General features: G+C 35.1%; 44 protein-coding genes and 10 pseudogenes (1 of these 54 running past the window's edge). 15 read left to right on the top strand and 39 right to left on the bottom strand.

Going from position 1 to position 57,671, the window contains the following annotated elements:
* From BAU28_RS19970 to BAU28_RS30485, 5 genes are all read right to left on the bottom strand, one after another.
* On the bottom strand, positions 1 to 594 hold the 5' portion of the coding sequence (locus tag BAU28_RS19970; RefSeq protein WP_071719693.1) for a response regulator transcription factor. 96 nt of this gene lie to the left of the window's left edge; only the first 594 of its 690 coding nucleotides appear in the window; its start codon is at positions 592 to 594; its stop codon lies beyond the left edge, outside the window.
* 438 nt (positions 595 to 1,032) lie between these two features.
* On the bottom strand, positions 1,033 to 1,188 hold the full coding sequence (locus BAU28_RS19960; RefSeq protein WP_244158147.1) for a hypothetical protein: 156 nt from the start codon (positions 1,186 to 1,188) through the stop codon (positions 1,033 to 1,035).
* Between the two features lie 82 nt (positions 1,189 to 1,270).
* Positions 1,271 to 1,552: a hypothetical protein gene (locus BAU28_RS19955; RefSeq protein WP_071719691.1), complete on the bottom strand. Its 282-nt coding sequence runs from the start codon at positions 1,550 to 1,552 to the stop codon at positions 1,271 to 1,273.
* A gap of 4 nt (positions 1,553 to 1,556) precedes the next feature.
* Positions 1,557 to 1,931 carry a hypothetical protein gene (locus tag BAU28_RS19950; RefSeq protein WP_083594841.1) on the bottom strand — a complete coding sequence of 125 codons (375 nt, stop codon included), beginning with the start codon at positions 1,929 to 1,931 and terminating at the stop codon, positions 1,557 to 1,559.
* A gap of 30 nt (positions 1,932 to 1,961) precedes the next feature.
* Entirely contained in the window at positions 1,962 to 2,114 is a 153-nt protein-coding gene (locus BAU28_RS30485; RefSeq protein ID WP_165615175.1) for a hypothetical protein, read from the bottom strand.
* Positions 2,115 to 3,138: 1,024 nt separating this feature from the next.
* On the opposite strand from BAU28_RS30485, the pseudogene BAU28_RS31045 reads away from it, so the two are divergent.
* Both BAU28_RS31045 and BAU28_RS19940 read left to right on the top strand, forming a co-directional pair.
* Positions 3,139 to 3,344: pseudogene (locus tag BAU28_RS31045) on the top strand (ferrochelatase); the annotation flags it as partial.
* A 107-nt stretch (positions 3,345 to 3,451) separates the two neighbouring features.
* Positions 3,452 to 4,918, top strand: coding sequence for a catalase (locus BAU28_RS19940; protein ID WP_071719690.1), 1,467 nt, complete (start codon positions 3,452 to 3,454; stop codon positions 4,916 to 4,918).
* A 186-nt stretch (positions 4,919 to 5,104) separates the two neighbouring features.
* Here BAU28_RS19940 and BAU28_RS19935 read toward each other — a convergent pair.
* The 7 genes and pseudogenes from BAU28_RS19935 to BAU28_RS19910 all read right to left on the bottom strand — a co-directional run.
* Positions 5,105 to 5,305 (bottom strand): annotated as a pseudogene (locus tag BAU28_RS19935) (DDE-type integrase/transposase/recombinase); the annotation flags it as partial.
* Positions 5,306 to 5,333: 28 nt separating this feature from the next.
* Positions 5,334 to 5,468 (bottom strand): annotated as a pseudogene (locus BAU28_RS31040) (sporulation protein YhbH); the annotation flags it as partial.
* A 147-nt stretch (positions 5,469 to 5,615) separates the two neighbouring features.
* Positions 5,616 to 6,602 carry a UDP-glucose 4-epimerase GalE gene (gene galE / locus BAU28_RS19930; RefSeq protein WP_071719689.1) on the bottom strand — a complete coding sequence of 329 codons (987 nt, stop codon included), beginning with the start codon at positions 6,600 to 6,602 and terminating at the stop codon, positions 5,616 to 5,618.
* Positions 6,599 to 8,128, bottom strand: a complete 1,530-nt coding sequence (gene galT, locus BAU28_RS19925; protein ID WP_083594840.1) for a UDP-glucose--hexose-1-phosphate uridylyltransferase — start codon at positions 8,126 to 8,128, stop codon at positions 6,599 to 6,601. Before galT ends, galE begins: the two co-directional genes overlap by 4 nt.
* Positions 8,125 to 9,294, bottom strand: a complete 1,170-nt coding sequence (locus BAU28_RS19920) for a galactokinase (RefSeq protein WP_071719687.1) — start codon at positions 9,292 to 9,294, stop codon at positions 8,125 to 8,127. Before BAU28_RS19920 ends, galT begins: the two co-directional genes overlap by 4 nt.
* Positions 9,295 to 9,478: 184 nt before the next feature.
* Positions 9,479 to 10,510, bottom strand: coding sequence for a galactose-1-epimerase (locus BAU28_RS19915; RefSeq protein WP_071719686.1), 1,032 nt, complete (start codon positions 10,508 to 10,510; stop codon positions 9,479 to 9,481).
* Positions 10,511 to 10,530: 20 nt separating this feature from the next.
* On the bottom strand, positions 10,531 to 11,979 hold the full coding sequence (locus BAU28_RS19910) for a glycoside-pentoside-hexuronide (GPH):cation symporter (RefSeq protein WP_071719685.1): 1,449 nt from the start codon (positions 11,977 to 11,979) through the stop codon (positions 10,531 to 10,533).
* A 253-nt stretch (positions 11,980 to 12,232) separates the two neighbouring features.
* On the opposite strand from BAU28_RS19910, the gene BAU28_RS19905 reads away from it, so the two are divergent.
* Positions 12,233 to 13,138, top strand: a complete 906-nt coding sequence (locus BAU28_RS19905; RefSeq protein ID WP_071719684.1) for an AraC family transcriptional regulator — start codon at positions 12,233 to 12,235, stop codon at positions 13,136 to 13,138.
* A gap of 965 nt (positions 13,139 to 14,103) precedes the next feature.
* Positions 14,104 to 15,840, top strand: coding sequence for a PAS domain-containing sensor histidine kinase (locus BAU28_RS19895; RefSeq protein WP_071719682.1), 1,737 nt, complete (start codon positions 14,104 to 14,106; stop codon positions 15,838 to 15,840).
* Between the two features lie 71 nt (positions 15,841 to 15,911).
* Here the strand turns inward: BAU28_RS19895 and BAU28_RS19890 are convergent.
* From BAU28_RS19890 to BAU28_RS19820, 14 genes and pseudogenes are all read right to left on the bottom strand, one after another.
* Positions 15,912 to 16,058: pseudogene (locus tag BAU28_RS19890) on the bottom strand (NUDIX pyrophosphatase); the annotation flags it as partial.
* A gap of 674 nt (positions 16,059 to 16,732) precedes the next feature.
* Positions 16,733 to 17,671 carry an ROK family protein gene (locus BAU28_RS19880; RefSeq protein ID WP_071719680.1) on the bottom strand — a complete coding sequence of 313 codons (939 nt, stop codon included), beginning with the start codon at positions 17,669 to 17,671 and terminating at the stop codon, positions 16,733 to 16,735.
* A gap of 19 nt (positions 17,672 to 17,690) precedes the next feature.
* Positions 17,691 to 18,614: a 1-phosphofructokinase gene (gene pfkB / locus BAU28_RS19875; protein ID WP_071719679.1), complete on the bottom strand. Its 924-nt coding sequence runs from the start codon at positions 18,612 to 18,614 to the stop codon at positions 17,691 to 17,693.
* A 12-nt stretch (positions 18,615 to 18,626) separates the two neighbouring features.
* Complete coding sequence (locus BAU28_RS19870) at positions 18,627 to 19,472, bottom strand: tagatose-bisphosphate aldolase subunit GatY (RefSeq protein ID WP_071719678.1); 846 nt, start codon at positions 19,470 to 19,472, stop codon at positions 18,627 to 18,629.
* A 4-nt stretch (positions 19,473 to 19,476) separates the two neighbouring features.
* Positions 19,477 to 20,640 (bottom strand): N-acetylglucosamine-6-phosphate deacetylase, encoded by a 1,164-nt coding sequence (nagA, locus tag BAU28_RS19865; protein ID WP_071719677.1) that lies wholly within the window; start codon positions 20,638 to 20,640, stop codon positions 19,477 to 19,479.
* Between the two features lie 6 nt (positions 20,641 to 20,646).
* A complete protein-coding gene (locus tag BAU28_RS19860) occupies positions 20,647 to 21,834 on the bottom strand; it encodes an SIS domain-containing protein (RefSeq protein ID WP_071719676.1) in 1,188 nt (395 codons plus the stop codon).
* 77 nt (positions 21,835 to 21,911) lie between these two features.
* Complete coding sequence (locus BAU28_RS19855) at positions 21,912 to 22,631, bottom strand: GntR family transcriptional regulator (protein ID WP_071719675.1); 720 nt, start codon at positions 22,629 to 22,631, stop codon at positions 21,912 to 21,914.
* Between the two features lie 110 nt (positions 22,632 to 22,741).
* On the bottom strand, positions 22,742 to 22,954 hold the full coding sequence (locus BAU28_RS29945; RefSeq protein WP_071719674.1) for a hypothetical protein: 213 nt from the start codon (positions 22,952 to 22,954) through the stop codon (positions 22,742 to 22,744).
* Positions 22,951 to 25,554 (bottom strand): beta-galactosidase, encoded by a 2,604-nt coding sequence (locus BAU28_RS19845; RefSeq protein ID WP_071719673.1) that lies wholly within the window; start codon positions 25,552 to 25,554, stop codon positions 22,951 to 22,953. The genes BAU28_RS29945 and BAU28_RS19845 overlap by 4 nt, the downstream gene beginning before the upstream one ends.
* Positions 25,555 to 25,685: 131 nt before the next feature.
* Positions 25,686 to 26,393, bottom strand: a complete 708-nt coding sequence (locus BAU28_RS19840; RefSeq protein WP_244158145.1) for a YesL family protein — start codon at positions 26,391 to 26,393, stop codon at positions 25,686 to 25,688.
* 76 nt (positions 26,394 to 26,469) lie between these two features.
* Positions 26,470 to 28,101 (bottom strand): extracellular solute-binding protein, encoded by a 1,632-nt coding sequence (locus BAU28_RS19835; RefSeq protein WP_071719671.1) that lies wholly within the window; start codon positions 28,099 to 28,101, stop codon positions 26,470 to 26,472.
* 17 nt (positions 28,102 to 28,118) lie between these two features.
* Positions 28,119 to 29,000, bottom strand: coding sequence for a carbohydrate ABC transporter permease (locus BAU28_RS19830; RefSeq protein WP_071719670.1), 882 nt, complete (start codon positions 28,998 to 29,000; stop codon positions 28,119 to 28,121).
* 13 nt (positions 29,001 to 29,013) lie between these two features.
* Positions 29,014 to 29,997, bottom strand: a complete 984-nt coding sequence (locus BAU28_RS19825; RefSeq protein ID WP_244158143.1) for an ABC transporter permease — start codon at positions 29,995 to 29,997, stop codon at positions 29,014 to 29,016.
* 30 nt (positions 29,998 to 30,027) lie between these two features.
* Entirely contained in the window at positions 30,028 to 31,179 is a 1,152-nt protein-coding gene (locus BAU28_RS19820; protein WP_071719669.1) for a Gfo/Idh/MocA family protein, read from the bottom strand.
* A gap of 786 nt (positions 31,180 to 31,965) precedes the next feature.
* Here BAU28_RS19820 and BAU28_RS19815 point away from each other — a divergent pair.
* The 3 genes from BAU28_RS19815 to BAU28_RS19805 all read left to right on the top strand — a co-directional run bounded on the left by BAU28_RS19815 (position 31,966) and on the right by BAU28_RS19805 (position 35,391).
* Complete coding sequence (locus BAU28_RS19815) at positions 31,966 to 32,829, top strand: PucR family transcriptional regulator (protein ID WP_071719668.1); 864 nt, start codon at positions 31,966 to 31,968, stop codon at positions 32,827 to 32,829.
* Between the two features lie 100 nt (positions 32,830 to 32,929).
* Positions 32,930 to 34,033 (top strand): ABC transporter ATP-binding protein, encoded by a 1,104-nt coding sequence (locus BAU28_RS19810; protein ID WP_071719667.1) that lies wholly within the window; start codon positions 32,930 to 32,932, stop codon positions 34,031 to 34,033.
* A 449-nt stretch (positions 34,034 to 34,482) separates the two neighbouring features.
* Positions 34,483 to 35,391 carry an Rpn family recombination-promoting nuclease/putative transposase gene (locus BAU28_RS19805; protein ID WP_071719666.1) on the top strand — a complete coding sequence of 303 codons (909 nt, stop codon included), beginning with the start codon at positions 34,483 to 34,485 and terminating at the stop codon, positions 35,389 to 35,391.
* Between the two features lie 394 nt (positions 35,392 to 35,785).
* Here the strand turns inward: BAU28_RS19805 and BAU28_RS19800 are convergent, their stop codons facing one another.
* The 7 genes and pseudogenes from BAU28_RS19800 to deoC form a co-directional block, all read right to left on the bottom strand.
* Positions 35,786 to 37,186 carry a zinc dependent phospholipase C family protein gene (locus tag BAU28_RS19800; RefSeq protein WP_071719665.1) on the bottom strand — a complete coding sequence of 467 codons (1,401 nt, stop codon included), beginning with the start codon at positions 37,184 to 37,186 and terminating at the stop codon, positions 35,786 to 35,788.
* 87 nt (positions 37,187 to 37,273) lie between these two features.
* The gene (locus BAU28_RS19795; RefSeq protein WP_338062016.1) at positions 37,274 to 39,559 is read right to left on the bottom strand and encodes a M60 family metallopeptidase; all 2,286 of its coding nucleotides are present in this window, start codon (positions 39,557 to 39,559) and stop codon (positions 37,274 to 37,276) included.
* Between the two features lie 438 nt (positions 39,560 to 39,997).
* A pseudogene (locus tag BAU28_RS31680) lies at positions 39,998 to 40,066 on the bottom strand (transcriptional regulator); the annotation flags it as partial.
* Between the two features lie 51 nt (positions 40,067 to 40,117).
* Positions 40,118 to 40,252 (bottom strand): annotated as a pseudogene (locus BAU28_RS19790) (amidohydrolase family protein); the annotation flags it as partial.
* Positions 40,253 to 40,332: 80 nt separating this feature from the next.
* A complete protein-coding gene (locus tag BAU28_RS19785) occupies positions 40,333 to 41,721 on the bottom strand; it encodes an MFS transporter (protein ID WP_071719664.1) in 1,389 nt (462 codons plus the stop codon).
* Between the two features lie 536 nt (positions 41,722 to 42,257).
* Positions 42,258 to 42,968 carry a purine-nucleoside phosphorylase gene (deoD, locus tag BAU28_RS19780; RefSeq protein ID WP_071719663.1) on the bottom strand — a complete coding sequence of 237 codons (711 nt, stop codon included), beginning with the start codon at positions 42,966 to 42,968 and terminating at the stop codon, positions 42,258 to 42,260.
* A gap of 185 nt (positions 42,969 to 43,153) precedes the next feature.
* Positions 43,154 to 43,825, bottom strand: a complete 672-nt coding sequence (gene deoC, locus BAU28_RS19775) for a deoxyribose-phosphate aldolase (protein ID WP_071719662.1) — start codon at positions 43,823 to 43,825, stop codon at positions 43,154 to 43,156.
* Between the two features lie 274 nt (positions 43,826 to 44,099).
* On the opposite strand from deoC, the pseudogene BAU28_RS31330 reads away from it, so the two are divergent.
* Positions 44,100 to 44,258: pseudogene (locus tag BAU28_RS31330) on the top strand (DDE-type integrase/transposase/recombinase); the annotation flags it as partial.
* 187 nt (positions 44,259 to 44,445) lie between these two features.
* On the opposite strand, the gene BAU28_RS19765 reads toward BAU28_RS31330, so the two are convergent.
* Positions 44,446 to 45,321 carry a LysR family transcriptional regulator gene (locus BAU28_RS19765; RefSeq protein WP_071719661.1) on the bottom strand — a complete coding sequence of 292 codons (876 nt, stop codon included), beginning with the start codon at positions 45,319 to 45,321 and terminating at the stop codon, positions 44,446 to 44,448.
* Between the two features lie 410 nt (positions 45,322 to 45,731).
* Here BAU28_RS19765 and BAU28_RS19760 point away from each other — a divergent pair, with 410 nt between their 5' ends.
* Together BAU28_RS19760 and BAU28_RS29940 are read left to right on the top strand one after the other, a co-directional pair.
* On the top strand, positions 45,732 to 46,820 hold the full coding sequence (locus tag BAU28_RS19760) for an NAD(P)-dependent alcohol dehydrogenase (RefSeq protein ID WP_071719660.1): 1,089 nt from the start codon (positions 45,732 to 45,734) through the stop codon (positions 46,818 to 46,820).
* A 20-nt stretch (positions 46,821 to 46,840) separates the two neighbouring features.
* On the top strand, positions 46,841 to 47,149 hold the full coding sequence (locus BAU28_RS29940) for an AraC family transcriptional regulator (RefSeq protein WP_071719659.1): 309 nt from the start codon (positions 46,841 to 46,843) through the stop codon (positions 47,147 to 47,149).
* A 207-nt stretch (positions 47,150 to 47,356) separates the two neighbouring features.
* Here the strand turns inward: BAU28_RS29940 and BAU28_RS19750 are convergent.
* Positions 47,357 to 47,674 (bottom strand): annotated as a pseudogene (locus tag BAU28_RS19750) (LysR family transcriptional regulator); the annotation flags it as partial.
* A gap of 139 nt (positions 47,675 to 47,813) precedes the next feature.
* On the opposite strand from BAU28_RS19750, the gene BAU28_RS19745 reads away from it, so the two are divergent.
* The gene (locus BAU28_RS19745) at positions 47,814 to 48,482 is read left to right on the top strand and encodes a YczE/YyaS/YitT family protein (RefSeq protein WP_071719658.1); all 669 of its coding nucleotides are present in this window, start codon (positions 47,814 to 47,816) and stop codon (positions 48,480 to 48,482) included.
* A gap of 244 nt (positions 48,483 to 48,726) precedes the next feature.
* Here BAU28_RS19745 and BAU28_RS19740 read toward each other — a convergent pair whose 3' ends face one another.
* Positions 48,727 to 49,698, bottom strand: a complete 972-nt coding sequence (locus BAU28_RS19740; protein ID WP_083594839.1) for a quinone oxidoreductase family protein — start codon at positions 49,696 to 49,698, stop codon at positions 48,727 to 48,729.
* A gap of 231 nt (positions 49,699 to 49,929) precedes the next feature.
* Here BAU28_RS19740 and BAU28_RS19735 point away from each other — a divergent pair, with 231 nt between their 5' ends.
* From BAU28_RS19735 to BAU28_RS29345, 3 genes and pseudogenes are all read left to right on the top strand, one after another.
* Entirely contained in the window at positions 49,930 to 50,262 is a 333-nt protein-coding gene (locus BAU28_RS19735) for a winged helix-turn-helix transcriptional regulator (protein WP_071719657.1), read from the top strand.
* Positions 50,263 to 51,265: 1,003 nt separating this feature from the next.
* Positions 51,266 to 52,441: pseudogene (locus BAU28_RS29935) on the top strand (TerD family protein); the annotation flags it as partial.
* A 5-nt stretch (positions 52,442 to 52,446) separates the two neighbouring features.
* Positions 52,447 to 52,761 (top strand): annotated as a pseudogene (locus BAU28_RS29345) (Rpn family recombination-promoting nuclease/putative transposase); the annotation flags it as partial.
* A 114-nt stretch (positions 52,762 to 52,875) separates the two neighbouring features.
* On the opposite strand, the gene BAU28_RS19720 reads toward BAU28_RS29345, so the two are convergent.
* The gene (locus BAU28_RS19720) at positions 52,876 to 53,082 is read right to left on the bottom strand and encodes a hypothetical protein (RefSeq protein WP_071719655.1); all 207 of its coding nucleotides are present in this window, start codon (positions 53,080 to 53,082) and stop codon (positions 52,876 to 52,878) included.
* Positions 53,083 to 53,352: 270 nt separating this feature from the next.
* The gene (locus tag BAU28_RS30480) at positions 53,353 to 53,496 is read right to left on the bottom strand and encodes a hypothetical protein (RefSeq protein ID WP_165615174.1); all 144 of its coding nucleotides are present in this window, start codon (positions 53,494 to 53,496) and stop codon (positions 53,353 to 53,355) included.
* A 114-nt stretch (positions 53,497 to 53,610) separates the two neighbouring features.
* Between BAU28_RS30480 and BAU28_RS19710 the strand changes: the two genes are divergently transcribed.
* On the top strand, positions 53,611 to 56,073 hold the full coding sequence (locus BAU28_RS19710) for a PAS domain S-box protein (protein ID WP_071719654.1): 2,463 nt from the start codon (positions 53,611 to 53,613) through the stop codon (positions 56,071 to 56,073).
* A gap of 526 nt (positions 56,074 to 56,599) precedes the next feature.
* Here the strand turns inward: BAU28_RS19710 and BAU28_RS19705 are convergent.
* Positions 56,600 to 57,671: Cna B-type domain-containing protein (locus BAU28_RS19705; protein WP_208610974.1), on the bottom strand; the 1,072-nt coding region annotated here is incomplete at its 5' end.

Genomic DNA, 57,671 nt, shown 5'->3' with positions numbered 1-57,671 from the left:
ACTGATATTCACATCTATTACTTTTGTGTTACCTACACAACTTATACCCCATATTTTATTTAAGAGTTCATCACGTGAAATTGGTTTTATGGAATTTTCCATTAAATATCGTAAAATAATATGCTCTGTTGGAGTTAAATCAATTACTATCTCATTCCTATATAATTCTCCTTGCAGAAGATTTAATTGAAATGGTCCCGAATGTATCAATTTCATATCCTTTTTATTTTCTTTTACTCTTCTTAGCAATGATTGTACACGTGCTACTAATTCAATTATGCTAAATGGTTTTTTAATATAATCATCTGCTCCAATTGTCAACCCGTGTACCTGATCTTTCTCTTGAACACGTGCCGTTAATATAATAATACCAATCTTTTCATTGTTTTTTCGTATTCTTTTGCATACCCGAAAGCCATCTATTCCTGGTAACATAACATCAAGTATTACAATATCAACATTATGATTTTCTAAAAGTTCAAGAGCTTTTTCACCTGTATCGGTTTCCAAAACATTGAAACCAGCACGCTTCATATTTAATGTAATAAAATTACGAATTGTTATCTCATCTTCTAATACTAAAATTGTTGTCATACTTACCGCTCCTTTACTCTTGTTGATAATCGGCTATGGGTTTGATATAAGATTTAAGCTTCTGGTCTTTTGATTTTTTTGAAATTGCATATACATGAGCTCTTGTTTTCCATATGTATCAACTCCTAGGAGTCACCATATATGTCCATCAACTTAAGAATTTAGTAAAAAACGTCATCCTTTCTATTTAGCTTTTTAGAAAGAATAACGTGGGGGTAGTAAAGATTCTTAAGTTGATGGACATGGGGCGGTAGCCCTAGTTTATCAGTTTTATATTAAGTAAGTGATAGGACTTTTTCATCTTTCATCTCATTCTCCCGCCAACCGCACCACCAAACAATTTATTACGTGAAAACGAAATTTGTTCTACAATTTTCGCGTTTTTATATACACTTCGAAACGCTTTGACTAGATAATCCAAGTTCTCTTCTGATCCACCTAAATAAAATCGAACCTTTTGACTCTTCCAGTCGATACATAAGTAACCGATACTAATCGCAACCCTTTCACAACTACTATAGTGGATTTCTCTAGTTCTGAAGGCTCTAATTCATAGAGTTGTCTTCTTCCATCCTTGTAAAATCCGCAATCGATCAGCTGACTAATGATACGCTGTTTTTTTTCTTTCTACATGACAAGTATGTTGTTCTAGCTTTTTTGGGTCTTTTGCATACTTTCAAGAAATCAATTCTTGTGTTGCCATTTCTACAAACTGAATATCAGACTCTACAAGGTAACGAATATATGCTGTTTTCGCTTTCATATATTCATCTTCATTTTTCCATCTATGATGGCCACCGTCACAAAGTACAAAAAAGGAAACGTTTCTCAACTGACTTACCAATTTATTCGTTTGACCCTTCGGATTAAATATTTCTTTCGCTTTTTTATGTGCCTGTAACACTTTGTCTTTCGAACATCCGCATACAAGTAAATAATGTGGAATGATTAAACTCATTTTGTTATCTCACCTCTCTATTGCTCTCATACACAATCGAGAAAGGATAAGAACAAAGAGCGCGCGTCGATTCTTTACACGCTAACATGATTTGAAAAGCATGATAAGAAGGATGATCCTTTTCCAAATGGCTAGTGATATATTCTAAAGAGCCGTCCTTCCTCCCGCCTTGTACAACAAACACCTTCAAATCGGATAAATGAGCCTGTTCTTTATGCTTATTCTTAATATAAAGGATTGCTCCACTTAAAAATGATTGTGTAGTTCTCACCCACGTTAATCCAGCGCCTTCATGAAGCATTTGTTTTGTCATTTCCATTGCGAGTTCCTGTGCCTGCTTTTTCGTTTGAATATCAGCAATTCCATTTGAAACAATCATTTCTTTCACCCTTTCGTAGTTATGTAGTTTTCATATAACTAAATACGATACAACTAACCAAAATGGCATTACCATTAGAAATCCATTTCTAATCCCTTTTGCAATAGCCAATGGATCATCATTACAGTATGACGTTTCCTTTTCTTCAACCCGCTGCAACATCTTTTTTGATGAAAGGCTCATATTGAATCTCCTTTCCTTTCAATCTATTTTCGTTTTCCATAACAAACTACCACCAAAACAGCCTATACAATAAATCATAATAAATTTTATAAAAATTTCTATAATTTCATCCATCATTCCACATTCTTCTCTCCCAAGGCCTGTAATACACAAGCTATAATCAGCAACGAAAGAATTAATAACAAACTCCCTATATCTCGGCATTTCCCAAACACTGATATCCTCTCCTCGCAATTAACATTTATTTCAGGAAAACCCCATGCTAAGAAAAGTCGGACAAGAAAAGAGCCAGATTTTACCCCGTTAAGAGCAAATCGGCTCTTAAATATTCAAAGGACGTAAGGAATGTAAACTTATTGAATGTAATCCCTCAAACTTATATTCTCCTAAGAAATTGATATCTTCCCAACTTAAAGGCGAATATCGTACGTCAGGGAACTTTTTATTTAAGAAACTTGGTTTTTCTGTACGTTAAGAAGGTTCCATAAACGGTATTTGATATTTTGCTTTTGGTAATGAGTTTTCGAACTGATTTTAAACGTACTTCAGTCCATTCTGATATCTTTTTTTCTTAGCGTGGTTTTTTCCAAAATACTGACGGTACCCCTATATTCAAAGTTTATTTAAAGGTATATTTTACAAAATATCTTCTTTTTTACATCCTTCATTAGTTAGTGAATAGTACATAATATCCTCGAATGATATTAATATAATCTCTATCCAATATCAATTCTTTTTTTATAATTTTTATAAAAAAAGAATTGATATTAAAAATTTGATGACATTTATCGACATAATATTTACTTTCATCAATTATCATTTTATAATGATTATAACTTAATAGACATACTACATAACGTGTAATAATTACTTAGTTGAACATATAGTTATCAAAAGAGGGCTTTTTAAATAATCCTACAGATGATGAACGAATGCTCATTACGGATTAACATCCAGAGATATAAGGAAATTAAAATTCTAGAAAAGATGTGTGATTAGTATGTTCAAATTTAGAAGATTAACAATTGGTTGGCGAAGTGTAGGGAATACACCAGATTCATGGATTGGATCAAATATACAAGACTTGACGAGAGGTTTATATATAAAGTAGGTTATAACTCTTTTGTTTATTGTCCAATTGGATTTATTGCAGAGTATATTAGACTGGCTATGCTAAATACACAAGATATATTTATGGATTGTTTCGCGGACCCTATCTCAAAAAAATGAAAAAAACGATTTTAAATTATTGACAAGTAATAAAACTAAATATATATTAAATTACAATATTTCCAATTAAATAATTATTATTGAATGTAAATAGGAGGTTCCCCTTTATGAATCCGAATAATCGCTTAACAACAAATCAAGGTTCTCCTGTAGGAGATAACCAAAATTCTCGTACAGCTGGTCAACGTGGACCAGTATTATTAGAAGATTATCATTTAATAGAAAAGCTTGCTCATTTTGATCGTGAACGTATTCCAGAGCGTGTTGTACATGCACGTGGTGCAGGTGCTCATGGTATGTTCGTAACAAAAAACAGTATGAAGCAATATACGAAAGCAGCGTTTTTACAAAATGAAGGAACTGAAACACCTGTATTCGTTCGTTTCTCAACGGTTATTCATGGTCAAGGTTCTCCAGAAACAGCTCGTGATCCACGCGGGTTCGCTGTTAAATTTTATACAGAAGAAGGAAACTATGATATCGTAGGTAACCATTTACCTGTTTTCTTCATTCGTGATGCAATTAAATTCCCTGACATGGTGCATTCTTTAAAGCCAGCACCTGATACAAATATTCAAACGCCAGATCGTTACTGGGATTTCATGACGTTAACTCCAGAATCTACACATATGCTGACATGGGTATTTTCTGATTATGGTACACCGGCAAACTATCGTGAACTGGAAGGTTTCGGCGTACATTCATTTAAATGGATTAATGCGAAAGGGAAAATTGTTTATATTAAATACCACTGGAAACCACAGCAAGATGTCCGAAATTTAAGTGCAAAAGAAGTGGAAGAAGTACAAGGTAAAGATTTCAACCATGCGACTCGTGATTTATTCGAAGCGATTGAAAAAGGAAACTATCCAAAATGGGATCTACACGTACAAGTGATGCAATTAGATGAAATGGATTCTTTAGATTTCGATCCGTTAGATCCTACTAAAGTGTGGCCAGAAGATCGTTTCCCATTAATCGAAGTAGGGACAATGACGTTAAATCGTAACCCGAAAAACTTCTTTGCGGAGGTAGAACAAGCGGCGTTTACTCCGAGTGCAACTGTACCTGGTATTGAACCATCTGAAGATAAATTATTACAAGGTCGTTTATTCTCTTACCCAGATACACAGCGTTACCGCCTTGGTGCAAACTATTTACAAATTCCTGTAAACTGCCCATACGCAGCTGTTCGTAATCAACAACGTGATGGTACAATGCAAATCAATCAAAACCCATCAACAATTAACTACGAGCCAAGTCGTCATGCTGAAAACCCAGTTGAAGATTCAGCTTACCGTGATTCGAATATGAAACTTGAAGGCTACGTATCTCGTGAAAAAATTGATAAACCAAACGACTTCCAGCAAGCTGGTGAACGTTACCGTTCATTCTCTAAAGAGGAACAAGATAATTTAATCGCAAACTTAACAAGCGATTTAAAAGATGTGAATGAGCAAACGAAATTACTTGCAATTTGCAATTTCTTCCGCGCAGACCGCGAGTATGGTATGCGCCTAGCGGAAGCATTAAATGTTGATATTTCAGCGTATGTAGGAAATTCTACAAAATAATAACATTCTTAATTTTATTTTATTCTCAAATTTAACTTGCAATATGTGTTTACTAATACAATATATATGTGAAAAGAAGTTGTCTCAAAAATTCGTTAAAAAACGATTTTTTAGAGACAGTTTCTTTTTTAAACTCCCTTCAACAATAGGTGGGAATATTAATACTTCATTAATCTTTGTTCATAAACGATGATCTTGTTCCACAATGTTATTTAAATATTTTATCTGTCTAATTTGCATGCCTAGTGGCATCTTTTTTTCTTTCCCCAATTTTCCCATGGCTATTGGATAAGCTGGATTTTTATCAACTATAATCACCCGGGTTTTAGAGACATGAAAAGACCGCAAAGCTTTCTTAAAGAATCGCCTTGCAGCCCTATGATTTCTATACATTTAATTATTTTTATATTTAAATTTATTTCTTAAGGAACTTTTTAAGGCAGTGAAAAATATCCTTCTTATTTTTCACTATATAATACTTAAACTTCTCATCTTCAATGTTTTTATAAACAGAAAATAGGCTAGATGATGAGCGATTATACTGGTTTAATTAGCGGGGGTATACCCCATGTCTATCAAGCTAGGATTTTAACAAAGATATCATATTTCTACAAACTTCACTACTAATTATTATGGTTGAAAATAAAACCGCACTAGAAATTTCATCGCCTCTAGTGCAGTTCTTTTTCGAATGTTTTTAATATCCTTCTGGATGACTTTGATGCCATTTCCATGCTGTAGCAATAATATCCTTAATAGAAGTATATTTTGGTTCCCAACCAAGAACTTCCTTGGCTTTCACACTTGATGCAATTAACACATCTGGATCACCTGGGCGACGCGGACCGATTTTTGCTGGAATTGGATGTCTTGTGACCTCACGAGCAGCTTTAAGTATTTCTTTATTTGAAAAGCCTTCTGCTGAACCAAGATTAAATATGTCCGGTTTTCCGCCAGTTTTTAAATATTCTAGCGCTTTGATATGCGCATCGATTAAATCTACTACATGGATATAGTCACGGATGTTCGTTCCATCCGGCGTGTTATAATCGCCCCCATAAATCATGAGCTCATCACGCTGGCCAAGTGCTACCTGTAAAATAATCGGAATCAAATGTGTTTCATGATTATGGGCTTCTCCAATTGAGCCATCTTCTTTTGCGCCTGCAACATTAAAGTAACGAAGCGCCACATAATTCATGTCGCTTGCCTCACTTTGCCATTTCATCATTTGTTCCATCATCAACTTACTTTGACCGTATGGGCTAATTGGCTTTGTTGGAGTTGTTTCCTTAATTGGCATCTCTTCTGGAATTCCAAACGTTGCAGCAGTTGAAGAAAAGACAATGTATTTCACGCCGAATTCTCTCATGACTTCTAAGGTAATCTGCGTGCCGTAAACGTTGTTATTGAAATATTTCAATGGCTCTTCCATTGATTCACCAACAAGTGAAAATGCCGCAAAATGCATCACACCTTCAATATTCTTTTCTTGAGAGAAGACTTCACACATGAATTTCTTATCACGTATATCTCCCTTGTAAAAACGCGCTTTTTCATGCAACGACTCGATATGACCGGTCAATAGATTATCGATTACCGCTACATCATAGCCATTTGTGATTAATTGATTGACGGCATGTGAACCGATATAGCCTGCACCACCTAAAACTAAAACTGTCATCTAGTTATCACCTCTCGAGTTGTGCTTTGTAATTCTTTGATAAAGCGATCAAACCCTGCTCTACCCTCTTTATTCATCTTATAGACACCAGCATCTTCTAAGACGCGTTCAAATTTTTTTGCAACTTCAGTTTGAAGAAAGCTTTGGATGTTCTCTTCCGTATAACCGCCCTGGGCTTTTAATTCATCTGCCCATTTTTGGTGGATTTCAGGAACATTGGCTTTCTTATCTAACAAGTACAGCTCAACTTCATGAAGCTCCTCAATCAAACGTGGAGGAAGAATCGCAAGGCCCATGACTTCAATAAGCCCGATATTTTCTTTCTTAATATGCTGTACATCTGGATGTGGATGGAAAATTCCATCAGGGCATTCTTCACTCACATTATTATCACGCAGTACAAGATCAATTTCATACTTTTCTCCATGGCGCCGCACAATTGGTGTAATCGTATGATGTTTTATGCCATCTTTTGATTGCGCACGAATTTGTAAGAATTCATCTGAATAGTTCTTCCAACTTTCATGGATGTAGGCGCTGGCATTAATTAGTTCTTCTTTGTTTAAAGAAGAAAGCCGAATCACACTCATTGGCCAGTTGACAATACCACAAGAAATATTTGGGTAGTCAGGTAGTTCAAATGTTTTAAGAACTTTAGCGTTTGCCATTGGAAAGTCATGGCGTCCAGCTTGATAGTGATCATGGCTTAAGATAGATCCTCCTACAATAGGTAAATCCGCATTTGAACCAATGAAATAGTGTGGCATGATTTCTACAAAACTAAATAAACGAGAGAATGCCTCACCAGAAATTTTCATTGGTCGATGCTTCTTAGATAATACGATGGAGTGTTCATTATAGTATGCATATGGTGAATATTGAAAACCCCATTCCTCTCCATCTAGCTTGATGTTAATGATTCGGTGATTGCTTCTACCTGGATGGTTAAAGCGACCAAAATACCCTTCATTTTCAATACAAAGTAAACATTTTGGATAGTTGCCCTTCGGTGCATTTCTAGCCGCTAAGATCTCTTTTGAATCTTTCTCTGGTTTGGACAAATTAATAGTAATCTCAAGTTCACCATATTTTGATTCTGCTAAATAATGAATATTTTTTGCAATTTCACGGGTCTTTATATAATCATTACGTTTACTTAGTTCAAAGAAATAATCCGTTGCTTGTTTAGGACCTTTACAATATGCCTCCTGAAAATTCGCATTGACCTTAGATGGAAGTGGTGTAATCACATTCATTAAAAGTGCTTCGAACATTTCACGATTAGCTTGGTTTTTAGAGATAATATGATTTTCCTTCGCTTTATCCATAAGCGTATCTAACAACACATGTGGGTCCGTTTCAACTACGCTCGTAATCTCTCCCATTTCCGATTCGCCAATCAAACGTAATAGTTGATTGTGCATATAAATTCGGTCATTTTCCTCAATGGCTCCATTCTCAATCGCAAGTGTAGTAAAATCATAAATTGTTTGACATGTGTTCATCGTTTTCACCTCATTCATCATCCAATCACTGTAGTTCCACTACCAATGTGTGCCACATAAAAGACAGGCGCATATCCGACAACTTTGATATATTCATCATAAACATTGTTTTTAAAAGTGTGGGTTTCACTTTCTTTTACTAATGCGATGGCGCATCCCCCAAATCCTGCTCCAGTCATACGGGATCCAAGCACACCCTCTTGTTTTTGCGCAGTGGCCACCAATGTATCTAATTCAAGCCCAGTTACTTCATAATCATCTCTTAAAGATGTATGAGAAGCATTCAATAGCTTTCCGAATTCTTCTAAATCACCTGCAGTAAGAGCTGCTTGGGCTTTTTTTGTGCGTTCATTTTCGTAAACTGCATGCTTCGCGCGTTTAATTAGGATTTCATCTCCAATAAGATCTTGATTTGCATCAAACTCTGTTTCGCTTAGTTCTCCAAGTGCATGAATCTCTAACTTTGTTTGGAGACGTGCGAGTGCTTCTTCACATTCAGCACGGCGCTCATTATATTTTGAATCTACTAGTTCACGACGTTTATTAGTATTCATAATGACAATAACATAGTCATCCAAAACCACTGGAACCATTTCATGCTCTAATGTATTGGTATCAAGGAGAATCGCTTTATCTTTCTCACCAAATCCAATGGCAAATTGATCCATGATACCAGAATTTACACCAATGAATTCATTTTCAACTTTTTTACCCATTTTCACTAATTCAAGTCGCGTTACGTCTAAGTTGAACAAGTCTTCTAATACTACGCCTACAAGTAATTCAAGTGAAGCACTACTTGAAAGTCCCGCTCCATTTGGAATCGTTCCTTCAACTAATAACTCAAAACCACGGTCTATTTTATGACCTGCTTCTTTCAGTGTTAAGATAACTCCTTTTACATAATTTGCCCAATTCGCATTTTTATCGTAATCTAGTTCATTCAACGTGAAGCTAATCACTCCAAGTTCTTCAAAGTTCGTTGAGTAAACTAATACTCTATCATCCTCACGACGCCTAGCTACCCCGTAAGTTCCATAAGTAATAGAAGCGGGGAATACATAGCCACCATTGTAGTCTGTATGTTCTCCGATTAAATTGATACGTCCTGGAGAAAAATATTGAGTTGTTTCTTGAGGTCCAAATACCTCAGCAAATTTTAAAGCTAGTTCACGTTTCTTTTCCATAAGTATAAACCTCCCTTTCGCATGCATTCCTAGATAAGGGAATTATCTCTGTATTCACTGGCTCACTTCTAAGAGTTCATCATTATTTCTAGACACAACATCGCATTTAAAATAAATTCTGATAGCAGTATCTAATTGTTTCTATACATATTTCATGTTGAAAGAGACTATTCAAAATATGATCTCAAATAATATGAAATTCAGTCATCGTTTGATAAGTTGAATCCGCCCTAAGAACCGTATCCCCAAAATCAGAATACTTTTCAGCACCCGGGGAAACCTGTGTTTCAAAGGTAATTCCACCATGGTGTGCAAGTTTCTTGCCATGCATGAAAGGCGTATTCTCACCAAAATTTGCCGTAAAGATGACGACACTTGGTTCTTTTGTGGCTATTTCAATTTTGACCACTTCATCCGGGCTAATGAGTTTCACTGAACTATGTAATAGCTCAGGTCGGTTCAAGAAAAATGGGTGATCAATTCCATCCACTAATTCTTTTTGAGCAAAAGTACTATTGAAGGTTTCTTTGAGTTTAACTGGCCTTCGAAAATCAAACGCAGTACCTTCTACAGGCAACTTTTCACCAATTGGAATACTTTCCTGATCAAGTGGTGCAAATCTATCACTATTCACCCATAAGGTGTGTTCATTTACAGGTTGCGTTACATCACCAGTTAAGTTGAAATACACGTGATTTGTTGGATTAAACAAGGTATCTTTGTCACTTGTCGCCCTAGTTTCTATTCTCCAAATATTCTTATTATTTATCGTGTAACGTATCTCGACATCAAGATTCCCCGGAAAACCATTTTCACCATCTGGACTCACCGTGTGAAATATCACTGAGACCTCATCATGATTATCGATAACTTGATATTGCCACTTTTTACTTTCAAATCCTGGAGTACCGCCATGTAAAGTGTTTCCGGTTGTCTCATCAATTTGTACTTTATAAATTTTCTCATCAATTTGAAAAGTTCCATTTTGAATTCGTCCAGCTACTCGTCCAATTGAGGCACCAATATATAAATCCTTTTCAAGATATTCCTGTGCCGTATCAAAACCAAGTACGAGCTCACGTAGACCATTCGTTGTTGGTACCTTTAAACTCGTAATACGAGCACCGAAATCTGAAACAGTCAACTGCAGGCCGTTCAGATTGGTAATAGTGATAATCGTATAACCTGCACCGAAATTTTTTGTTGTAATGTTCATCTTAGATATCCTCTACTTCTTTATTTAGAATGAGCAAGTGCAGCCTTTTCAGTTGCTTTTTCGTCATGATTTAGCCTTGCTTCTAGTTCTTTGACGATTTGTGCATGTTTTTTCTCTGTTAATGTAATCTTCCATGCGAAAATGATGGCGGAGAAAATCATGAGTGCTGCTGGAAGGTAGAACGCATAAAGATGAAACGTTGAAACACCCTGTGCAGTAATGTCTGCTGCTGTAGCATTGCCAGTCATCCCAGCAGCAACAGCTACAAACCCAACGATTCCGTTTGATAAAGCTCCGGCAATTTTATCGAGTAATGGACGAATTGATAAAGTTACAGCTTCGTTTCGGGTACCATTTTTCCATTGTCCATATTCAACTGCGTCGGTAATAGTCATCAAAGCTGAAAGGAAAATCAACTGCTGTGGGAAGTAGTAGAGCACCAATCCCACAATAACCATTGGTAAACTTGTTCCAGCTAAGATGAAACACACATATGCCAGAAGCATCATCGCAATACCGCCAATATAGACAAAACGTCTTGAAATTAATTTCGTGAGCATTGGGAAAAGTGGAACGGCAATTAAGCCTAATACAGCTGCAATTAATCCCACAATCCAGAACTCGCCTGAATTTCCTAGAATATATTTGAAGAAGAAGAATAACACAGCAGTAGTTGCAACATTGGCAATCGCATATGCAATATATGAAAGTGCTAGCCACATCAACTGATCGTTTTTAGCAATAGCTTTGAAAATATCTTTAATGCCTGCTTTTTCTTGTTGCTGACGAATTACGCTATCATTTTCTTTTGTGCCAAGTGCCGTAATAATCGCTGTTCCACCAGCAATAACAGCAGCAATCAAACCAAACCAAAACCAACCAGAGGCACCTTGAGAATCTTTACCAGTCATCAAGAAAGTAAAGAAGGTAACGATTGGTACAACTGCTAGTGTAGTCCCATTTGCACCAAGTGATGAACCCAGTCGTGCAAATGTTGCCAGTTTTTCTCGTTCCTTAGTTTCAGTGCTTAACGCTGGAATCATCGACCAAAAAGCAATATCCTTAAATGAATAAAAACTATCGAGTAAGATATAAACAATTGCAAACAAAATGATGAACAGTGTAGTATTATGAATTGCTAGACCAAAGAAATTGGTAAATATGAATACAAGAAGGATAGAGCTAACTACACCACCAATGACTAACCAGGGCTTAAACTTCCCGAATCTCGTTTTTGTGTTGTCAATTACTCCTCCAATAAGCGGATCAAAAATAATTTCTACTAATCGAATTACTACGACTAAGCTCGTAATAATTCCAATCATTTTTCCAGTTGTTTCTTTATCAGCCCCAGTGAACATTGCACTCGTAACAAAGACCATAAAATAAGTGCTCAAAGTTGCATAAAATATGTCATGACCAAATGCACCTAAGGCATAGGAAATACGTTGTTTTAAATTTCCATTCATGTTCATTCTCCTTTTTTGTAATTTTTCTCGCAATTTAATTTTAATAATGATATAAGAGCGTTTACAAAATTAAACATAAAAAGACTGACGAACTACATTAATCTCCTTCCTTTGGTTTTCTTTTTCAATTATAGTTTAACAAGAAAGCGCTTTCTGTTTTATATCATTTTGTGACTTTGATTTAACCTTTTGTTGCATTTCTTCCTTCAAAAGGCAGATTAAATTATAGTAATCACGAAGAGGGGAGAAGCCCATGGAACAAGCAATCTTTATGAAAAAAGAACAGCATCACTTCTCAAGCGAACTTTATTTTGATTTTTGTGGTTTTTCAAAAACACTGCCTTTTCATGCTTTTGGACCAGCTGTGCGTAACAGCTACATTATTCATGTCGTGTTGGATGGAAAAGGAATGTACTATGTAAAAGATAAAAAATATTCATTAAAAAAAGGAAATATTTTTCTCATTCGCCCAGGAGAGTCGACCTTTTATCGCTCGGATGCAGAAGAACCGTGGTTGTATGTGTGGCTGTCATTTGGTGGGAAGGTAGCAGATGAAATTATTCGTTATTCGAGTTTTAAAGAAGATAACTACTCTATTACTTCAACTAATATTCAACAATATTCGGATATTATCTTGGAGTGTATGAATTGCTCCCACGACACATTAGGAGATGAATTAAAGTTGAATGAGTTGACCTATCGGTTTTTACGATTATTACTTACAGATGGTGGCGAATTATCAATAGGAGTAAAACAAAAGTTTTCACGACTCGCGATTGAAGCGATGATATATATTGGAAAGCACTATCTAGAAGAGATTACAGTAAGTAATGTGGCAAATCATCTTGCGGTTAATCGAAGCCATCTTTCGCGTGTCTTTCACAATCATTTCGGGATGAGTATGAAGGACTGGATTTTAAGGGCGCGCATTAATCACGGAGCATATTTACTTTCAATGACAAATGAATCGGTAGAAAACATTTCTTATCAAGTGGGCTTTCGTAGTTTAGTAGTCTTTAGCCGCATATTTAAAAAAGTGACTGGAGAAACACCTACGCATTATCGAAAACGTATGTCGAAAGAGAATTTCCAAACAATCTCTTTATCAAGCTTGAAGTTCTTACTTGATGAACAGGAAATTATTTCATGGGCCACTTAGGTATCGCTATCAAGACTAAATTTCCTTAAAGGGAGAAAACACGCTATTCTTTCTGTAGAATCATAGGAAAGGATGGCGTTTTTATATGACTATTTCTGTATCTGATGTATTACAACTATTTGCTCAAGAAATTCAAAACTTTTTATCGTTTTCCGACAGAAGACTCCTTCCTCAAAAATGTGAAGGTGTGAAACACCAATTTTAGGTGGGAGATGAATGTCGGTTGGCATAAGCCAACATGTTTGCTATCCTATATTTGTACAGATTGCTCTTTGAAAACTGAAGATATGAGGTTGGTTGCAGAAAAACGTTGCAACCGTAAAATCTTCAACGTTCTATCGCCCCACGCTTGCCGAAGTTGCGAAAATCAAGCTAAAGTAGGAAGCGTGGTGAGTCAACGTACAAGATACTTATGTTTTCACCGTAGGGACTACGGGCAGAGCCTGCTAAGATAACCGGTGGATACATCGGTGTTCGCAGGAATCTCCCACTTCAAACAGTCCGTAAGGACGTTAAGTGGTGAGTAGTTCAAGCTAGACTTATAATTACAAAGAAAGAGTAAACAAAAACCCTTAGTGATATAGTTATCTGAATTTTTAGTTTTATTTGTTGATTTACTTTACATCATTGACATGTGTATATGTATTTTTTCCTCCACTCTTTCTTTGCTGTGCCCTTTAGAAAAAAACAACTTGTCCATATCCAAGTTGTTTTTTTCTGTAAAAATTTCATTTATTGTTGATGATAGTTGAGATAGTAATTCAAAAAATCACCTACCAGGGACATAGTTTTTAAGGTGAGTTTTTGGAAAGCATTTTTATGAAAAATGTGCGGGAATCGTTTGAAAATTAAAATAACCCATCTTTTCTGTGTACCTCGACACATTTAATTTGTATAATAAAAAAACTAAGAAAATTTAAAAAATAACTACATAAGCATGTTTACATACATAGGGGTGAGAGAATATGTACAAACTGACAGAGATTATTGACGTAAAAGAAATACAAACTATGGCAGAACACTTTTATCTTTTAACACAGATTTCACATCAGCTGCTTGATTGCAACGGAGGAATCATATTTCATTACGGCACACCATCCTCTGATATACATTTACATACAAAAATTCATGTCCCTATTATATTCAATGAAAATACGATTGGTGATTTTGTGATTTTGTCGCCTAAAGATAGTATTGAATCTTGCACTAAATACTTTAAATCCCTTGCAACGATTATAACGAATAAAGGAATGAATACATTACATCAATTACAGAAAGATCAATCTATCCCTGCTGAAAAATTATATACGATTTTACACAACATGCCCGTTATGGTTGATGCTTGTGATGAAGAAGGGAATATTGTCATATGGAACCGAGAGTGTGAACTTGTAACAGGTTACAGTGCCGCTGAAATTGTTAACAATCCTTGCGCGTTAGAACTACTTTATCCAGATGAAACGTATCGGAACCAGTTACTTCATGGATTTTCTGAACTCGGTAAAAACTTTCGTGATTGGGAAATGACGCTTACTTGTAAAAACGGTGATGAAAAAACAATCCTGTGGTCAAACCTGTCAGAAGAATTCCCTGTTCCTGGATACAGTCACTGGGCAGTTGGTATTGATATTACGCATCGGAAAAAGATAGAAGAGAAACTTATAGAAAAATCTTCAGAGTTAGAATTAATTTTTAAAGCACTTCCAGACTTATGTTTTTTAACAAGACTTGACGGAGTAATCGTTGATTCTAAAGCTGGCTGTCCATCAAGTTTTTATGTACCTGTCGAACAATTTATGTATAAAAAATTTCAGGATGTGTTACCTTTAGATGTTGCCCTGCAGCTACAAGAAGCAATTGCAAAGGTACAGCAGAATAATTTCATAGAAATTGTAGAATACTCCTTGCTCATGCATAATAGTATTTACTTTTTTGAAGCACGATGTTTACCGCTATTAACAGATAAAGTGATGGTTATGGTTCGCGATATTACAGAGCGGAAAAAGACAGAGGAACTATTAAATAAATCAGATAAATTAGCTACTGTCGGTCAACTCGCTGCAGGGGTTGCACATGAAGTGCGAAACCCACTCACTGTTATTAAAGGATTTATACAATTATTAGAGATACCAATGAAACATGAATCAAAATATTTTCAACTCATACTTTCTGAAATTGAGCGCATTGAATCTATTATTCACGAATTTTTATCTATTGCTAAACCTGAGGTATGTTCTTTTGAGCAGGAGAGCATCGGTGTAATCTTAGAAAACGTTGTATCATTAATTAATACAAAGGCAATTATGACAAATATTCATGTCACAGTACAAACCGATCCTGACGTTGTATATATTGATTGTTGTAAAAAGCAATTAAAACAAGTGTTTATCAATGTTTTACAAAATTCGATGGAAGCAATGCCAAATGGAGGAGGCATAATCATTACCACTAAGAAAGTAAATAATAATGAGGTGGAAATTTGTATTTCAGATGAAGGGACTGGTATTCCAGAAGAAAGAATTGCAAAACTTGCCGAACCTTTTTATAGTACGAAAGAAAAAGGCACAGGTCTTGGTTTAATGATTAGTTATAAAATTATTGAAAGTCATCAAGGAAGAATTTGTATAACAAGTAAAGTTGGAGTAGGAACCTCGGTGAATATTTATTTACCGCTATTGCAAGAGGACATAAATCTTTCTTAGGTAGGCGTACCATCAGGAAACTGCGGCTTTCTTAAGTTGTTTAATTCTCGTTCCACTATCGTCTTTGTTAGCTAACACGTTAATTGTTTTAATAGCCTTTTGTTTAATTCCCACAATGCTGCTTTGTTGCTATCCCATTTCAAAAGCGTTACTGCTTCCTCAAAGCACAACCATTTATAATTGAAGTGTTCTTTGGATAATGAAATATTTTTTATTTGCTTTATAGAGAAAAGAAATGAGATAGAATGATAGGTTTAATGAAAAGAGCCCTAAAGAGATAGGGGCTCTTTAGGGCACGCCTAATCGGATAAATTGATTAGGAGGAATATAAATATTTTAACATATAGATGACTCATCTGAAGGTAACAAAAAGATAACAAATGAGAATGTATATGGCAATGAAGATTTTCACTGTAAAAGGGGTACGGAAACGATTCAAGGTATGAGGGGACACCCTGGGGAAATATTCAAATTGATACTATAAATATAAACAAGAAACCTATCTGCGGATAGGTTTTTATTTTATAATGAAGATGGTTGAATATTGAAACATATACAGATTCTAGGGTTCTGGTGCAAAAACTTAAGGACAATTGCAATGAATCTATAAATCTTGGAAATACTGTTACTATTACTTTAGAAAGGGTGCGTGATTCATGGTTTGTATCCTCCTTTCATGTATTTGTATGTTTTATATATCGCAGTCTCGTTCTCTTTTCATACAACGAACTGACGCATAGAATCTTTATTAATCAAATAAAAACAATCGTTCTCGTTATGTGCGAATGTACGTTCTTTTTAAAGGGGATAATTAGAAAATATTATAATCCGTTATCAATCTAATATTTTGATAGACACGGGTAGCAACTTTCATAAAAAAAGAATTACTATTCTAAAATAGTAATTCTTTTTCCAACCGGTTGAGCGCCACATAACAAGCCCCATACACACCTGCATCATTATGTAATGCTGCTAAAACTATATCCGTCTTTTTTTGATAAATCTCCATTACTGCTTGGTGAAACCTTTCTTGAATTTGTTGCAAGAAAGGTTCCCCTTGTTCAGCAATCCCGCCTCCAATAATAATTAATTCGGGATTGAACATATGGGCAATATTCACTAGTCCAGTAGTGACATATTGTAAAAACTGTTCATATACATCTTTTGCTAACTGCTCTCCTCCATGTATGCGTTCTATAATTTCTTCACCTGTAATGGTGTTTATTTCTATCCCTTGTAATCTGGAAGCTTCTTGATACTGACGAATTAGAGCTGAAGTTGATGCATATCTTTCGTAACATCCTTTCCCGCCGCAACTGCAAGCTTCTCCATTATGGACAATTGTCATATGACCGAGCTCTCCAGCTAGTCCGTTTGCACCTTGGAGCATTTGACCATTTATCATAATACCGCTACCGATCCCTGTTCCAAGCGTAATTAAAACAATATGTTCTTTTCCACTACCTACCCCTTTCCACATTTCACCAATGCAAGCTGAACGAACATCGTTTTCAACAGTTGCGGTATAACCGGTTTCTCTATAAATATAGTCTGTTATGTTCGTGCCACTATACCCCGGAATATTGGCAGAAAATATAACTTCTCCTCGTTCATTGTCAATCAGTCCACATGACGACACCCCAACGGAATGAATCTTATCATTCTTTTCTAATTCACGTATTGTGTCACAAATACGCTGCAGAATTTCGTTTTTTTGATTGTGTGCTGGTGTTTGTATTTTTCCTTTTTCATATATTGTTCCTTGTTCATCAATCATCGCATATTTAATAAATGTTCCTCCAATATCAAAACAAGCAAAGCTTTTCCCCATATTTCTCTCCTTCCTACTTTTATACAATTGTAATTTCGTTATAGAACTTCTCTACAAGTTGAGGTTGTATATAACCTGTTGCTTGCTCTGCTGCATTCGCCATGCCACAAGCAGCAGAAAATCGAAGTGCATCCTTTATCTCATATCCTTTTGCGAGTGCATACGTTATGCCCGCAACCATTGCATCCCCTGAACCAACCGAATTGATAGAGTCTATTTCTGGTAAAATCGCCCTAAACCTCTCATCTTTCGCTATAAGTATCGCCCCTTCTTTTCCAAGTGAAAGAAGAACATACTGTACGCCGCCCCGGCATATTCTAGTTGCCGCTGCGACCATTTCTTCCTGCGATACGTACTGTTTTTGAAGGAACTGACAAATCTCTTGCTTGTTTGGTTTAATTAAAAATGGCTTTCCTTGTATACCATGAGATAATGTTTCCCCACTTGTATCTAATATAAATTTCTTACCATTTTCAGCAGCTTTTTGCGCCAACTGTTTATAAAATGATTTTGGAATACCACTTGGTAAGCTTCCCGATGCAACAATAAACTCAAAGTTGTCTACAATTTTTTCATATTTTTTTATAAAAAGAGCTATTTCATCTTCCGAAATAGCTGGACCTGCTTCTAATATTTCTGTAGCTGAAGCAGAATTCTTTGTTATTAATGCTAAGCAATTGCGAGTTTCTTCTTTAATGGAAACAAACTCGTCTGTAATTGATAGTTCTTTCAACTTTTCTCTTATAAAATCGCCATTTCTGCCACCGAGTAGGCCGCTGCCTGTAATCTCTTCTCCTAATAAACGAAGTACTCTCGATACATTCATACCTTTGCCGCCAGCTGTTTTTTCATATTCTTTCGTGCGGTGTACTTCATATGGCTTTAATTCATCTAACTCATATCGCATATCGACAGATGGATTTAAATTAATCGTTGCAATCATAAGAATAGCACCTTATATACGATTCAAACTTTTACACATCTTTATTTTATCCGCAACGACTCGTTTCATCTCCACAATAGCATCTGCAAAGTATTTTCGCGGATCGTTTTCTTCTGGGTGCGTTTGTAGATAATTGCGTAACGCTGTGACAAATGCAATTTTTAATTCTGTTGCGATATTCACTTTACAAATGCCCAATCTGATTGTTTCTTGCACTAAACTATCAGATAATCCAGATGCTCCATGAAGTACAAGTGGAATATCAACTTGCTTTTGAATATCTGCTAATCTTTGTAAATCTAACTTTGGTTCTCCTTTATATAAACCATGCGCTGTTCCGATCGCAACTGCTAATGAGTCAATATTCGTGCGCTCTACAAATTCTTTTGCTTGATACGGATCTGTATAGATCGAGTTTTCTACTACTATATTTTCTTCAATTCCTGATAATTGACCTAATTCCGCTTCTACTGTTGCTTCGTATTGTTTTGCATACGAAACAACTTCCTGAACAATCTGAATATTTTCTTCAAACGAATGATGTGATGCATCAATCATAACAGAGCGAACCCCTAAATCAATGCAACTTTTAATATCTTCTATATCTTCATGATGATCCAAATGTAGGCTAATTGGTACATCATATCGCGTTCTTGCCGCTTCAATCATATTCACAACAATTTCTTTTCCCATATACTTTATTGTACCTGGTGTTGCCGCGATAATAACAGGTGATCGTAGTTCTACCGCGGTTTCAACTACCGCTTTTAAAGTTTCTAAGTTATGAATATTAAAAGCAGGAACCGCGTATCCACATTCTTGTGCATTTCTTAATATAAATTGAGTTGAAACAAGCATATTCTCAAACCCTTTCCATTTTCTTTTTATATTTCATTTCTCCTCTAACAACTGTTCCGATAAGCTCTAAATCGTCTGTTAATATAAGAAAATCTGCTCTTTTTCCTGGTGCGATGCTCCCAATTTCTCTGTCAGCTCCAATACTTTTGGCAGGAATAAGTGATCCCATATGAACACTTTCCCATAACGATGCATTTGTCCATTTCTTGATATTCTTCACACCATCAATAAATCGAAGTGTGCTCCCTGCTAAAGATCCTGTTTCTGTTCGAGCTACTCCATCTTTTACATGAACAGCAAATTCTCCTAAATGATATATGCCATCTCCTAATAAGCCCGCTCGCATGCAATCACTAACTAGACAGGTTTTATCGTATCCTTTACATTTATACAAAATATTCACTGCACTTGGATGCACATGATGTCCGTCTGCAATGATTTCACTGTACACATGTTCAGTAGAAAGTGCGGCTCCAACAACGCCAGGTTCACGGTGATGTAGCCCCTTCATTCCATTAAACGTATGCACAAAGATTGTCGCTCCTGCTTGAATTGCTTCCTGGCATACTTCATAGTTCGCATCTGTATGACCAATTGCCACGCGAATATTATTTTTTACCGCTTGCTGTATAAAGGCGATAGCACCTTCTCTTTCTGGTGCCATTGCAATTTTTCTAACTGTTCCTTCTGATTCAGCAATCCACTCTTCTAACAACTCAATCGTTGGGTTAATAAAATACTTTGGATTTTGCGCACCTTTATAGGCTTCAGTAAAACAAGGTCCTTCAAGAAAAGCTCCAATAATAGTAGCTCCTGCAACTCCCTTTCTTTTTGCATGAGCTATATTTTGTAAAGCCTTTGTAGTATTTTCTAAAGAATCAGTTAATGTTGTAGGCAAAAAGCTCGTAACACCATTCTCCAATAACTTAATAGAAATATTGTTTAACGATTCATATGTACCATCCATTACATCATGTCCCGCTAAACCATGAATATGTGTATCAACAAACCCCGGAGCAATAATACTCCCTTCAAAATCCATTACCATTGCTCCGTCTACTATTTCTTCAACATGTTTTAGAAAGTAGCCATTTACAATATGTAAATACCCACCTTCACGTACCCTCTCTTCGAGTAAATACATTGATGCTTTGACATAATAATTCATACATTTCTATTCCTTTCCTTTATAAGGATGTACGGTTACACCTTGAACGACACGATTTACACTTCCGCTCGGGCAAGGATTGTCTGGAGTAATACCTAATGCAATAGATTTATATAACGCTAAAATTTGACCATATAATATATAAATAAACGTAATATATACATCATCCTTCAAATCGTTTCCGTCATTGCATAAAAATGTATTGCAATACTGCCTTGCTTCCTGGCTATCTTGATGCGCAATGACAATAATATCGTTTCTATCTTTCTCCTGATAAATTTCTCGTAATAAATCAAGATCATACTTTTTTGTATACTCATCATTAGATAAAAACAATACAACAGCTGTATCTTCATCTAAAATTGATTTTGGTCCATGTCTAAACCCAAGCGGCGTGTCAAACATAACGGGAATGCGGCCAGCCGTTAACTCTAAAAATTTTAGTGCAGCCTCCCTAGAAAGGCCTTCGAATACGCCTGATCCTAAAAATACAATTTTATGAAATTCTTTTTCTGCAATTTGCTTCATTTCCCGTTCTTGCTTTTCGATTACCTTCTTTCCTAGCTGAACAATATCCGTAATGCTAGATTGTAAAAGAGTGATTTCGTTATAGTTACATAATAAAAGTGCCGTTAACATCATTGAGGTAAAACTACCTGTCATCGCAAACCCTCGATCATTTGCCTCCTTTGGCATATACATTACGAAAGCATTCTCTTTATGTTGAAATTGCTTCGCTAAATTCCCCTCATCATTACAAGTTAAAATAATATGGTAAACAGAATGAATCATTTGTTCTGCTAGCTCCACTGCCGCTACACTTTCTGGACTATTACCAGAGCGAGCAAACGATACTAAAATTGTTGGGATATTTGGTTGTAAATAATAATAAGGACTTGAAACGATATTTGTTGTTGGAATACTTTCAATCTGCATTTTCTTTACATCTACTATTCTTTTTATATATGGAACGAGTGTATCTCCAACAAAAGCTGATGTCCCAGCCCCAGTAAAAATAACTCGTACTTGCTCATGCCTTCTTGAAATATGGGAAAAAAACGCTGTAATTTCATGATGATTACTTTGAACATTCGAATATACTTGTTCCCAAAGACCTGGCTGCTGTGCAATCTCTTTCGCGGTAAAACACGCTCCGTATGTTTCTCTTATTTTTTCATTTGCATGTAATAACATGTGCAAACCCCCTTAACATAATTTCGTATCTTATCACGTCATCATTACCAGTCGAATTACAATAAGTATAATGATACTTATTGTAATTCGACTGTGTAAGTAAATTTATCCCCTCTAGCAATCGTCTCTGTGTATTCCATTATATTTTCTTTTGCATATGCGATTCGCTCTAGCAATAAAGATGGTTCATTCGCTTGAACTTGTAACCATTTTGCATGATCTTCATTTGCTGCGATTGCTTTGAAATTTTCTACTGCTCGCGTAATATGAACTTGATATTTTGCACGAAAAATTTCGTACATTGGTGTCTCTTCTAGCTCTGTCTTCGTTAAATATGGAAAAAACTTTACTGGAATATACGATGTTTCAAACAACATTGGTTCTTTATCAGCTAACCTTAGTCTTGTAATTTGATAGACTTCTTCTTCAAACTCAAGCTTCATAATTTTCGCTATTTTCTTGTCGCAATTCATAATAGTAAAGGATACTACTTTTGATGATGGAACTTTCCCAAACTTTTTCATTTCTTCTGTGAAACTATAAAAACGAACAAGACTTTGATTAAATACACGAGGTGAGACGAAACTTCCTTTGCCATGCTTTTTATAAATGTATCCTTCTTTCTCTAACTCTTGCATCGTCTGTCTTACTGTTGTTCTGCTTACATCATGAATCTCACATAACTCACGCTCTGACGGAAGTTTATCATGTTCTTGTAATTTTCCAGTTTCAATTAACTCTACAATAATATCCAGCAGTTGATAATATAGTGGTATTCGATTATCTTTTTCAATCATGTTTTACTCCCTCATCCATAAAGTTGTTATAACCAGTTTATGGTTATTATAACGAATGGAAATAGGAACTACTACCACTTTCTCATATTGAAATGGAAAGCGGTTCTCCATCAGTTAAAATTCTTTTCACCTATATTTCCCCATTTTGAGGTGACTCTTACGATACAGGTTACATTCCTTCCTTCACTTGTTTCATTGTTTTCTGCAATTCTGTTACATATTGTTTCACCTGTTATTCTTGATTTTTCAGCAGCAAAAGCAATTAAATGACTATTTGCCGAAATCATTGCAGACGTTAAGCTTTCTTCATATTTAAGTTTCATTCTTTGCTTCCAGCTTCGACTGTAACCAACTGTTTTTTTTCTGACTGAACAAATGGGCTGTAGGAATGAATCACAACATGATCCGGCGCGAAACCTTCTTCATCAAAAATAACAATTTCATTTTGCTCTTTCAGTAAGGATGCTGGAATCTTATAATCCTCCTGTGGTCCAATGTTCCAGTACCTTCCTAAACATTGGCCGTTTACCCAAAAACATCCTTTGCTCAACTGATTCACACGAAACTTTACAATAGAGCCATTGTCAGGGTTCCAGGTAAAACTACTTTTATGCCAGCGGGGATTAATAGTTTGTTGATCACTATTATTAACAATCTTCCATTCCCTTACCTCGTGTTGCTGGGCAAATGCTTTCGTTTTCCAGCCAGAAATTTGCTCCTTTTCATTAAACAAATAAAGGTCGAAACGACGAATACTAGTAATATTCTGAACATCTAAATCCAAAACATTTTCTCCTTGCTTTAAGGCAGCACTTATATCTGCAACTCCATAAACAGCACTGTTTCTTGACCAGCCCGTTTGACATTCCATCAAAATTTTACCCTTTTCACCATTTACCGTAACACGCGAAACGCCTTCACCAACGAGAAGCGCTCGATCATAACCCTCATTCTCGAAGGTTCTTAAAAAGGCGATACGCCCTTCAATCCTTGGTATTTGCGATAAATGATGTTGAACCCCACAGCCTTCAACCTGCCATTCTCCTCGTAAGGATAAATATTTCCCGTTAAGTGCTGGCGGCTCACTAATGCCCTTCGGTTCCCCTACCACCTGAGAATAGTTGAAGCGTCCCATATTCTGAACGAGGCATGTTAACGTATTTTTCCCTTTTTTCACTGGAACCTCAATTTCAGCAGCCCCAAGCTTGCTAAGCTTCCCGACAAATTGCTGATTACAGAAAACCATAACTGGATCCTCGATGCGAGGAAAGACAACCGTCGTAGTTTGCGTCTCTTCAGTATCAAATTCACTTTCATAGCCTAAGTAGCCGCTAAACTGTCCAAAACTACTGAAATCAAGCGGTTTTTCTGCCTCTTTCACCTTTCCTGTTAAAAAAGAAAGAGGTTCATCTGCCGTTTTCCATGATAAATTATTTAGTGCAGTATCCTTTTCAAGCTCAGGTACAATGACCTCCAGCGATGTTCTTGTGACAACTTCAATAGAATAGCTGGATCCATCCTTAAATAAAAGCTTTATTGTTTGTGATTGACTTCCATGAAATAAATAAAAAGCAATACTGCCGTCTTCTAACTCTTCGAATCGATTTGGTGTTGGACAATAAATTTCTGCCTTTTGGTCAAGCTGTAAAACTAAAGTAGAACGTTGCCCATTTTCGTGATAAATCACCGCATGCCTAGAATCAAAGCCTGTTGTCTGTCCCGTTAATGTTTTAATGGTAAAACGATTTCCTACCTTAACATTGCGGACAATCGGTAAAACGGCATTGGCTTCAATCGTAAACGGAACAAGTTCATTGCCATGTCTCACATGGGATTGCATTCTTTCATTCCTATTATTCTCAATAAATAGTACTTCGCCATGAGGACTGACAATTCGCTCTGATTTAAGGTCACTTGACAGCTTCACATCAGAAGCAGCTTGTTCTGCATTTGTGAATAGCGGTTCCAGCCATTTGACAAATGAATGGTATCTTTTTAATACTTCATATTTTCTGGTTGGCTGTAAATATTCGTCAATGGCGACATCATAATCATATGTTGTCGTACAAAAAATCTGTTCACTAACTGTCCGGCCGCCCCAATGATCAAAATTCGTGCCACCAAAATACATGTAATAATTAATGGCCGTAAATCCATTGCTCAAGAGCTGGTAACACTCACGTTCAAGCTGCTGGGGTGTTTTTTGATTCGCTTTATTTCCACCCCAGTGTTCAAACCAACCAATCCAAAACTCCATGACACCTTTCGGCTGATCGGTAAATCGTTCATCTAAAATCTCAGCGGCACGGTTGGCACCCGACCAAAAATTGCGGAACTCCACAGCACCATCGACTGCTCCATAGCATGTAACGAATGGTACCTCAATGCCCCTTGCAATCATACCATCCCGCAGGTATTCCATATATTGCTTATCAGGTTTACCGTAAGCTTGGAATTCATTTTCAATCTGAACCATGATAACTGAACCATTTTTCGTTAATTGATACTCATCAATAATTGAAATAACCTGATCAAAATATTGATCTACATAGTGTAAAAAACTAGGCTGTGCCGAACGATATTGAATATCCTTTTTCGTAGAGAGCCACCACGGAAATCCGCCAAAATCCCATTCTGCACAAATATATGGACCAGGTCTTGCAATGACATATAATCCTTTATCAGCGCATAATTGAAGAAAATGCGCTAAATCTTTGTCGCCAGAGAAATCCCATTCGCCTTCCTTCATCTCATGGAAATTCCACGGAATATAGGTTTCAATTGTATTACATCCCCCAGCTTTTGCTTTTTCTAAAACCTCATCCCACTCAGCCCTTGGAAGACGGAAATAGTGGATGGCAGCAGATAAAATGAAGATTCTCTTATTATGAATCTTCCAGCTTTTTTTATCATAAGTTATCATGATTTCCCTCCAAAATTCTTAGTAACAGTTTTATAGCTTAGTAGCAAACGGAACTTCTGCCAGCATGTTAATTGGATATCGCTAATAACGAAAAATGTAAATATTGGTTTTTCTATATTTGTTAGAGTCCCTTAAACTTCCTTAGTCTGGTTTTCAGATGGTAATGTTTTTTTATGAAAGAACGGATTCAAACTGGACAATTTAAAGTTGGAAGTCTCTCTCACTTTATTCTCCATCGTATGAAATATATTCATTGACACCCACATAGTAAAAAAGGCTACAACACTAACGCTAAAAAATGGAATTAAACCTGGAACCCACAAAAACAACCTAAATAAAATATAGTAACCGACAGCTAATAGTATCGTATGGAACGGGAAGGATATTCCTAATAATAAGGACATCGTCAAGTATTGCTGCAGCTTAAATTCAAAATGAACAAAAACAGGGATAACATATATTAGTAGGATTAAAAAAAGAATACTAAACGTGATAATGCAAATAAATAATAATAGATGCATGAGCCCATTGGTAAATCGAATAATGGAGAAGTTTAGATAGATCAGGAACCCAATGGAAAACAAAGCAAAGCCTATGGTGTTCGCTTTCCAAAACTCTTTTCGGAAAGTAATCCAATAAATTTCAACTAATGAACGGAGTTGTTCGTTTCCCATCCGCCATTTCCTTATGACTGTAAATAACCCTACAGTTGCCGGCATCAGCCCTAGGATAATGCCCCCCATTAAAGTCAGGGCGATCCAAATGATTTGAAAAATGGCTATTTTCATAACAATTTCCGAAAAATTATAAAACTTCCATATTAGACCATTAGTTTCCATAAACACCATAACCCTCTTCCTAAGAAGAAAACACGTACGGAGAGCCAATATCATCCGTACGGTTCAATCAACTTTTTTATTTTTCCATTCTCTTGTATGCTGCTTCATAAATTTCTATATAACGTTTAACGCCCATTTTTTCTAACGTACTTTTATATTCATTCCATTTAGAGAAATCTGCTTTTCCTGTAATAAAGTTTGCTGTCATTTCTTTCAGATACGTATCCATATCGGTTGAAATTGGTGTTAACTCACTCTGTTCTTCTACCGTAAAGTTAAACGCCGGCCAAACATCATCCAATTTAAGCGATAGCGGTTCTGCTTGTTGAGCATTTGCGGTTGTAGCCTCTTTGCTTTCTGCCCCGTTAAAGTATTTTTGCTTAACAAAACCAGGGTAATAACCACCAGGCCATGTTAGGTATTTACTTACTGCTTGGTCTAGCGTTAATCCATCCGGATTCTTTTTAATTTCATCAACATAATCCAATTTACCCGTTGTTGGATCTTTGGTATAAGTCTTACCTTCGAAGCCCATAAAGAACATTTTTGATCCTTCATCACTATAGAAATGATCGATCCACCTTACCGTCGCTTCAGGACTCTTATTCTGATTCGTAATAACAAACATCCCTATGTTTCCTAAAGGTGAACCAACTGCTGTATTTAATCGATCTCCATGAGGGCCTTTTAATACAGGCATTCCCACAAAGCCACTCAGATTTTCTGTCGTCCCAGGATCAACTCCGTTTATGACGCCAAAGGTATTCTTTGAAGCTTTCGCACTAAACTCTTCCGTTTTAAGAGTGAAGATTTCTTTATCAATTAGACCTTTAGTATAAAGCTTGTTTAAATATTGCAGTAGCTCTTTATATCCATCAGCAGTCGGTACATAGCGCATTTTTTTTGTTTTCGGATCTAAGTCAACATTTGGATTCGCAATTCCATGATTATTTAAGCCGAAAGATCCTTTTAAGGCGTAAATAAATTCATCGATTCCATATGCCCCGCCCCAAGGAATTTCGTCTGCTTTTCCATTACCATTTGGATCACCGTCTTTTATGGCTTGTAATACGGATTCAAATTCATCAAGAGTCGTTGGTTCTTTCAATCCTAATTTATCAAGCCATTCCTTTTTAATCCATGGTGTTCCATAAATGAGCCCCTTGAATTCAGGATCATAAAAAGCCGGAAACCCATAAATTTTTCCATTAGGCATCGTAATCCCTTTTTTCACTAAAGGGTATTTTTCCATAATCTTTTTAAAATTCGGAGCATACTTATCAATTAAGTCATTTAGAGGAATAAATACACCCTGCTGGCCAAATTTTATTAAATCCGTCTTCGGCACTGCAGCTGCGAATAGTACATCTGGATACTCACCGCTTGCAAGCATGAGATTTCGTTTTTCCTTCAAACTTTGTGTTTGGACAGCATCCCACTTAATATGAATATTGGTCATTTTTTCATATTCTTGCCAAAGCATTAAATTGTTCCAATCCTGTGATTGAAAAAACTTTCCCGCAAAGCCTTCCAACTCAATCTTATCTTTTGCAATGGGCATTCCAGTTTGATTTAAATTAGATATTGTGGGTTCCTTTTTATCGTCTTTCTTTTCGGCAGTGGTTTTCTCGTTGGAACATGCGCCTAATACGAGTGAACTCATTAGAACAAACGATAGAATACTAGCTTTTTTCTTTTTATTCTTCATTTCGCAACCCCCTGATTTTATCCTTTAATAGATCCAACCAAAAATCCTTTAACAAAATACCTTTGTAAGAATGGATACAAACTCAACATTGGTAAGTTCGCAAAAATTAAAACCGCATATTTCAGTCCTTCCACACTCATCTGCTGCTTTAAGAAGCTTTCACTCGTTGATTTAACCATATCACTCGTTTGGCTTTGAATAAGAATCTCCCTTAAGATTAATTGAAGTGGAAAAAGTTCTTTATTTTGTAAATAAATTAATGCTGTAAAATAAGAATTCCAGTGTGCAACTGCATAGAATAAAATCATAACGGCAATAACAGGCATAGAAAGAGGCAAAACTATTTTCAGTAGAATTCTAATATTTCCTGCGCCATCAATCATGGCCGCTTCTTGAAGTTCAAGTGGAATGGTCGTTTGGAAAAACGTCCGCATAATAATAATATTAAAAACAGATACGGCATTAGGAATAACCATTACCCAAAAAGTATCAATCATTCCAAGATTTTTGATAAGCAAATAGCTAGGAATTAAACCACCGCTAAAAAACATCGTGAAAACAAATATTCCCATAATCACATTACGGCCAACAAAGTCTGCCCTAGAAAGTGGATACGCTGCCATAATCGTTAATACTACATTAATAGCAGTCCCTACCACCGTATATTTAACCGTATTGAGAAATCCGTTTATAATATCATGATTTGAAAATAATTTTTTGTACGCGTCGAAATTTAACCCCTTTGGCCAAAACCAAATTTCTCCGTTTAACACATGGAGTGGATTGCTAAGCGACGCGCTTATGATAAAGATCAAAGGATAAACAACCAGTAATGCGATGATTGTTAAAAAGAAATAATTGAAAAAATTAAAAACTTTATCGGATGCTGTATTTTCCAATCTAGTTCACCACCTACCATAGACTTGTTTGATTGATTTTTTTAGCAAAGAAATTCACCATTACAAGCATAATGAAATTTATGATTGAGTTGAATAACCCTATTGCAGCAGAAAAGCTGTATTCAGCTTGTTCGATACCGCTGCGATAAACAAAGGTAGATATAACGTCTGATGTCGACATGTTTAGGGTATTTTGCATTAAGAAAACTTTTTCAAATCCAACTGACATAACAGATCCTGCATTTAGAATAAATAGAATAATAATCGTTGGCATAATCGTTGGGATATTAATATGCCATATTCTTTGAAATCTCGAAGCACCGTCAATCATTGCTGATTCATGTAAGGAATAGTCAACAGCAGTTAAAGCAGAAAGATAAATAATAGAACTCCACCCCATGGTTTGCCATACATCGGAAAACACGTATAATGTTTTAAACCAACTTGGTTCCGACATAAATGCGATTGGTTTTCCACCCACTAGAATAATAATTTGATTGATTAATCCATCCGGCTTTAAAAAAAGGATTAACATCCCGACTACTACTACTGTAGATAAAAAGTGAGGAGCATAAATAATGGTTTGTACGAATTTTTTAAACTTAGAATTTCTTACTTCATTTAGCATGAGGGCAATGATGATTGGAATCGGGAATGCTACTGCTAGTGTATAAATACCAATAATCAACGTATTTTTAATAAGTCTCCAAAAATAGTAACTATTAAAAAAACGCTCAAAGTGTTTCATCCCTACCCATGGACTATCCCATATCCCTAGCGTTGCAATAAAATCTTTAAAAGCAATTTGCACGCCGTACATTGGGATATAATGAAACACAATAAAGTAAGCGATTACAGGAGAAATCAATAAATAAAGTTCCCAATTTTTACGGAACGACTTCTGTAAAATTGTCCACTTTGACAAAGACGCTTCTGATTTTTTTTCTAATATGTTAGCGTGTTGCATACGAGTCTCGCTTTGAATAATTTTTTCCAAATTCTCTCCCCCTTCTCATACAGAAGCTAATCACACATACTTGACAGTTGAACCTTGACCGATCTTAATAACCTTTCCACCAGAGCGAATGGACTCAGTCGCTGCACAGCCGACCGCAACACTCATTCTTCCCGCATATGGTGTGGTTAAAGGCTGCTTGTTGTTTAAAACTAGTTCGACAAAGTCTCTGCATATTTTGGGATCCGCACCACCGTGGCTGCCTTGTTCTTTTTTCATGTCATAGGTTATGTCGCTAAGTTCATTCCAGGAGTTTGATTTTCTCGTTTTCACATATACTTTTTCATTTACATCATCATTCTCTACTCTGCCTTTTGTACCGATAAAGGTATAGTTTCTTGAATAATCTGGTGTAAAGTGGCATTGCAAGTAGGAAGCTTTAATTCCGCCTTCAAGTTCCATAATCAACATATTATTGTCCTCAACATCGATTTCTTCTCGGAAAGCGCATTGGGTTAATACGTTCAGACTCGCTTCCGTACAAGTATCCTTTTCATCACAAGTAGGACAGGTTAATGTATTTGGTTTATCTCCACCGTAAAAATCTAGTCCCCCAAAAGCCGAAACATTTTTTGTATATTTTCCAGTAATCCAATGGATCACATCAAGATCATGAGAACCCTTTTGCAATAAAAGCGAAGTCGTATTTTTAGCTGTTCCATGCCAGTCATGGTAATAATAGTATCCGCCAAATCCGACAAAATGTCTTACCCAAACGGCTTTAAGATCACCGATTACCCCTGAATCAATAATCTCTTTCATTGTTTGGTACATACTCATATAACGCATATTAAAACCAACCATTAAATGCTTTCCAGACTTTTCCGCTTGTTCGATAATCCGGTCACATCCTTCTACTGTGATCGCTAAGGGCTTTTCACAATAGACGTGCTTACCAGCTTGAAGTGCCGCAATGGCATGCTCTTCATGTAAATAATCGGGAGACAAAATGGCAACAGCATCAATATCCGTGCGTGCGAGTAACTCTTTATAATCGGTGGTAATATATGCATGTTGGTTAATTTTTTCTTGAAAGGTTTTCAATCTTTCTATCGAAACATCGGCTGCAGCAACGACAACTGAATTTCCACCTGGGTTATGCCAATACTTTGCAATACCACTCCGAAGTCCTGCACCAATAATCCCAATTCTTACAGTTTTCATTTGATACTTCCTCCTATCCCTTCTTCTTATCCCTGCTACTTTTGATTATTCCTCTTGGTAAACCACCTCCTTAAAGTCTTGTGGAAGTATTTCCTTATTATCATCCAAATGTTTTCTACCTAGTTTTTAAAGATGACGTGTTTGCTTTTTCGCCACCATTAGAACATCCTGCTGCTACAAATAACAATGCTGACAAAAAGAATATAAGCCACTTTTTCATCCCATTTTCACCGGTGCATTTATTACACACTAATGGTTAGTTGAACTAACTAACGATCTTTTACAAAAAGATTTGTATTTTAGACCAAGTATTTTTCCCCATAAATAAAACGTTTACAAATAAGTGTTTTTATTTGTAAGAAACATTTTTTGTTCTTTCTATCACGCAGATATAATGATGTCACTACCAGTTGAACTAACAAACTATGACTACTATATTGATTATGTATATGACAGATTCAATTATGATATAATGTTGTCATTACCAGTTGTTATGAAGTATACCATCACAACTTTTTCTTCTGCAATATATTTTCTGAATTTTTTTAAAATTTTTTTATCACTCAACAAACTTATTCTATATTTATTTTGTAATGCAAACTATGAATTGAATTGCCTATAAAAAAAACATTTTTTTTATAAAATATATTCTTTCTATTAAAATCGGATTGATGAAGATTAATCATTAATACAAGATAAAGAAATCCTCCCCTCAAGTTTTTAGTTTACCTTGTCCTAACGAATAGCGAAAAATGAAGCCTAATTCATATAAAAGGGAGTGTTCCTATGATTCAAAAATTAAAATCATATTATGGTAAAGATATAAAGATTAATGAAGCCGTGTTGTCTGAGGATTATAGCTGGTTTTTAGTTGAAGAACATAAAGTAGGGATTCGAAAAACTCGATTACATAAAAAGGAACATCTATTGCTTTCATCTATCTTAACACCTATTCATACTGATACATTTTATGAAACAGAAAAAGAAAAATCATGGTATGAAGTATTATATAAAAATAAGAACATCCCTATAGTATCGGTTCGTTTTTTACATTTCTTCACAACGCGCCCTATAGTAGAAAGAGAAGAATTTCAATACGCTTTACAGTCTATGTTTTCTTTCACCACTACAACAATATGGGAAACTTCGCAAACTGGCGCCCTCATCTTAGAAGAAAATGTACCGGAGTCTGTATTGCAAGCAGCCCTTGATACACTAGAAACAGATTTTTTTATATCTCTATCCTTTTTTATGGGAAGACACTATACACAAACAAATGAAATTGCTCGACTATATCAATGGGAGCGAAATTTATTTTCTGTTCTTTCTCCCTATTTATCGCAAAAAATTATACACATTGAACAACTACTCCCTTATCAATTAATGATCTCATTACCGAAAGAAGAAAGAGAAAAATACACGAATCAATTATTAGCACACATTTCTAATAACAAGGAACTAATAGATAGTGTTAAAGTATTCTTCCAATGTAATTTAAATGTATCACTTGCAGCTAAACAATTATATTTACATCGTAATACTTTACAATATCGAATTGATAAATTCATTGAAAAGACAGGAATTAATATAAAAACTTTTGAAGGTGCAGTAACAGTTTATCTGGCTTTTCTTTCATTGGATATTTCGTAAACTTGCATAAAAACCTCTCATTCTTTTGTGCACCCTGCCAATTTACCTACGCCTTAAATAATCTTATAATTCAATTAATTAAAAAGAGGAGTGAGTAATCATGACAGAACTTGTATTAGATCATATTTTTAAAGTTTATGATAATAAAACGACTGCTGTTTCTGATTTTAATTTACATATTGAGGATAAAGAGTTTATCGTATTTGTCGGACCTTCTGGATGTGGAAAATCAACAACTCTACGTATGATTGCTGGTCTAGAAGACATTTCTAATGGTTCATTTTATATTGATGGAGTGCGCATGAATGATGTTGCTCCAAAAGATCGCAACATTGCAATGGTATTTCAGAATTACGCACTATATCCACATATGTCCGTTTATGAGAATATGGCTTTTGGCTTGAAACTACGAAAACTCCCAAAAGCTGAAATTAATCACCGTGTAACTGAGGCGGCGAAAATCTTAGGGCTTGAAGATTACTTACAACGAAAACCAAAAGCATTATCAGGTGGACAACGCCAACGTGTTGCGCTAGGAAGAGCTATCGTTCGTGACGCAAAAGTATTTTTAATGGACGAGCCTCTATCCAATTTAGACGCAAAATTACGCGTAAGTATGCGTTCAGAAATCTCTAAACTTCATCGCCGTTTAAACACAACCACTGTATATGTGACACATGATCAAACAGAAGCAATGACAATGGCATCGCGCCTAGTCGTTATGAAAGATGGACTCATTCAGCAAGTTGGTACTCCAAAAGAAGTATATGATAATCCTGAAAACATTTTTGTTGGCGGATTCATTGGTTCTCCAGCTATGAATTTCTTTACCGGAACATTACAAGATAAATATTTTCATATAGAAAATATTCGCTTCAAAGTACCAGATGGTCTACTAAAAACATTAAACAAAAAGGGGTATAATGGAAAAGCAATCATACTCGGTATTCGTCCTGAAGACATTCATGATGAACCAATTGTTCTTCAATCTTCTCCTGAATCCACTGTCGAAATTACAGTAGAAGTTGCTGAATTATTAGGTGCTGAAACGATGGTTCATGGTAAACTTGCGAGCCAAAACTTTATTGCACGAATCAATGCCCGTTCAGAAATTAAAGCTACCGATAAAATTCCGTTAGCTTTTAGTTTAACTAAAGCTCATTTTTTCGATATTGATACAGAACAACGTATACGTAATAAATAGACATACTTGATTAAAGTATAAACCAGTCTTCTTCCTGATCCTTCTGTACTATTTACCTAAGAAAGGCCAGGAAGATTCTATTTGATATTTTATTTTTTTACAAGTATTATATTTAATCCTTTTCGTTTTCTATTGCTAACACCAGTTCTGGTGCAAAAATAAAATAAAAGAGAATAAAGCGCATATATTCAAGAATCAAACCTAATTTAAGTACGGAAAATTTAAGGGAAAGACTTATATCCCTATGAAATCAAGGTTTGTTACTTTTATAAATTACTTAGCGTACAATTTTCTCAAAATGATATGGTGACCCCAAATAGTCTTCGATAATCTATTGTGTATATTTGTATGCATCCCCTATATAAATCCTAGGGGATTGTTTGCATGTTGACTTTGTTTTTATGTACAATAAAGGTAAAGATATAGTCTGAAACAGGAAGAGGAAAACCATGTCCAATTCATTAGTAAATTTACGTATCGATTTTGCATTTAAGCAGTTATTTGGCACAAATGGGAATGAAGATATTTTAGTTGCTTTTTTAAATGCCATATTAAAAGATTCTTTAGAATCACCTATTGTTTCCCTGCAATTAGAAGATCCACATTTGCATCGAGAATATGAAGAAGATAAATTATCGATTTTAGATATTTCGGCTACATTAAATACAGGAACAAAGGTAAATGTAGAAATACAATTGAATAACAATCACGATATGATCAAACGAAGCTTGTATTATTGGGGAAGGTTATACACCTCTCAATTGCAAAAAGGAATGCCTTATAGCTCACTTCATAAAACGATTACGATTAACTTGTTAAACTTTGTGATGTTTCCAGAATATGAAGCGTTTCATACAACAGGAATCCTTTGGAATCAGCAACAACAAAAGTTATTAAGTGACGATATAGAAGTTCATATTGTAGAGATTCCAAAGTTACTACAGCAATGGCGCGAAGAGAAAGTCAATCCGTGGGAAGATTCGTTTGTTCGTTGGTTATTATTATTACCAGCGAATGAAGATGAACATCTCACACAAACATTGGAGGACATTGCCATGAACCAAGATCCGATTTTACAAAAAGCAATGAATAAGTGGGAACGTATGAGTCAGGATTCTTCTTTCCGTCAAGCATATGAGGCAAGAGAAAAGGCCTTAATGGATGAGGCTGCAAAGTTTGCTCATGCTCGTAATGAGGGGAAAAAAGAAGGAATTCAAGAAGGAATTCAAGAAGGGGTTCAGCAAGGGAAAATACAGATGATTAAAGGTATGCATGAACTTGGTGTACCACTTGAAACGATTGCTAAAGCCAGTAAATTAGGCATAGATGAGGTTGAACGTATTTTAGAACAAAAATAATCAGCATCAAAAAAAGAACCTATTAATTGGGTTCTTTTTTTGAGCTATTTGTCAACTAAGGGTAGCACCAAATAATTTTTTATCGATTTATGGTACATCTAGTGAAAAACACCTAATAATCAACTCGCTTTAGAACTGTTTAATGAGGCTGAGAAAGAAAATGATTCTGAAACCCCTGAACCAGCAGTTGAAACAATCACCTATCGTCGTAAAAGGAAAGACGGTCATAGGGATTAGTCTGTCCAAAACCTTACGGTTGAAACGATTGAACATCGTTTACCTAATGAGGAACAGCTTTGTTCTTGCCGTGGTCAATGGATTTACCATCTAGTAGTAGAGTGCCGAATAAAAAACACACTCGTTCTGATTAGGAACGAGTGTGTTTCTTTTTAGGTTATCTGAAAGGTACAAACTTCCATGAGCTAGGTTTTTGTGTTTTTTCACCTAGTACAATCCAACTTTTCTCTGCATTTATATTCTCATAATTTAATGGATAGCCATCTGTAAAAATATTATATTCTGTAGGATTATCCGGGTTAATTTGAATTTTAAAGTCGGCTAAACTATCAGATTTTTGAGCAAGGTGAATCCAACTGGAATAATTAGACCAATTTAAATATTGAAATTGATCATAATTCGAGTGCTTCATGCGAAGATATATACTCTCCCCATGGTGTAGCTTTGCATCATTTTCTTTGTAGAACTCAAATTCTATAGGTGTACCAGATAAAGCATTGTTCTCTTTATTTGCAAGTAAAACATAATCGTAACGGTTTACTGCATACCATTCAAATGCTAGCCCTTGATAAGGTGATTCACTTGGTACGATATAATAGCTTTTCCCTGCTTCTATGACGTTTCCTGCTATATCATAGATTAATGCAGTCTCTATACTTGGAGCTTGCACATTTTTAGCAAACGTCTTAAACCAAAGATTTAAGAAACCTGCTGTATTACGCTGAGCTTCTCCTAAGCTTCGCTGCACAGCTGGGGTAACCATTTCTTGCCACAATTGCGCCTTACCGCTATTGTAATACTCAAATGTTTTATCATTAGCAATATTTTGGATTTCAGGTTTAGCTAATTGGGCTGCATAATCAATCCATTCTTCAGGTGTAGATAGAGAGTCATTATAATTCCCTCCAGTATTGACTGCAAATTGATTTTGAATGGTTGTAACATAATTTTCAAAGTAGCTATGATATTTTATAGCTCTCGTATCAATTGCGGTAAAATTAGCTGCATGCATAGGTTGTGTCGCATCTGTAAAGTAGTGCGTGGCTACCCCTAAGTAATAGAAAGCTTTTTCATAGTCTTTATTTCGTAAATGTTCTCCAGATTCATAAAAGTATTTCTTGCCTTGTGTAAGAGCGGTTGGATCTGTTTCTCCTCTGTAATTTTCTTTAGTATCAGGATCATAAAAATGGGATTTCCATCCGCCTTTAAAAACGCCGCCTATTCCCGTTCCACCATCGTTAAACTCTGCATTATAATCTGCATCATATAATCCTTTAGAAAATAGATCTTTATATTGCGGATAATTTAAGAACTCCACAGCTTGCTTATTTGCTTCAACATTAGATTCTGTTTTCATAATTTCAATAGCTTGTTTTGCAATCCATAAATGTGTACTTTTATCAGAATGATACGGAGCTTCTGCAGACCATCGTGCAGTGATAGGATCAGTCTCAGTTAAATCAATTTGATCGAGATGAGCATAGCTACTTTGAGGGGCTACTCCTAAAATAGTTAAAGTCATTCCAGCTATACATAGTGTTGATGTGATTTTTTTCATTTTTTGTTCCTTTCTAAATATAAAGATATAATTATTTTAAAGGTAGTAATATAAACTTATACTATGATACTTAACTTTATTTTCTTATTATTGATGAGATCGCCCATTTAAAATTGCATTATATAAAAACTGTGCATACTGTTCCCGTGTAACTTTCATATCCGGAGCAAATTTCCCTTCACCAATACCTGCTGCAATATGGTTCGATTGTACGGCACTAATTGCATCTGTTGCCCATGAATTCGCTGGAACATCGTTGAAATTATGTGGAGCCTTCACATTCAATCTAAAAGCTTTCGTAATAACTTGAGCCATTTCTGCACGTGTTAATGTAGCTTTCGGTCTAAAGTTTCCTTGATCATCGCCTTGGAAAATCCCTAGCTTAGTTAAAGCTAGTATTTCCTCAGGAAACATTGTTGAATTTTGATCGATATCTCCGTATGGATTTTCATATTTATCTTGTTTTTCTATATGCAAAGTACGGTAAATTAATGCCGCTACTTGTTCACGTGTTACATTATCACCCATACCAAATATTCCATTCCCATAACCTGCAATAATTCCTTTATTCGCTAAATCATGAATCGCATTAAATGCCCAGTGTCCTTGTGGGACATCCTTAAATGTATTTCTATTTACTCCCGCATCAATTGTTAAATCATCATGTAAAAGAGTAATAGCATCTGTTACCCCAGTCTCACTTACATTAGAGTCAACTGTTACATCTTGCCCACTTTGTTTTGGCATGAATATATACCCGGTAAGCTTCTCTACTTGTACACGATATGTGTTTTCTATTAATCCATCAAACAAATAGTGGCCTTCTTTATCTGTTTTTACTTCTTTTAATCCATTCCCATCTTTATTTAACAGTTGAACACGAACGCCTTCCATTCCTTTTTCACTTTGATCTTGAATACCATTTTGGTTACTATCTTCCCATACTCGGCCACCTAATTTGAGCACATTCGCTTTAACAGGCTTAGAATCAGTTGCTTCCCAAATAGGAGCGATTAATATTGGATAGTTCAAAGCCTCTATTTTTTGCCGCGTTTCTTGCGATGCTTTCAGACCCCATTGATCAAAAAATGGTAGTAAATTTTGCTTCGCTACTTTCGATGTATTATAAATAAATGCTTGTATTTTCTCTTCATCCGTTTTTGGAAGTTGATCTTCTGGTAATTCACGGTATAGTTTGTGAAGATTTGGATAAAAATCATCACCATATGCTAATTGAAGTTGCCAAATCATCACAAGCTTCACGAACAAGTCGTCAATATTTTTATAATCTTTATCTGTTTGTTTTAAGTATTGAAAGGCTCTATCATAATCCCCCTCTTTTTCTAAACGTGTTGGTTGATTCGGGAATAATTGCTTTTGTGCAGCTAAAGAGTATAAGTTAACTGTAACTTCAGTCATTCCTCTCAAATCATGATTCCACGTCCATGGATATTGTTGTCTTGCGTGTCCTGCTTCATGCATTTGTCCCCATCCAAATTTATTTACATTTAAAGCACTTTCGATTGCGTTACCAGCAGTAGTAAATGCAGCTCCATCCAAACTTGCATACATACCCCAGTCTGGTTTGTTAGGATTTTCTACAAAAGCCCAAATGCGACGAGTCGAACAATGTAAAGGATTAGGGTCTTTTTCCGATAACCCTGATATCTTATCTTGTGCTCGAATCATTTCATCATATTTTTTTAATAGAGGAACAGGATCTTGATTCACAATATATTTCTTGGCACTATCCTGCGTAACAGTAAGTACTGCTTTTTCTGATTTCAATTGTACCGCATGTGCATCTGGATACTTGTTCATCATCGCAATCCAGTCTTCTTTCGTATGCTTCCCCAGTTCAAAGAATGGAACAGGGCTTCCGCCTTGTGTTACTTTCACCTTAACTGTTCCTGTATCTTGAGGGTTATCAAATCCTATTAAACCACCGTTTGGAGAGGAGATGGTATTAGAACCTGGAGAAAGATTAACTTCTTTTCCCCATTCTTTATCATATTGATGCGTCCCAATAATCGCTCTAATCTTTTGTGTTCCCGATACTTCAATTGTAACTTGTTCATTCGGTTTTACATAAATTCCTGTTGGCATATAGGTTTTTTGATTACTTCTTCTTTCTCTTTTTGCTTCATCCCCATAACTCCCTGTAGCTGGAAGATCAAACTCCCTCTGTTCATATTGGTTTGTAGTCTGTGCAGCAATCGTTTCAGCATGAACAATCAAGCCATTTGTCATGATAGGTGAAAATAATGTAGTAGTCAAAATAGCAGATGTCGCAAGTACTTTCATCGGTTTTTGAAACATATAATAATTCCCTTTCTGCATATAAATAATCCTTCCCTTTTCAATTAGTTCCATTAAAGTCCTTTCGCTGAATGAATGTAATTAATTTCGATTTCCTGTCGGTTTAATTTTTCGAAAATTAAGAAATAAGTTCTCGTAAATCTTCCTATAGTTTGATAAATATAATACATAACCGAAGAAAGAAATCTCCATCCTTATTCATACTAAATAATTACGAAAGGTAGGATATGGGAATGGAACGAACCCATTTCCTTTTTTTCTTACTACTACGAACTTAACATCAAACAGGTCGTACAGCAATAAAATTTGACAATTCCAGCTATTTTTCGACATTTTTTGCCACCTTACTAAAATAATGGTTTGTCTTATTACCCTTATTCCTACTTTTCGGAGGGATGGGCAAAAACACCCACCTTAGAACCTTACAAAGAATAGCACCCACATCTAATTTTTAAACAAACCGAAAAAGCCTTTCCATTTTTGTTTCTGATATTAATTCTGCATATCTCTAATGTTTTCAAGCAATAACTGATCTCGTTTCTCTAACTTCTCTTCTATAAAATAAACACGAAAAGAGAGTCCCTTTTCCCAAAAGGCACTCTCTTTTTTCAATTAGATAGTTTCTCCATGCACTAAACAAAATAGATTAGCTTTAGCTGATTTTCCTAGCTCGATTGAACCAGTTTTACTATCAAGACCTAATGATTTGGCAGGCTTAATTGTATAAGCATCAATAGCTGCGTATACTTTTTTCACCAATGCTTAGCTTGATAGCAATGGGATATGGAGTTCTAACATGAAAAAATCATTTAAAGATTTTTATACATCTATTTTGTCGCTTTTCGTCCTACTAATACCCAGTATATAGATAAACTAAACAGGGTAATTAGTGCGAGAATGAATAGGATGTTACTAAACATAGAAGCATCTGGATTGCTTATAAGCCCTAGTAAATTTGTTCTCATTGCAGAATGGTCCATCATTGCGGCTGTATAGGCAATTCCGATTGACATAGCGACACTAAGTGTTAAATTATAAAATCCGATTGCTGTTCCTGTTTTTTCTTTCTCAATTGTACAAATGCAAGAATCAAGTAATGGTGCATACATGAATGCAAATGAACTAGAGAATAAAATCATGGATATTATGAATACAACAACAGAAGTTTTTACAAAGAATCCGCCTAATAGTAAGCTGACTATAATGCTCGACATAGCGATTGTAATACATTGCTTGCTTCCCAAAACCTTCGCAACTTTTCCAGAAAGAGCCCCGATTATAGTAGCTGCTATATAGCCTGGAATCAATAATAGTGAAATGGTATCTAGCTTCAAACCATAAACCTTTTCCAGCAAGAATGGAAATAAGAAAACATATGCTAACTGTACAGAGTAAATTATAAAAGCAACTCCAAGCAATGAAATAAACTGTTTATTTTGAAAGAATGATATTCCGATAAAAGCTTTTGAGTTCTTGCTGATATAAGTAAGGAATAAGGTAATTGCAACAATAAACAACAGAAGGTAAATCCAATTGAAATCGGTAATATATAGTAGTAAGGATGCTGAAATGGCTCCAACTAGAACTAATCCTAATACATCTACACTACTGTTTTTCACTTCTTCCTTAGGAAGATACTTTAAAATAAAAGGAAGGGTGAAAAGTGTTACAAAAGAAAGTAAAAACAGAGTTGTCCAATGGAAATATGTTGAAACATAACCTCCGGTTAATGCACCTATAAGCTGTGAAAGAGCAAAACCGCTTGTACTTAATCCTAAGAATTTCTTTTGTTCATTTGCAGGTAAATGTTTTGTTACAAATATCACGTATAAGGTTTCAGCTGATGCTAGACCGGCAGTTTGGATAATTCGTGAGATAACAACTAGTAAAAACGAGTGTTGAAAAATATACCCCATGGCTGAACCAGCACATATTAAAATAATACCGATGCTAAAAAGTTTTCTGATACTAACAGAATCCGCTAAAGTTGCGTAAACCACTGCCCCAATTCCAATTACAAGTCCTGCTAGGGTTGCTTGCCAGCTAACTGTTGTCACTGAAATGTGAAAATCCTTTGCCATGTCAACAGAAATAATCTTAAACGAATTGTCAATTACCAAACATAATAGAAATAACAGTAAGATAACGGGTACTGCTTTCTTAGCACTATATTCCTGAGTTTTCTTCATGCTCACATTTTCATTAATGGTAGACATTGCTATATTCCTCTTTTCTTGTTGTTCAGGAAATTGTCTCCCTGATTCATGATTGTCTGGCCTTTAACTACCAATTGATCCTTTTGTAGAAGGATAGTTTCAGTAATTTCTACACCTGTTGTTTCATATGTGAGGCTCCCTTGTGCACAGTTGTATCGATTTTTATTCTTTCCTTCTTATGATGTTTGAAAAGGAAACGTTCTCATAAACAACCAAAAACAACTTACCTCTGGGATTTTTCTTTTTTGTTACAAAAAAATCGCCCACTCATTATAGAGGTCCCGCCACACCACTATCCAGCTAAGTTTTTCATATATCCCCTAAATGAAAATGTTCCTTTTCTACAGATAGTTACTCTGAGAATTCAGCTCTTTTTTTCATTTTTGGTGCATTTATTTTTCTTAAGTTGATGGATATGTGGATACTACAAATATTAGCTTGATGGGTATGTGGCGGTACTCAAAAAAGCTCCTATTTTCAAAATAGAAATGCCAATACATACTCTTGGATCTATTGACATTTCATATTTGTACACTTTACAAACAAGCCTCTAATGCAATTTTCATCATTTTATCGAATGATGTTTGCCTTGCTTCAGCACTAATTTGCTCATGGGTTACTAAAGAATCTGAGATAGTTAGTATACACGCCGCTTGTTTTCCTAATATTCTTGCAGTATGGAATAATGCATAGCTTTCCATTTCTGTACAAATACAATTATGTTCATTATAAAAATCAACATGATTTGGAACATTAGTTTCATGATAAAATACATCACTTGAATGAATTCTACCTCTAACAATAGGAGAATGAATGCGATTTGCAGTATCTTCAATTTTCTGCGTTAATAACTCACTAGGAAGCTGAATATCACCATTTACTCCTGCTTGAGCCTTTGCAAATGTTGATTCACTCCATGCACTATCTACAAGCACAATATCATGTATGTTTAGTTCTTCTGTATAAGCTCCTGCACTACCAACACGGATAATATTTTCTACATCATAAAATTTATATAGTTCGTATGAGTAGATTCCAATACTTGCCATCCCCATACCTGATCCCATTACAGATATTTGTTTTCCTTTATAAGTTCCTGTATAACCAAACATGTTACGTACACTATTAAACTGCACTGGATTTTCTAGATATGTTTCCGCAATATATTTCGCACGTAGCGGATCTCCTGGCATTAAAACTGTTTTTGCAATTTCTCCAACTTTCGCGGTATTATGAGCTGTTGTCATATTATAATCTCTCCATTTCTATTTTTTTAATTTACTCAACCATCAAGAACTATAATCCAACTAAAATTCTTATTCGTTTCACATATCGAGTAATCTGTACAATTTATTTCTTTATTAAAATGTATTCGTTTTCACAATTAGGAAAAAAAACTGGTTTCCCCCAATTTCTTTCTAGCTTTTATTGATTAGTAATTATCTGAAATGCCATTTTTGTCATCTAATACGATTGCAACACTTGCACTTGCGCCAATTCTAGAAGCTCCAGCTTCAATCATTTTGTCTGCATCTTCACGTATACGAACACCACCAGATGCTTTTACACCAACGTTTGGTCCTACTGTTTTACGCATTAATGCGATATCTTCAGCAGTTGCTCCGCCAGTTGAGAATCCAGTTGAAGTTTTTACGAAATCAGCGCCAGCTTTTACTGATAATTCACAAGCACGAACTTTTTCTTCATCTGTTAGAAGGCAAGTTTCAATGATTACTTTTACAAGAGCTTTTCCTTTTGCTGCTTGTACTACTTCATAAATGTCTTTTTCAACGAATTCGTTGTCGCCATCTTTTAAAGCACCTACGTTGATTACCATATCAACTTCAGTTGCACCTTTTACGATAGCATCTTTCGTTTCAAATACTTTTGTCTCAGTTGTATTTGCACCTAAGGGGAATCCAATAACTGTACAAACATCAACATCATGGCCTGTTAATTCTTCTGCAGCTAATTTTACCCATGTAGGATTAATACAAACAGAAGCGAAATTATATTTCTTTGCTTCTTCTAAAACTTTCATAACATCTTCTTTCTTAGTATCTGGTTTCAAAACTGTATGATCAATTAACTTTGCAATGTTCATTTTCTTCACTCCTCATATCTTTTAACAACTTCATTCTAACTCCGGTTTGAACAATTGTAAATATAGTTATGAAATTTTGTTCAAAACTATTTAAGATAGTGAAATACGTTTTTAAAATTGACACAAAAAAAGGATACCCCTTTAACAGCTCCCTCATAAAACACAGTATTTATTCATTTATAAAGTGAAACTTTAATCAGTGAAGGGGGTCCCTCCATCGCCATCAAGCTAAGAAAAGAAAATACCCCAAAACAAAATTTTTTCTCTATGTTTATTTGTAAACGTCAAAGGTCAATGGATGTACCTGTATCGTGCCTTGGATTCTGAAGAAAATACCATCGATTTTTATCTGAGCAAGAATGAAAAAGAAGCAATTAACAAAAAGAAAAAAGTGCTATCATTTCTGCGAAAAATGATAACACTCGTTTACTAACTGATGAGTAAAAAATATCATATGTTATTTTTTGAAACGGCATAATATCAATCGGAATAACAGAACAAGATGCGCACTTTCTAGTAAAACAACTTGCTCATTAAGTTAAAAATTAAAACTCACCTACATTTTTCGGACGATGTCTATATTACTTGATTGAAGGCTATCTTTGCTTTGTTCACATCTCCTAATCAACCATTTCCCAAAATTGAGATGCTACTTTGGAAATTATTTGGTCTTTTAATTTTACTATTACAGGCTCTAGATGAAAATCAAATTGTTTCAATTCAAAAAGCGTTGTATGTTCTAAAAATGATGATGTGTACTCCATTCTTGGAATAACAGATAATCCTAGTCCTCTACTAACAAGTGCTACCACCATCCTTATATCTTTACACTCGATAATGATATTTGGCTTGACTTGATGTTCATCAAACGCTTTGAAGAGGTCTTCATTGAAGGAGAGCCCTTCCATTGCTCCTAGCATAATGAATGGGAAATGCGCAATCTGTTCAATCGTCACATGCTGTGATGAAAACGATGTTGCCCAACTTGTTGGGATAATCACAGCTGTTGGTTGTTTTTTTAATATTTTCATCTCATATTCTGCACTATTGCCCAATCGTAAAAGTAAGGCAACATCAATTTCTCTTTGTTCTAGTCTTTTTAATAATTCTTCTGAATTTCCTGTTACTATATTTATTTTAACATTTGGGTATTGTGTTCTAAACGTACTTACATAGTCAATGAGCATATTCGAACATGTAGACGATACACCGATACTTACTGTTCCTCCTATACCTTGTTCAATTTCTTGAATTTGCTGCTTTACATCTTGAATTTGCATTAGCATTTGATTGGCATATTGGTATAGTATTTCACCTGATTCTGTAAGCTCCCATTTTTGACGATATCGATGAATTAAAGTTGTGCCAAGATCATTTTCAAGTTTTTTTAACAACTGACTAAGCGGCGGCTGCGCGATATGGAGCACTTCTGCTGCTTTAGAAATACTTCCTTGTTTCACAATTTCTTTAAAGTAATGTAATTGTCGAAAATCCATTTCATCTCTCCATTATATGTTTTTTGATATGATTAGTTTATCATATATATATTTTTCATATCTTGAATTTGGCGTTATATTTAATCCTGTAGCTATAGTGTTTATATTAATAATATTAACTAGGAAGCGAGAGATATTATGAATCATTGGAACAGAACCTTGAAGCGTTTCATCTTGGCGTGCTCGGGTTATACTAAAAACCAGAACAAGTCGTTGATGAAATGCGTACTGCCGTTCCCGGCACTCCGCTAGTGGAGTGAGTGAAACAAGCTGTGCAGCAAGGATATTTCGCAACCGCCGCCGAGTAAACGGAAAATGTTAATCCATTACTAAAAGTACCATAAATGTTAGGTTTTAATGCCTTAAAAAAATTTGTGGCTAAATTATGAAATTTAGGAGATGAACATCATATGAAAATTAAAGCAGCTGTTACTCATAGTAAGGAAGAAGAATTCAAAATTGAAGAGGTGGAATTATCTGAGCCAAAAGCAAATGAGGTCTTAATTAAAATAGTTGCTTCTGGTGTATGTCATACAGATGCATTTGCTCGTGATCAGGGAATGATACCATATCCAGCTGTATTAGGACATGAGGGGTCTGGAATCGTTGAAAAAGTAGGAGAAGGTGTTAAAACGGTTCAGCCAGGAGATCATGTTGTTTTATCTTTTTCTTCTTGCGGACATTGTGAAAACTGCTTGACAGGCCATCCAACTGTTTGTTTCAAGTTAAATGAATTAAATTTTAGCGGTAAAATGGAAGATGGGACGCATCGTTTATTTCAACATGATACCGAACTTTCTACATTCTTTGGACAATCTTCTTTTAGTACGTATGCCGTGGCAAATGAGAGAAATGTTGTAAAAGTGGATAAGGATGTTGATTTAGCTTTGTTAGGACCTTTAGGATGTGGGATTCAAACAGGTAGTGGAACAGTATTAAATCGACTAAAACCGAAATTTGGATCTTCCATTGCTGTTTATGGTACTGGTGCAGTAGGTTTAAGTGCAATCATGGCAGCTAAAATAACAGGATGTAAAAATATCATTGCTGTAGATATCCATGATAGTCGTTTAGAGGTTGCAAAAGAATTGGGAGCAACACATGTTATTAACAGTAGTAATGAGGATGTAATAGAAAAGATTAAAGAAATTACGAATGGCGGTGCACATTATGGTGTTGACACTACAGGTGTACCAATTGTGGTTCGTCAAGGTCTTCGAGCACTTCGTCCGCTTGGTCAATTAGCGATTGTTGGAATAACACCTGAGATGAATATTAATGTTAATGATGATATTATGGTAGAAGGAAAAACAATGGTTGGAGTCGTTGAAGGAGATGCAGTACCTCAAGTGTTTATTCCTGAATTAATTGAATATTATAAAATAGGGTTGTTTCCATTTGATAAATTAGTGAAATTCTATGACTTTACTGATATAAATACGGCATTTGAAGATTCTAAAAAAGGCTTGGTAATCAAACCAATTGTAAAAATTAGCTAAAGGCGGATATTCTGCCATTTATGAGCAAGATTAAAAATCACATTACCATATTTCTGGTTATATGCTTAGTCTTGTTCATATGCAATATCCTGATATTGCCTTCATTTAGTAATGACGTAACGTTTACCATTATTATTTTTAGGAATTACTGGGGATATTTTAAAATCAGTGAGAAACAACTCTTAAATAATTTAGATTGTGATTTGAAAGATAATTTTTCCAGTTTGGCAGAGATATGTTTTAATGATTCGAATTATTTTAGTTGGGTATTTAAGAAGTATACGAATGAATCACCGAAGCAGTTTCGGAATCGGTTGATTAATAGATAAGTTTTAAGACGACTCAGGTTTGGGTCGTTTTTTTTGTTTATAAGAACTTTACTGAAATTAAAATATTTAGAATTAAATCCGATAAACTCTAATGTAAAAAGCCATAAGCATTTAGGTTTATCATTTAGTAAATAACCTATATTCTCCATTAAAGAAAAAATGAAAATAATTATTTAATGTTAAAATTATCAAAAGATTGTAAAGGATTACAATTATATTCGAACATATAGACGATACATCGATACTTATTGTTCCTCCTATACCTTGTTCAATTTCTTGAATTCGCTGCTTTACATCTGGAATTTGCAATAGCATTTGATTGGCATATTGGTATAGTATTTCACCTGTTTCTGTAAGCTCCCATTTTTGACGATATCGATGAATTAAAGTTGTGCCAAGATCATTTTCAAGCTTTTTTAACAACTGACTAAGCGGCGGCTGCGCGATATGGAGCACTTCTGCTGCTTTAGAAATACTGCCTTGTTTCACAATTTCTTTAAAGTAATATAATTGTCGAAAATCGATTTCATCTCTCCATTATATGTTTTTTGATATGATTAGTTTATCATATATATATTTTTCATATCTTGAATTTGACGTTATACTTAATTCTATACCTATAGTGTTTATATTAATAATAATTAAGTAGGAAGTGAGAGATATTATGAATCATTGGAACAGAACCTCGAAGCGTATCATCTTGTACGTGCTCGGGTTATTTATTATGTCGATTGGCATTAGCCTGTCGATTCAAGCAGGATTTGGGGTATCGCCTGTGTCCTCATTAGCATATGCAAGTACGCTAACGCTTGGTTTATCGGTTGGTGTGACAATGGCGCTTGCAAATGTATTATATATTATTATTCAAGTAATATTAAGTAAACGAATGGAGTTAAATGAACTTGCAGGTCAATTTATCATTTCGTTTTTATTTGGATTCTTCATGGATGCAACGCTCTTTATTGTACAACTTTTCCCTACACCTGAAACCATCTTTGCTCGAATTGTATATTTAATTGTTAGTTTATTTGTTATAGCGGTCGGTTTAATGGGCTATACAACAGCGAAACTTCCATTAATGCCGTACGATGCGTTAACTTATGCAATTAGTGAAAAGTTTAATTTGAAATTCGGTAAAGCAAAAATTTTAAGCGATTTAATAAATATTTGTGTGGCTGGTGCAATCTGTGTAATTTTCATTCAATCATTAGGCTCAATCGGAATCGGTACAATAATTGCCGCCTATTTTATCGGCAAAATTTTGGGGTGGATGATACCAAATTATCAACCAATTTTTCAACAATGGATATTTAAAGCAGAGAAGGCTGCCTAAGGGATTATAAATAAGAATCCTGATTGATAAATCTTGCCTGTAGGGGGCCTTTAGAAGGTAAGTTACACTTCTCTGGATGTAAAGAAATGTCTTCTTCACCTAACAAGGGCGTTAGGTGAAGATCAGCCTAAAGAACATTGCATTAAAAAAGCCTTCGATTCTATGAAATCTCAGGCTTTTTTAATTGCTGATAAGAGTGTTTATGTTGACTAGAAATGTATATTGCATACATCCTTTTACTTACTCAGATTGTAAAAATGATTTTTCCAATTGCTTTTCGTGAAGTAAGACGTGAGAATGCTTGCCTCCATTGTTCTAGAGGGAATGTTGAATCAATAACTGGACGAATTTTTCCTTCTTCAGCTAACTGAATAATATTTTGGAGTGCTGATTGAATAACCTCTTCAGGGATGGCGTAAATACTGAATCCAATAATCCTTGTCGCTTTCGCTAAAAGATCCATCAGATTGATGGTTGTTTCCATACCAGCCGCATACCCAATACTTACAAGACGACCAGCTTGTGCTAGGGATTGAAGGAGCAGACTTGTTCTATTACCACCTACCGGATCAAGTGCCACATTAATACCCTGACCATTTGTGATACGAGCAATGCCTTCGACAACTTCTTCTTGTGAGAGATTAATAATCGCTTCTGGTTGAGCCGTTGAAGCTTGTTTTGCTTTTTCATCCGATGACACGATAGCAATTGGTTTAGCACCTAATGCTTTAGCAAGTTGAAGTGCTGCATAGCCAACAGATCCTGTTGCACCTGCTACTGCAACCCACTCATCTTTTTTGATTTCACCAGAATAAGTTAACGCTAAATAAGCAGTTAAATAAGCAACTGATAAAGCAGCTCCTTCTTCAAAGCTAAAGTTCTTTGGAAGAGGAATTAATTGGTTTTCAGGTACAACCATCAGTTCTTGGTGTGTACCGTCTTTGCTAATACCTAGCTCTCCACCTTGAATAATTACTTTTGATCCTTTAGGAAACTTTGACGAATATTCTACAACTCCTGCTCCTTCATTTCCGAGAATAAGTGGAGGATTTTTAGCAAATGGTAAATAACCTGATTTAACTGTTAAATCAAGAGGATTTAATGCTGCAGCGTATACCCTAATTAAAGCCTCTCCTTGATTTGGGGTTGGTTTATCTCTTGTTTCAAGTACGATTTCAGCATTTTCTCCAAATTTTTCAACAACTAGAGCTTTCATTTTATCAATTCCTCTCTCTATTTTATAAGTTTTATTTACGTTCAATTTGATTCATTGCTTTCCATATGACACACCATGTTAATATCCATGATCAACTTGCTAAAAACTGTTGTAGGTTTGCTAAAGTAATTATAATGTATAGTAATTTTTAATATAAGTACGCACTATAAAGTGGCATAGTACCCATTAGGAAACTATTGATGAAAACAATTAAGAAATGGAGAAAAAACAGTGAACATAAAAAAAAATGATCCGGTAGAAGTTACCTTAAAATTAATAGGGGGAAAGTGGAAACCGTTAATCATTTGGCATCTAACGGATAAAACTATGAGATTCAATGAATTAAAAAAATCGCTTCCAAACGTTACGCAAAAAATGTTAACTGAACAACTTCGTGAAATGGAAAATCATGGACTTATTCATCGAAAAGTTTATGCTCAAGTACCACCTAAAGTAGAATATTCACTTACAGAACTAGGAGCGAGTCTAGTGCCCTTTCTAGAATTCATGTGTCAATGGGGAACTAATTATCTTAAAAATGTGAAGGATAAAGTAGAAAGTTAAAAGTTCTAAGATTAAGAACTGGGTAATAATAAACATTGATTTTTGACCAGCTCTTGAAACATATATCAAAGTAAATGGACAGTACTTGTATTGAGCTTTTGATTATGTGGGAAACACCATTGATTTTACCTTTAGGAATTTCTTGTGAATTTATCCCTATAAGAATAGAATTACTAGTTAAATTCTGACCAAACACCAATTGTCATACTTAAAAGAAGCATAAGTTTGTCGCAAACAAAAAGAACCATAAGCTTGCCGTTTCGTTAAACATATATAAGATCAATTAGTTACCTATAATAAAGCCTGTATCTTAGATTACTTCTTTAACTAACGCACCCGTTAGCTTAATACAGCAATTGAATTAAAAAACTAAGCAAAAACGATGTTTTCAAAACAACAAATAAAGATGCGATGAGATCTCATATGATTGTAAAGTCTGAAGATGGATCAAAAGAAACCTTCTTTGTGTAGAGTGAAGAAGATCTTGAAATTATGATAGCAAAAAGTACAGATAAAACTCACGCTATAGCTTTTAAGATTGACAATACAAATTTTAAGCAAGCAATTGATTTTGTTAAAAGATAAATTCAATTTTTGCTAACAAAAGGTGTTTTTCATACGCTTCAAACAAAGAATTGTAACAAAAACGTACAGTATTGTTACGGTACAAGTAACCCTTAACGTGGGTTTTATGTTAGTACGTTGTTTGTACCCCATTTACATCAATCATGCCTAATTGAACTATCTTTTTGTAGTGTGCTAAAGATTCCTTTAACAAAAATAGCCCTCAAAAAAGGGCTACTGGAAAGTCTTTTAATAATGGTTTTGAGCTTGTGAATAGTGGCTCTTAAGGTCGTTTCTATATTGTCACACTTACCACTATAAATAATATTAGGGCGATTTTTCTCGTAGTAAAGTTATAGCAAATTAATAAAATCCCCGCATTATCGTTCCATTTACAGATTTTTAATCATTGTGCGATGAGAAATACCCGCATCTATAAATGACAGCGAAAAATCTTTTAAAAACTCGCCCAGGAGAATTTGCCAGACGCTTGGATCATTTAGTTCGTTTATGTAGCGATGAGCCAACAGATGTTTTCAATATTCTCGAAGAGTTTCTAAGTGTAATAGGGAATGTTTCTACTCCTGTATTACTTCAAGTCATGGCTCATTTTAAGCATCGAAATGATAACAACGAACTTTGTACCTTTTTTCCAAAGGGAAATGTAGCAAAAGCTATAGGTATTGAAAATACACTTCCACTTATCCCAGAGGATATTTGTTTAATGATTGTAAAAATGTGTGAAGATGCTTTAAAAAATCGCTTCGCAGAACTTCCAAGTCTTGGAAAAACGTTTTTGGATGAACAGTTAAAAAATTACTTGGTTCCCTTCTCTCAACGTTCAGCCAGCAAATCACTTCGCACATTATCTCGAGGAAGTAAAGTAGATTTGCCAGAAGGAGATACGATTCGTTTTTTCCTATGGTGGAAAGAAGGCTATGTGAATGGACGACATACAGGGTGCGTGGACATTGATTTGTCTGCTGTAATGTATGACGAAGATTGGCAATACAAAGAACATGTCTCCTTCACAAACTTACGTTCAAAAGAATTTAAGGCCTATCATAGCGGAGATATTACTTCTGCACCAAAGGGGGCATCTGAATTCATTGATTTCGATATTCCGTCTGTGCTGGAATATGGTGGACGCTACGTAGTCATGTCTTTGAATTCTTACACAGACCGACCGTATAAAGATTTACCAGAATGCTTTTCTGGTTGGATGGTTCGTCAATACCCTGGTTCAGGTGAAGTATTTGAACCTTCTACTGTTCAAGATAAAGTGGATATTACTGCCGACACACAAATCTCTATTCCAGTTATCTTAGATTTAAAAGAGCGAAAATTGATTTGGGCTGATTTGTCTCTTACAAGAGATCTTACCTATTATAATACCATCGAGGCTAATCAAAAAGGTATGATACTAGTTGGAAAGGCTTTAACTAATTTGGTTAAACCGAATTTATATGACTTGTTCCGATTACACCTTGAAGCTAGAGGTGAACTCGTTCAAGACATCGAGGAAGCAGAAAGCATTTTCTCTTTGGATAAAGGTATTACTCCTTTCGATATCGAAAAAATAATATCTGATTTTATAGCTGACTCAAAAAGCTAATCACATCGCAAACATTGGAGGACATTGCCATGAACCAAGATCCGATTTTACAAAAAGCAATGAATAAGTGGGAACGTATGAGTCAGGATTCTCCTTTCCGTCAAGCATATGAGGCAAGAGAAAGGACCTTAATGGATGAGGCTGCAAAGTTTGCTCATGCTCGTAATGAGGGGAAAAAAGAAGGAATTCAAGAAGGGGTTCAGCAAGGGAAAATACAGATGATTAAAGGTATGCATGAACTCGGTGTACCACTTGAAACGATTGCTAAAGCCAGTAAATTAGGCATAGATGAGGTTGAACGTATTTTAGAACAAAAATAATCAACATCAAAAAAAGAACCTATTAATTTGGTTCTTTTTTTGAGCTATTTGTCAACTAAGGGTAGCACCAAATAAATTTTTATCGTTTTCTGACAGAAAACTCCTCTCCTCATTTCATCCAATTGTGTATCGACTATCCTCTGAAACAAGTAAACTTGTATGATTAATTTTGACACGACATTTCCCTAACCTCCGCTTTACTTCCGATTGTAATTTCTTGTTTGCTTCTTCTAAAGAATGTGCTGGAATAATTGCTGATTGTAAGTCTGTTACCTTGCCATCATACATCACAGAAAAATCAATTTCATATCGATGTATCATGATTTCCCCACTTCCTTTCCAATAGTACGCTTACAACTCATCCTTACATGCTTTTTGTTTTTGTATATTTTTACAATTAGACTATGTTTCTTCACAATCCTCACTAACTCTGCCAAAAGAACCTTTAAAAATTTCAATACTTAATAAAATATATGCAACAACCTTAAAAAAATCATTCTCAAACTCTTTTTTTCGAAATTTCATTTAGGCTACTTAAAATCCCGAATAACAAACATAATCTCATTCGATACCAAATATATTAACGATTCATTAAAAATCGATTACAAACAAATCTGGAATGTGATTTTCTCTGGAATAGAAACTTTTTGTGCTGAAAATTATATAAATATTGTTACCCAACACACCCAATTGATAATCCTGGTAAAAAGGAGCTAAATTTTTATCACTACTCATTTCTCTCCTCCTAAAACAGATTTATTCTTTAGAATAATAAGTCTAATTATGGTGCAATTTGTAGGATTTTTACGCTTTTTTGTCGAATACATGAAAAAAAGGGGGGAATATGGCATGCAGGTCACAGGATTCTTCATTAATCTATCTATCTTTTCTTTCCTAGTTAGTTCATCCATTTTTATCCATGTATTTATAAGGAAAATGGAGTCTAAATCAATCCATTTATTTGGGGGCATATGTGCAGGTATCATAGCGGCTATTTTGATGATTTTTAATTTTAATTACATGGGGTGGTATTATGACCTTCGGGTGGTTCCTCTTATACTTTCATTTATTTATTTTGGCCGTACAGCCGGCTGGATTACACTAATGTTTATTTTATTTATACGTATTTTCTACCTAGGTGGTGATTGGGGACCAACTTTGATAGCTGCTTTAGGGCTAACTACTATATATACTATATTTAAAACATATCTTAAAAACATCCATCCTTTTAAAAGCGTCTTTATTTATCTAGCTGTTTATCTAGCTATAATCCCTTTGGTATTTGGATTTCTTTTTCCTTCTATATCACTTATACTTCTTGACATTCAAGAAATAATATTTATATCTTGTGGACTCTTGATTGGTGTTTTCCTTTTGGAATCCTATCAAAAATTATATAATTTAACAGAAAATTTAGCTAAAGCGAATAAAACCTTACTAGAATCAAAGCAAGAATTAAGAGATACTGTTCATGAACTGCAAGGAGGTATTTTTAAATTCAAAAAAGTGAATGAGCATTTTATTCATACATTATGTGATGGACAGTTATTTTATCAACATGGTTTTCATTCTGAACAAATTGTAGGGAAAAGTTTACGTGAGATAGATTCTTCCATTATTCCATTCTATTTAGTTCCCCAACTACTCAAATATTATCAACAGGCATGGAATGGTGAAGAAATAACTTTCGAACTACCTTGGCCAAATGATGAGACTATTATACTTTTCTCTCTTAGGCCTGTTAAAAGAGAAGGAACAATTGTTGAAGTGGTTGGTTCTACTGTTGATATAACGAAAAGAAAAAATGCAGAAAATGAACTGAAGGTAACGAAAGAACGGCTGGAATCATTTATTAATCATAACGCAGATGCTATCACTATATTTGATTTAGATGGACATATGTTGCAAGCGAATCAAGCCTATGAGAAGATTTTTGGTTGGTCAGAAAAAGAATCCTTAGAAAAAAAGTTACCTTGCGTACCTGATTTTTTAATGAATCAAACTTTGGAATATATAAACAACATTAAAAACAACAATATAAAAGACCTGGTTATTAATGGGTTAGAAACAGTTAGACAAAGAAAAGATAAAACTCTTATTGATGTAAGCTTGACGATTTCACCTATTCTAGATGTTAGGGGGAATGTCATTGCTTTATCAGGAATTTGTAGAGACATTTCTGAAAGGAAACAAGCAGAAAGAGAACTGCATCAATTACACCAGCAATTAAGTGACAGTGAAATGAAATACCGTGCACTTATCGAACAAGCAACTGATGCAGTATATGTAGTGGCACTGAATGAGGATCAATTTCCAACTCACTTTATCGAAGTAAATCCTGTTGCGTGTAAAAGATTTGGATATAGTAGAGAAGAGTTTCTTTCAATGCCATTTTCTAGTAACGCTCCGCCAGATTCTCCAATGATCCAAGGAGTAATAGAAAAAATTAGAGAAGGACAAACCGCTTTCACATTACAAGATGAATTTGTATTTCCTAAAGGAAATACCATGACAATTGAATTTTCTGTTCGTGTGTTTAACTTGAATGGCAAAAAAGTTTTCTTGAGTATCTCTCGAGACATCACCGAACGGCTAAAAACAGAGGAATTATTACGAAAATCGGAGAAACTTGCTGTAGTAGGTCAATTATCCACTGCAATTGCTCATGAAATTAAAAATCCTTTAACAGCAATGAAAGGATTCATGCAGTTATTAAAATCAATGGAAAATAAGAGCACTGAGCAGTATATAGATATAGTGTTATCAGAGGTTGAACGTATAGATAGTATTACTAATGAATTTATGACATTAGCAAAACCTGAGGCATTAGAAATTAAAACTAATGACCTGAATGTATTAATGAAGCAAGTTGTAATGTTACTTGAACCTCAAGCAATAATGAATTGCATACAAATTACAACTAAGTTTACATCTGATACTTCATTCATACTTTGTGAAGGGAATCAATTAAAGCAAGCTTTTATAAATATCTTAAAAAATGCAATTGAGGCAACTTCAATGGGGGGGGAAATCTTGATTCAAATCGAATATGTGCCTGATCAAAACCAGGTAAACATTCGAATTACTGATTATGGATGTGGAATTGAACAGGAACGCATACCTTACCTAGGAGAACCATTTTATAGTCTCAAAGAAAATGGTATCGGTTTAGGATTAATGATCTGTTATAAAATTATTGAGAAGCACCAAGGAAAGATACTTATTGAAAGTGAAGTAGGAAAAGGAACAACAGTTAATATAAACCTTCCTATATCTACTCTCGAAAAAGAAAACTCTTATTCATCTTTTTAGGTACATCCTAGAACCATGAAGTATTAGTTTACAAACAAGTAGTCTTCTGTGAAAAAAACGGTAATTTCATTCCAAACCTAAAAGTTAGACTAAAGTCTTTCATACACTTTCCCATACCACAAAACTGTTATAACACAAGAGTTTAAAATAAGAAAAGGCCGTAAAGCGTTTTATACAAAGCGCTTTACGGCCTTTTGATTTTTTATTCTGCCTGAATAAACATCAATTGTATTTCCTTTTGAATCAACGGTACGTTATAAATACATTTATTACCCATTTACTTTCATATAGATGATTTAATTCTGAATCATAATGATAAATCCAGATTATAATCACTACATAAGCAATAATCATTCTATTTTCCCCTATTATTTCTACTAAGTCACTAATGATTAAGATTATTCCTAGTTGATAATAGTTTCCATTGAAATTGCTTGGCTTAGATATACATAATCTCTAGTCTTTCTAAATTTATAGTATCAGTATGTCCAAGTTTGATAGATTTTTTGTACCATAACCAGTCTTTTTATCTCATTCGTTGACGAACAAATACGAATCCACCTAAAGCCACCAACAACATTCCTACAATATATGAAATCATCTCCATTGATGTTCCACCTGTGTTAGGAAGCCATACTGATGTCTTAGTATTTTCTTTAGTAGGTGGAACTTTTGAATCTGTACTTGGATCTTTTGGATCTGTGCTCGGGTCTTTTGGATCTACGCTCGGACCTTTTGGATCTTCCTTGATTTTTGTATTCGTAATATCATAACCTTTTACTTCTGATTTATATCCATCTACCGGTTGTTCTTTTACTTCATACTTATATGCCTTACCTTCGGCATCGTATGCCGCTAAATCTGTAAACGCATATTTCCATTCACTTGCTGCGCTCACTTCTTGCGTCGCAACTACTTGACCATTTTGTAGTAGGTCGACCTTGATCATTTCCGGACGATCCTTTGCATTGTCGTCCTTCCATGTTTTCGTTCCTTCTACTTTTGTTTTACCAGCCTTTGTATTTGTAATGTCATAACCTTTTACTTCAGATTTATATCCATCTACTGGTTGTTCTTTTACTTCATACTTGTACGCATTGCCTTCGGCATCGTATGCCGCTAAGTCTGTAAACGCATATTTCCATTCGCCCGCTGCGCTCACTTCTTTTGTTGCGATTACTTTTCCATTTTGCAGTAGATCAACTTTGATCATTTTCGGACGATCTTTCGCGTTATCGTCTTTCCATGTTTTCGTTCCTTCTACTTTTGTTTTGCCTACTTTTGTATTTGTGATGTCAGTACCACTTACTTTGGATTCATATCCTGGTACTGGCTGTTCTTTCACTTCATACTTGTACGCTGCTCCGTTTGCATCGTATGCTTGGAGTTTTTCAAATGTGTACTTCCATTCTGTTGCTGCTGTTACTTCTTTTGTATCTACTACTTTACCATTTTGTAAAAGGTCTACTTTGATCATTGTCGGACGATCTGTTGCGTTATCGTCTTTCCATGTCTTCGTTCCTTCTACTTTTGTTTCGCCTACTTTTGTATTTGTGATGTCATAACCTTGTACTTCGGATTTGTATCCGTCTACCTGT

This window comes from Bacillus paramycoides, assembly GCF_001884235.1.
Lineage (GTDB): Bacteria > Bacillota > Bacilli > Bacillales > Bacillaceae_G > Bacillus_A > Bacillus_A paramycoides.
This window is presented reverse-complemented; position numbering and strand designations above follow the sequence as displayed.

Excerpts from the sequence above, each read along its gene's own strand:
- BAU28_RS19955 (WP_071719691.1), bottom strand. The coding sequence starts at position 1,552 with ATGAGTTTAATCATTCCACATTATTTACTTGTATGCGGATGTTCGAAA.
- BAU28_RS19950 (WP_083594841.1), bottom strand. The coding sequence starts at position 1,931 with ATGATTGTTTCAAATGGAATTGCTGATATTCAAACGAAAAAGCAGGCA.
- BAU28_RS30485 (WP_165615175.1), bottom strand. The coding sequence starts at position 2,114 with ATGAGCCTTTCATCAAAAAAGATGTTGCAGCGGGTTGAAGAAAAGGAA.
- BAU28_RS19940 (WP_071719690.1), top strand. The coding sequence starts at position 3,452 with ATGAATCCGAATAATCGCTTAACAACAAATCAAGGTTCTCCTGTAGGA.
- galE (WP_071719689.1), bottom strand. The coding sequence starts at position 6,602 with ATGACAGTTTTAGTTTTAGGTGGTGCAGGCTATATCGGTTCACATGCC.
- galT (WP_083594840.1), bottom strand. The coding sequence starts at position 8,128 with ATGATGAATGAGGTGAAAACGATGAACACATGTCAAACAATTTATGAT.
- BAU28_RS19920 (WP_071719687.1), bottom strand. The coding sequence starts at position 9,294 with ATGGAAAAGAAACGTGAACTAGCTTTAAAATTTGCTGAGGTATTTGGA.
- BAU28_RS19915 (WP_071719686.1), bottom strand. The coding sequence starts at position 10,510 with ATGAACATTACAACAAAAAATTTCGGTGCAGGTTATACGATTATCACT.
- BAU28_RS19910 (WP_071719685.1), bottom strand. The coding sequence starts at position 11,979 with ATGAATGGAAATTTAAAACAACGTATTTCCTATGCCTTAGGTGCATTT.
- BAU28_RS19905 (WP_071719684.1), top strand. The coding sequence starts at position 12,233 with ATGGAACAAGCAATCTTTATGAAAAAAGAACAGCATCACTTCTCAAGC.
- BAU28_RS19895 (WP_071719682.1), top strand. The coding sequence starts at position 14,104 with ATGTACAAACTGACAGAGATTATTGACGTAAAAGAAATACAAACTATG.
- BAU28_RS19880 (WP_071719680.1), bottom strand. The coding sequence starts at position 17,671 with ATGGGGAAAAGCTTTGCTTGTTTTGATATTGGAGGAACATTTATTAAA.
- pfkB (WP_071719679.1), bottom strand. The coding sequence starts at position 18,614 with ATGATTGCAACGATTAATTTAAATCCATCTGTCGATATGCGATATGAG.
- BAU28_RS19870 (WP_071719678.1), bottom strand. The coding sequence starts at position 19,472 with ATGCTTGTTTCAACTCAATTTATATTAAGAAATGCACAAGAATGTGGA.
- nagA (WP_071719677.1), bottom strand. The coding sequence starts at position 20,640 with ATGAATTATTATGTCAAAGCATCAATGTATTTACTCGAAGAGAGGGTA.
- BAU28_RS19860 (WP_071719676.1), bottom strand. The coding sequence starts at position 21,834 with ATGTTATTACATGCAAATGAAAAAATAAGAGAAACATACGGAGCGTGT.
- BAU28_RS19855 (WP_071719675.1), bottom strand. The coding sequence starts at position 22,631 with ATGATTGAAAAAGATAATCGAATACCACTATATTATCAACTGCTGGAT.
- BAU28_RS29945 (WP_071719674.1), bottom strand. The coding sequence starts at position 22,954 with ATGAAACTTAAATATGAAGAAAGCTTAACGTCTGCAATGATTTCGGCA.
- BAU28_RS19845 (WP_071719673.1), bottom strand. The coding sequence starts at position 25,554 with ATGATAACTTATGATAAAAAAAGCTGGAAGATTCATAATAAGAGAATC.
- BAU28_RS19840 (WP_244158145.1), bottom strand. The coding sequence starts at position 26,393 with ATGGAAACTAATGGTCTAATATGGAAGTTTTATAATTTTTCGGAAATT.
- BAU28_RS19835 (WP_071719671.1), bottom strand. The coding sequence starts at position 28,101 with ATGAAGAATAAAAAGAAAAAAGCTAGTATTCTATCGTTTGTTCTAATG.
- BAU28_RS19820 (WP_071719669.1), bottom strand. The coding sequence starts at position 31,179 with ATGAAAACTGTAAGAATTGGGATTATTGGTGCAGGACTTCGGAGTGGT.
- BAU28_RS19815 (WP_071719668.1), top strand. The coding sequence starts at position 31,966 with ATGATTCAAAAATTAAAATCATATTATGGTAAAGATATAAAGATTAAT.
- BAU28_RS19810 (WP_071719667.1), top strand. The coding sequence starts at position 32,930 with ATGACAGAACTTGTATTAGATCATATTTTTAAAGTTTATGATAATAAA.
- BAU28_RS19805 (WP_071719666.1), top strand. The coding sequence starts at position 34,483 with ATGTCCAATTCATTAGTAAATTTACGTATCGATTTTGCATTTAAGCAG.
- BAU28_RS19800 (WP_071719665.1), bottom strand. The coding sequence starts at position 37,186 with ATGAAAAAAATCACATCAACACTATGTATAGCTGGAATGACTTTAACT.
- BAU28_RS19795 (WP_338062016.1), bottom strand. The coding sequence starts at position 39,559 with ATGGAACTAATTGAAAAGGGAAGGATTATTTATATGCAGAAAGGGAAT.
- BAU28_RS19785 (WP_071719664.1), bottom strand. The coding sequence starts at position 41,721 with ATGTCTACCATTAATGAAAATGTGAGCATGAAGAAAACTCAGGAATAT.
- deoD (WP_071719663.1), bottom strand. The coding sequence starts at position 42,968 with ATGACAACAGCTCATAATACCGCGAAAGTTGGAGAAATTGCAAAAACA.
- deoC (WP_071719662.1), bottom strand. The coding sequence starts at position 43,825 with ATGAACATTGCAAAGTTAATTGATCATACAGTTTTGAAACCAGATACT.
- BAU28_RS19765 (WP_071719661.1), bottom strand. The coding sequence starts at position 45,321 with ATGGATTTTCGACAATTACATTACTTTAAAGAAATTGTGAAACAAGGA.
- BAU28_RS19760 (WP_071719660.1), top strand. The coding sequence starts at position 45,732 with ATGAAAATTAAAGCAGCTGTTACTCATAGTAAGGAAGAAGAATTCAAA.
- BAU28_RS29940 (WP_071719659.1), top strand. The coding sequence starts at position 46,841 with ATGAGCAAGATTAAAAATCACATTACCATATTTCTGGTTATATGCTTA.
- BAU28_RS19745 (WP_071719658.1), top strand. The coding sequence starts at position 47,814 with ATGAATCATTGGAACAGAACCTCGAAGCGTATCATCTTGTACGTGCTC.
- BAU28_RS19740 (WP_083594839.1), bottom strand. The coding sequence starts at position 49,698 with ATGAAAGCTCTAGTTGTTGAAAAATTTGGAGAAAATGCTGAAATCGTA.
- BAU28_RS19720 (WP_071719655.1), bottom strand. The coding sequence starts at position 53,082 with ATGATACATCGATATGAAATTGATTTTTCTGTGATGTATGATGGCAAG.
- BAU28_RS30480 (WP_165615174.1), bottom strand. The coding sequence starts at position 53,496 with ATGAGTAGTGATAAAAATTTAGCTCCTTTTTACCAGGATTATCAATTG.
- BAU28_RS19710 (WP_071719654.1), top strand. The coding sequence starts at position 53,611 with ATGCAGGTCACAGGATTCTTCATTAATCTATCTATCTTTTCTTTCCTA.